Source organism: Geodermatophilus sabuli (assembly GCF_900215145.1).
Taxonomy (GTDB): domain Bacteria; phylum Actinomycetota; class Actinomycetes; order Mycobacteriales; family Geodermatophilaceae; genus Geodermatophilus; species Geodermatophilus sabuli.
The window spans coordinates 224867-282537 of sequence record NZ_OBDO01000004.1 but is presented as its reverse complement, the minus strand read 5'-3'; the positions used below and the strand labels follow the sequence as shown (position 1 = coordinate 282537).

Sequence of the window (57671 nt, the reverse complement as noted above, 5' to 3'; positions counted from 1 at the left end):
CACGGAAGTCGGCCTCTGCCTGCTCCAGCGAGCCGCCGTACATCTCGACGAAGCCGCGGCAGACGAGAAAGGGCAGGGTCTCCGACAGGTGTCCGCTGCGGGCGACGGCCTCGGTGAGCACACCGAACGCCCCTCGGCGGGTGAGCTTGTCGAGCCGCTCCTTGAGGTAGTGGTCGGTGGTGCTGCCGCCGTCGTGGGCCAGGTGCAGCTTGGCGGCCTGCTGATCGGCTGCCTTGTGCACGATCCGCCCGCTCGTGTGCCTGACATCGTGGCAGCGGAGCTCGATGCGCTCGGTCCAGGGCAGGTTGCGGCGGATGCGGGCGAACAGGCTCTCGACGCTTGCGGGTGATGGGGTGGACCTCCCGCGAGACGAAGTTGCCGTCGGCGTCGAAGGTGTCGACCGGCCGGGCGTAGAAGACCGGAGAGGTGTCGGTCAGCGCCGGGATGCCGTGCCGGCGCTCCTCGGGCGTCGCGTCCGGCGGGGCGGCCACCCGCGGCCCGCGGGTGAGCGCGTGGGTGAGGAGGTCGGCCATGTGCGTGGGCGTGGTGGGCCGGTAGCGCCACGTCTGCTTCTTCTGGTCCCAGTAGCTGATGCGGCAGCCCTCGACGTCCAGCCCGCCGCAGGCGGTGGCCAGCAGCGCGCCGCGCCGCACGGCCTGGATGAGCAGGTGGCGGAGGATGAGTCCGTCCAGCGTGGGGTCCTGTCCGGTGCTGACGGCGACCCCGTAGACCTCGAGGAACTCCTCCTCCGTCAGCGACCGGGCCCCGGCCTCCTGGCGTGGGGGCAGCTTGAGCTTCGTGGCGGGGTTGGCCTTGACCTTGTCGTCATCGCCGAGCCAGGTGAACATCCAGCGGCTGGCCTGCAGGAACTGCTCGCGGGCGCCGCGTCCGTCGCTGTGCAGTAGCGGGCGGCCCTGCTGCGCGTGCTTGACGTTGCGCGCGACGGTGCGCTTGAGGCCGCGCCGCTGGGCCCACCAGGCGGCGTCGGCCAGCGTGCTTCGGGCGACCTTCTTGACCGACATGTCCGGCACGCCGGTGTAGCGCTCGGCGCAGTCGGTGTGCAGCTCGTCGTCGGGCATGCGACAGCAGTCGGCGTGGCCGTCGTCGCCGCCCGGGCACGGGCAGGGGCCGATCGCGCACGCTGGGCACGGGCAGGGGCACATGCCCAGCAGTCCGTCGACGAGCAGCTGCAGATAGGGCGCCCAGGTCTTCTCGCTGCGCGGCAGGTCCTGGCGCATCGCCGTCACGGCGTCGGCCACGGCCAGCTGGACCGTGTAGGCGTTCTTCGGCGTCGCGAGCGGCGGGAGCATGGCCTCGACGTCGACGGGGTCGAAGCCCTCCGCGATCAGGCTGGCGCGCATCGCCTCGCGGGTGGCGGCGGCCGCGTCGACGCTCTTGGTCTTCTTAGCGCGCTTCGCGGCCCGCTTGGCCTCCCGGTCGGCCTCCCGGTCAGCCTCGCGCCGGCTGGCGCGGTTGTCGGTCGGCTCGCCGTCGTGCCGGTCGCCGTCGTGGGCGGTGGGGATGGTGGTCATCGGAGGTCTCCGTGGGTTGCGGCGGCACCTCTTGTGCCGCGGGCACCTGGGAAGGTGCCGGTCAGCCGACGCTGCGCAGTCGCCCGCCAGAGGTGCTCGGGGCGCCGGCATCCGCGCCAGTCACCGGCGCGGTGACGTCGGTCGCGGGGACAGCCGTGGCATCGGTGGCGGCCGGGACGGCGGTGGGACGGCGCAGGCCGTCGAGCAGGCCGGCGAGGCCGGCGTCGAGGCGGCTGGCTGCGGTCAGAATGAGGGTGCGCCGGTCGGGATCTACGACGGCGAGGACGTCGGCGCCATCAGGGATGCCGGCCTCCCGGCGCACGCCGGCGGTGACGGTGAGTCGGCCGCGAGCGTCCAGCGGGAGTGCGTTGGTGGCGTAGCTGGGACGCGGCTGGTCGGGGCTACCGGGCAGGTACACGGTGACCAGCGCGCCGTCGCGCTCGGCGGGGAGCTTGGTGGCGGCGTCGGCGTCGATCGGCAGTTGCAGCCCGCCCTTGGCGTCCAGGGTGCGCGTGACGCTCGTGCTGCGGGCGGCGGCCATGTCGGCGGGCAGCGCCCAGATGCCGGACAGGTCCACCTGGGCACGGCCGCCGCCCTGGCCGGCACCGGAGGTGACCGCGGCCAGGGTGAGCGCGTCGGCAGGTGCACGTTTGCCGGCACCACCCAGCAGCCCCCCGAGGCCGGTCCACGAGGAGGGCACACCGATCAGAGTGGGGGAGGCCTGCCGTCCGGCGACGGGCAAGCTGTTCGTGCCGCCGCCGGCGTCGGGGCGGGAGACGGCGTGGGCCGCGGAGCGTGGAGAGGACTCGGTGGCGCGGCGGCGGGCGGCCAGATGGGCCGGAGGAGCGGGGTTCGGCATGGACCGACCGGTCCGGGCGGGCCCGGCTTGGGCACTAGCGGCCAGCAGCCGCTGGGCGGCGGCGGTGTCCGCGGTGTGGTCGGCCGGGGAGACGGAGCGTCCGACGGGGGTGCCGGGCGGGCTGGTTGCCGTACCCGAGGTGGCCGGGACCGTGTCGATGCGTCGATCAGGAAGGGCCTGCTGCATGCCTGGGAGGTGGGTAGATTTCCCACTTCAAAGTGTCCGAGGGGGGACTTGGGCACCGCGAAGTGGGAGCCGTCCCACCGGGCGTCTCCACCGTCGTGGAGAGGCCAGGTGTGCGCGGCTTCTCTGTCATAGTCGGAACGTAGCGCGCCCCTCGGACAAGATCACGGATCGGCGCCCCGCGGGGTCCTCTCGCACGACGAGGCGTGAGAGCGGTAGGTCCCCCGGCGGTTCGCCTCACCGACAGTATCGAGAAGCTCACCGTCGAGATCGCCGCCACCGGCCAGGCCGTGGGCCCGGTCGTGGGCGCGGAGACGAACACCGAGCTGCGCCAGCTCTGGGCAGGCTTCGATGACGCGCGGCGGCGGGCCGTCTACGACCAGGGCATCGAGCGCATCGTCGTACTTCCGCCCAAGCCGGGCGTCGCCCGCCTCGACAGCGACCGACTGCAGGTCCGGGTCCGGTTCTGACTCTCGCCGCCAACAGAGGCTCGGGGCCGGTGGGACAGCCCATCGGCCTCGAGCTGCTACGGAGGGCGTCACATGGCGCACCACCCTCACGAGCAAGCGACCGACCAGGAGCCGGCTGCATGAGGCGAGCCCTGGATCTCCTGCGTGACGAGATCCAGGGCTCGTGGTGTCGCTCATCGGGCGCGGCAGCCCCTGGGGTGCGGCGGCTACGCGGTCCGGAGCCGCTGTGCCCGCGGTGCAGTGCCCCGTGCAACGGACACGACTAGATCGTCGGCGGGGCGGGCTAGGGGACCTCGGTCAGGGCGCCGGCGAGCATCTCCAACCAGTCGGCGAGCGGGCCGGCGATCGCGGCCGGCAGGCGCACCCCGGCTTCGGCGTGTCCGCGGTGTCCGCCATCGGTCATGTTCGCGGATCCCAGGTAGGCGTCGTCACGGTCGGCGATCACCGCCTTGAGGTGCACTCCGAGGCCAGGCCCTTCCCATGAGCGGACGAGCAGCCGCCCGGGGCGGCTCTGGGTCACCCGCCGCAGGGCGCCGACCGCAGCGATGTTCGCCGGCGACGGCTCGGGGCTCCTGCCGGTGAGCGCCCGTGTGATGACGCAGACCGTGCCGCCGTCGGTGAGGACTCGGCCGGCGTGCGGCACCAGCCGCTCGAGGGCGACACCGGTGAGGTACGGCGCGGCCACCAGCAGCCGGCCCTCGGCGCCGGCGGCGACCTCGGCGAGGACTGCGGAGGTGCGCCGTGCGTGGACAGCCGGGTGGTCGGCGAGGAAGCGGGCGTAGGCGCCGGTGAGGAACTCGGGCACCGTGAGCACCAGCGACGGCTGCCCTGTGCGCTGAGAGGCGACGAGAACCTCCAGCGCCCCGGCGATCGCCGCCAGCTCCAGCGGGGTAGCGGTGGCGGTCACTCCGGCGTACTCCAGTGCGCCGGGCAGTAGTCGGCGGTCGGCGCCTGCTTCGACGAGAACGCCGGCGATGGCTGCGGCCCCATCGGCGGTGGCGGCCCGCACCGCGGCCACGGCCCCAGCCGAGTCGCAGGTGCGGGTCACCAGGTCCGCCAGCGGGGTCACGGTTTCCAGAAGGCTCGCCACACCGGCTCCGCCGACGACGTGGATGACCCACCGGCACCCGTACCGGTGCCTGCGGGTACCGGGGCGCCGGCCGGCGGTGACAGCGTCCCGAACAGCTTGTTGCGGTCGAGCTCGGTGTTGAACCGCTCGCAGGCGACCTCGCTGGTGTGCAGACAGGCCGCGCACGCGCCACCGAACGACCGGCGGCACGGCGGGTCGAACACGCACCGCGGGTCGCTGTCGAGCTCCTCGAGGGCGTCGGCGAGGTCGTAGCGGAAGACGTGTTCGATGCCGCCGAGGGTGAACTCGCTGCGGGTGTTGGCGTAGATGAGGAACGCCGCCGCCGACGGGAACAGGTACTCGGCCAGGGAGTCGATGTGCAGCCCGCACCGGGTCGCAAGCGACTTCATGAACCGGTGCGCCATGGAGTGCACGAGCCCGAGCACCGCGCCAGTGACCGGGTGGTCGGGCGGGTTGAACACGTCGGTGACCGGCGGGCACGCCTGCAGAAGCCACCGGTAGGCAGCGGCGGAGTCGGTAATGCCGGGGTCGGGCACGTCACCGGGCAGCGAGTCCACGAGCCACGAGATGACCGCCAGCGGGTCGATGCGGACCAGCAGGCCCTCAGTGGTCGCGCGGCGCCCGTACATGGGGAAGCGGTCGGAGCGCTCGTTGGGGAAGAAGTTGAACCGCGTGGGCACGTTGCCGCGGCGGGTCACCTGCTGGTGGGTGGCCGACATGCGGCTGTACCCGGCGACGATGTGCGCGACCGGCAGCTCCCGCAGCAGCCGCACCTCGGTCAGCGAGTACTGGTCGAGCAGCTGGGCGTAGCGGTGATAGACCGGCGTCAGGCTCGGCGAGGGCGGGTTGGCAGTGAGGTGCTCCAGCGTCAGCGGCTCGGCTTCACTCGCCCGGGCCAGGGCCAGCGCCTCGTCGCCGATGGCCTCCAGGGTGTCGGCGTCCAGCCCGAGGGCGTCGACGTCGGCGCGCCACCCGCCGCTGGAGGCAGCCTTTGCGCGGGCCGCCTCGAGCAGCTGGTCGAACAGCGGCGTGCCCTCCTCGATGCCGAGGGAGGCGGCCATCGCCCGCGCCGCCGCCTCGGGGTCCTCTCCAGCGGTGCCAGCCGCCTGAGCGAGCGTGGTCAGCCCCGGGCCGACGGCGCCGATGAGCTGCCCGACGGCGGCGGCGTGGATGTCGGCGCCGGCCAGGGCCCCGTAGGAGGCCCGGTCCGGCGGGTTGAGCACCGTCAGGTGCTGGGCGTAGTGCACGGAGTTTTGCGGGATGCGGGTGACCGACACCCGCCCGGCGCGGCACTCGCTGCAGAACCGCAGGACGCCGCCGTCGGGCCGGGTCCGGCACTGCGAGCACGCCCAGAACCACTGCCCGACCTTGAGCTGGTGGGTGTTGTGCAGCTGCATCGGCGCGCGGCAGCCACGGGGGCACCGCGGCGGGGCGAGGTCGCGCAGCAGGCCGCAGTTGTGCACCTCGGCGAACTGGAACTGCGGCATCGGGCCGTGCCCAGCCGGGCAGGTCGGCGGGCGCTGCTCGGGGCGGACGGTGGCGAACGCGTTGCATTTGCGGCACAGGAACGCGTTGGGGAACCGGTCGGCGACGAGGTCTTCGACCTTGACCAGCTGGTACTGCTGCCGGTCGATGACCTCCAGTTCGGGGCCAGGGCTGGTCGGGGTGGCCCGCTGGGCGGAGAAGGGGCGCACCAGGCGGCGTAGCTGCGCGGCGACGTACTCCTCGGGCACGTCGAGCGGGGTGGGGTTGCGCGGGGTACGCCCGAGCACCGACACCTTGTGCGGGCCCCACTGGAACGGCTGCCGGGGCATGTTCCGCCACAGCGCCTGCATCCCGGAGCGGCTGATCTCCTCGGTGGTCATGGCGGTCCTCACAGGTTCCCGGTGATGGTGATGGGCTCTTCGATGTCGCGCAGCGACCGCGGCACGCCGGGGCGCAGCTGGTCGGCGGTGCGGGTGCGGCCGCCGCCGGTGGCGACCGGCAGCCGGACGAGGGTGTTGGAGACGAACTCGGCGACCTCGGCGTGGTGCATCTGGTGGTAGGGGTTGGCCGCCTCCAGGCCGAGGCCGGCCGACAGCTCGGTGATCAGCTGGGCGTCGGTGAGGAATCCGGCGGCGAGGGCGTCGCGAACCTGGCCGGCGTCGCCCAGGGAGTAGCGGCCGCGGCCGGAGGTCATCCACGCGGGGTCGTGGATCTGCAGCAGCCGGGCCATCAACGCACCGGGCAGCGCGCGGCGCAGCACCGGCAGCGACTCGCGGTTGACTGGCACCTTGGTGAGCAACCGGTCGAGGTAGTCGACCCACTTGGCGTACCAGCGGAACACCGAGGAATCCCGGTCGCGGGAGGGGTTGAACACGTGCACGACCAGGCCGGGGTGAGTGCGCCCGACGCGGGCGGTGGCCTGGATGACCTCCGCCGCCTGGGTGGGGGTGCCCATGAGGACCATGACGCCCAGCCGTGGGGAGTCGAACCCGTGCCCGATGGCCTTGGTGGCGACGATGAGGCGAGTGCGCCGCTCGGCGTCGGCCGGCGGCTTGTTCAACCGGTCGACGGCGGCGCGGATGTCGACGGCGTCGGCGTCGCCGGAGATGACCGCCCGCTGCTCGGTGGTGGTCGCGACGTCGGCGACCCGGTCGTCGCTGGCGTAGGCGGCCATGTCCTCGTTGCGCAGGCAGTAGGCCAGCAGCACCTCGTAGTCGTGGCGGACGGCGCGGGTGACGACGTCGACCACCGGCACTCCGTCGCGGGCCTGTCCGATCGCGTCGAGACCGGCGGCGGTCGCGGCCGCGGCGGGGTCGGCGAGCGCGGTGGTGAGCCAGTCGCGGTGCACTCGGGTGACGTCGGCTGAGGCGGTGACCATGGTGGTGCCTCGTGGGCGGACGCCGAGGTGCCGCCGCAGCGGCTCGTCGGGGTCGACGGCGGAGAAGAAGTTCGCCGCGGCCGAGGGGCCAGGCTCGGGGAACCGGCGGGCGGTGCGGCGGTAGAGGTGCTGCACCTGCGTCTGGTAGCCCTCGATCGTGGCGGTGGCGGCCAGGATGTGCAGCGGGGTGTTGCCGAGGTCGGCGCCGATCTGCTGAACCAGGGTCTCGTACATGCCGTCGAGCGCGCCGAGGCTCTCGTCGAGCAGGTGCAGCTCGTCGGTGATCTCGCACCGCAGGTGCCCGAAGCCCTCGCCGACCGGCAGCCGCGGCTCGTTGCAGCGGTACACCCCGCAGCGGGCCGGGTCGACGGTCCAGCCGTGCTCCGCGCAGCGGCCCAGCGCACGGCCGAAAAGGATCTTGAACTTGTCGCTGTGCGCGACCTGGGCGAGCTTGTCGACGGTCCCCACCAACACCGACGGCGCCTGCCGGTAGATGTCGTCGTCGACGACCCACAGCGGCAGCTGACCACCCAGCGAGCAGCTGCGGTTGGCGCACAGGTGCTGCATCGTCCAACTGGGCCCGTCGAACCGGACGACCAGGCGGGGGCCGGCTCCGGCCGGGTCGCAGACGGGGCAGTGCTCAAGCACCCGGCAGCGCTCGGCCTCGGCCGGGTCGAAGGGGTCCACCCCGCGCGCCCAGGCGACGTCGGCCGGCCAGTACTTGTTCGGGGTGGTGCCGCTGCCGACGAAGAAGCCGATGCCGAACGGGTCGCCGGCGCGCAGGTCGGCCTGGTCCAAGCGGACGAGCTCGGCGGCGAACACCGCTGCGGCGAACCGCTCGGTTTGCTGTGCCGACAAGAGCCGCAGCGGGAACCGCGCCCACACCGTCACCCCACGCAGGTCGCCGCGCATCCGGGCGTAGAAGAGGTGGACGAGCGCGACGCCGTTGTAGGCCTCGGACTTCCCACCGCCCGGCGGCACGGTGAGGATCTGCACGGCCAGGTCGGCCGTCGGGTCGGCGACGGCGGGTAGGCAGCCGAGGATCCACGCGATCTGGAACGGAAACCACGCCTTGAAGTTCTTCGCCGCGGCCACCCGCTCCATGGCGGTGTTCATCAGCACGAACGCGCGGCGCAGCATCGGGTCGCCGCGCAGCGCGTCCAGGCCGGCGCGCAGCCACGCGACCTCGGCGTGCGCGGCGTCGGCTTCGGTGTCGGCGGCGGCCCGCTGCTCGGGCGTCCAGGCGCCGGCTGCGTGGCGCCGGTCGAGGGCGGCGGTCGACCAGTGCTCGGTCACCCACTGCTCGTGCGCCTCGACGAGCGCCCCGGCGGCGGCGACCGGGTCGGAGATGAACGCGGTGAACGACGTGTCGACGGCGTCGGTCGGGTGCGATCGTCCGGTGGTGTTGACGGCCCCGTACACGGTGCGGAGGCGGGTCTGCCCGCCCGGCAGAGGGTCGACCTCGACGGGGCAGGCCTGCCCGAACGCCTCGACGGTGCGGTCGTAGCGGTGGGAACGGGCGACCTGCTCAAGGGTGTAGACGTCGACCGGCGCGTCGGTGGTGGCGGCCAGCTGCACCTCGTACAGGCGGCTGTCGAGGTGGTCGCGGTCCAGCGGGGTGCTGCCGGTGAGGTCGGCGAACTGGGCGTCGTCGGCCGGGGAGGTGTTGATGACGGTGACCAGCAGCTCGCGGCCGTGCTGGGTCACCGTGGCGTCGACTTCGATCGCGGCGGCGAACTGCGGTGCGGTGACGTCGGCGGCCGGCAGCAAGTTCGCGCCGGCGTAGGAGGCCCAGGAGGTGTCGTCGACGAAGTCGGCGTCTACAGGCAGCAGCGCGCGCGGGGTGCCGGTCCGCTTGGCCCGGTACAGATCTCGGCCGCCGGCGGCGCGGGCCGCGGCGGCGACAGCGTCAGTGACCGCCGTGGTGATCTCGGCGGCGGCGAACCGCCGGCTGGTGTCGTCAGCGGCAACGGTGATCGGCACGGTCAGCGGGCCGACGAGCACCTTCGTCCACACCCGGGCCAGGTGCCGGCCCTGCGCCGACCCGCTGGTGGAGCGACTGTCGTCGTCACCGGCGTGGACGAACTCGCGCTGCTCGGCGGCGGTCGGGTGCAGCGCCACGTAGACGGCGAACGACAACTGCACGTCGAGGTGGACGGGGCCAGTGCCGTGCACGGGGAAGGAGAACCCCTGTGCGGCGGGTACCAGGCGAGGGCTGAACCCGCGAGCGGCGTCGACGGTCAGCTGCGGCTCGCTGGCCAGCTGGCCGAGCCAGTGCCGCTCCTGCGGGGTGTCGGTCAGCACGGTCGCGGCGGGGATGTGCTCGCCGGCGGCCTGGGCAAGGATCTGCTGCTGCAGGTGGCGCAGCAGTGCGTCGCGGATCTGCGCCTGCGTGGGCGCGGGCGTGCCTGCGGGCACGCTCAGTAGAGCCGACATGGGCGGCTTCCCTTCAGCGGTGTGTGTGGTCGCCCGTAGGCGAAGGGGACGGGTCCAGACCTCGAGGTCCTCGCCCGCCCTGTGGGTGGTTACGGTGTGTAGTTGTGTCGGGCAGCTTGACCGGACCGGCTGCAGCTGTCAACAGGATCTGCGTGAGGATGCGTCCACCCGGGTGTTCGCGGCGCCATGACCGGCCTGGTCAGCGGTCGCCGCGGGGTGCCACCGGTGGTGCGGAGGCATGCACCGCGGTGCGGGTGTCGGCGTCGAGCAGCACTCCGAGCAGGGCTGCCGGAACGGCGATCAGCTTCGAGCCGACGTCGTCGACCTCGTGCACGGTCACGGCCTCGAGCAGGTCGCCGGCGTGGATCCGCAGCTGCGCGTCGACGAGGGTCTCCGCGGCGTGCACGTGCGCGCCGGTGATCTGCGCGGTGAGGCGCCGCCCGACCTGCTGGTGGATGCTCCGCAGGTGTAGTAGCGCGGCGCCGACCGCGGCTCCGTTGCGGCGGAGCTCGGCGTCGCCGACGGCAGCAGCGAACCGGGAGACGTCCTCGGCGCGCAGCGGCACTGCGTCATGCCGTAGCCACGAACCGATGGTCGTCTCCGCCGTCACGCCGGTCGGGTCGGGGCCGGCCTGCATCCGGGCGAGGATCTCCCGCTGCGTGAGTCCGCAGCCGCGGGCGACGTCGACCCGCTGGCGCCACACGTCCCGCATCACCGTCAGCAGGTGGTACTGCATGTCGACCCCGGCTAGCGCGGCGATGACGGTGTCGAACAGGTCCCGCCGGGTGGTGGCGTCGACCAGCGCCACCCAGTCGCCGTGCACCAGCGCCTTGGCCGCGACCTTGCGGACCTCGTCACCGGCGCGGCGGTACACCGGGTCGTTGGGCGCCAGCAGCAGCCCCTGCCCGTCGGTGAACGTCACCAGCAGCGCCGGCACCTGCGCTGCCTCCCCGTCCTCGCCGTCGCGAGCCGGGGGAGGAGCGTCGCCGTCGTCGTCGGGCCGGCCACGGCGCTCGGCAGCGAGCACCGCCTGCACGGCGGCGGAGAACGGCTCCCACGGCGAGGACCCGCCATCGGGTGGCGGGGGGAGGACCGCGCCGTCCCGGCGGATGGTCACCGGCTCCGCAGCACCCGGACCGTCGGCTTGCAGCCTCAGCAGCGGGGCGGTGACCGCCACTGTCTCGCGGCGCAGCTCAGCCAGCGCCCGAAGCGTCTGCGTTGCCTGCCGAGCGGCGCGCTCGGCCTCCCAGTCACCGGCGCCCAGCACCGTCACCTCGGCGGCGGCCGGCGCAGCGACGAGGCTGGCGTACGCGCGGGGGACCGGCCCGGTCAGCAGCATCGAGTCGACCGGCAGCCCCGGCACCCGGCCTAACAGCAGGTCGCGGATCCCGACGATGCGCGCGCGTGCCTGCCAGCCGAACGGCGTCCCGGTCGACTCCTGCAGCGCGGCGGTGAGCGCCTCCACGGCCGCCCGGTTCCGGGTGACCAGCAGACCGTGTTGCCCGCCGTCCACGACGCCGGCCAGCCACTGCGACACCAGCGGCAGCTTGGGGGCGCTGCCGGAGGTCCGTAGCAGGCCGGCGAAGGCGCCGGCCACCGACGTCCAGGGTGCGGCGCCACCGGTCTGCGCCGCGGCCGCAGCCACCGCGCGAGCATGGTCGGGTGCGTCGGCCAGCCGGGTGGAGTACGGCCCGCGGGGCACGTGCCGGTCGTAGCCGGCGGCGTCGACTGGCAGCAGCGCGAACGTCGCGAACGTGCCCCACGCCCACCGCAGCGCTACCGCGGCGGCGGGTCCACGGCCGGCGGGCAACGCGCTGAGCGCCACCCACGCCGCATGCAGCGCCCCGTCGAGGTCGGTGTCGGTTGCCGGCGCCCACACCTGCCGGGTGGCGGCGCCGGCGGCCCGGAGCAATCTGGACGGCGCGGCGACCGCGGGGTCTTCCTCCCTCAAAGCACCGGACGGCGGGGCGGGCGAATCTCCGGCGAGCCGGGCCAGCGTCGCCGGGTCGAACGCCCACACCGCACCGCCGGCGGCCCGGACGGCGTCTAGGGCGGCGTCGAACGGGTTGTCAGTGATGTAGATGACCGCGCGGCGGGTCCGCAGCAGCGCGGCGAGATCCCCGCCAGCGCCGCCGGTCCCGTCGACGACCAGCGCCCCGCCGAACGGCGGCACCCGCTCGAGGTCGCCGGTGAGCACCAGCCGCCCACCACCGGCCGCGGGGAACGGGTCGCCGATCGGGACGACGGCTCCGTCGGCGTCCAGGCGCGCCCGGGGAAGAATCGAGGAGAGGGCGGCGTCGCGGACGTGCAGTTGGTCGTAGCGGGTCCGCTGCGACAGCCGGGACGACACCACGGTCGCCGACACCGCCACGCTCCAGCTGCGGGTGATCTCCGCGGTGACCGCGGCCGCGCCGAGCATGATCGGGATGTCGGCCGCCGGCAGCGGCACCACTAGCGCGAGCGGCAACCCGCCGGCGGCGGCCGCGTCGACGGCGGAGAGCAGCTCGCCGTCGAACGGTGTCGGGGACAGCCGGCGCACGCTGGCGCCGGGCACCCGCAGCCGCAGGTCGCCGCGGCGGACTACCTGCGACAACCCGGCCGCGGCCTCCCCTGCCGGACCGGTCACGCCGGGGACCAGCCGCCGGCGGGCACGGTGGCCTGCCCGCGCAGCGCGAGACGCTCGGCGAACGTCGCCTGCCCGCGGGCCTCGCCGTGCACCAGCATCACCGCACCGGCGCCGACCTCCTGGGTGATGGTCGCCAGCTCATCGGCGCTGGCGTGCGCACCGAGCTTGTAGCTGCTCACCTGCGCCTGCACCGGCACGCTGGTCGGCGTCCCGTCAGGCGCGAGAAGCTCAAACTCCCCGCCGCCGTTCTCTGCCAGCGCAAGCAACCGCGCGCCGGGCGAGTCCTCGTCCTGGTAGCCGACGACCATCAGCCCCGACGTCGGGTCGGGCAGGATCGCCTTCGCCCAGCTGACCGCCGGCCCGGCGGTGAGCATGCCCGACGTCGCGATGACCACCCCGCTCTTGAGACTCGCGATCGCGTCGCGGGTGCCGCGTGGCGGCACTGCCCGCACCCGGGAGCCGAAGATCTTCATCGCGGCACCGTCGGGGCCGGCGTACTGCTCGTAGACCGCCGACACGTCCCGCGCCAACCCGTCGATGAGCACGTCGACGTCTGGCAGCGCCTCGGCGAGGGTGAGCGCGACCTCCTGCGCCCGGCCGAGCGCGAACGCCGGCACCAGCACCCGCCCGCCAGCGCCGGTGATCGTCGCGACCGTCCGCACGAGGTCGGTGGCCGCGACATGACGTGGAGGCAGCCGCCCGGAGCCGGCGTACGTCGACTCAAGCAGCAGCAGGTTCGCGCCCTTGGCCGCGTCGGGGACGTCGATGCCACCGACGGTCCGCTGCCCGGGCCGGGACACGTCGCCGGACACCACGACCCGCTGCCCGCCGGCGTGCACGACGACGCCCGCGGCGCCGACGATGTGTCCGGCGGGGAACAGCTCGATCTCCAGCTCTCCGAGCCGTCGCCGTCGGCCGAACGGGGCCGTCTGCAACCGGGAGAGGGTGTGGCGGACGTCGTCGCGGCCGTAGGGCGGCAGCGGGCCGATGTCCCCGTCGTCGGAGCGCCGGCGGGCCATCACCTTCGCCGAGTCGAACCACATCGTGGCCAGCAGTGAGGCGGTGGCTTCGGTGGCGATCACCGGCACGTCCGGCTGCTGGGTGAGAATGGTCGGCACCCAGCCGGCGTGGTCGTTATGCGCGTGTGTGATGACGATGCCGTCCAGCCGCGCGGCGAGCGCCTCGGCGATCCGCGGCGGACCGGCGGGAGTGGCGCCGGGCCGGGTGCCTGCGTCGACGAGGATGCGGGAACCGCCGGCGGTGACCAGCACACAGGAGCCGCCGATCTCCGCACCCCCGCCGAGCACGTCGACGCACAGGTCGCGCTCGGACAGTTGCACCGTCGGGCGGGGCGGGTCGGCAAACGCGGCCAACAGCGCCGGCAGCCAGGTCGCAGCGGTGGGCGCCAGGTCGGCCGGCAGGCCGGCTGAGCGGACGGCGGCGGCGAGCCGGTCGACGTCGAGCGCCGGGCCGGTCGGCCCGCGGCCGGGGTCGACGCGGGTGGGCTCGCCGGGGCCGACACCGCGGGAGTCGCGCAGCGCGCTGCTGGTACCGGGTGTGAGTGCGGCCGCGAGCGCCGCTGCCGCCTGCACCGGGTCGGCGGCCGCGGCGCGGGCCGCGGCCAGTTGTGCCTCGGCGGCCTCGGCGCGAGCGATGGTCGCTGACACCTCGTCGGTGATCTCGGCAACGTCGTCGCGCAGCGCCGCCGCCTCGGCGAGAGCCTGGTCGCGCTGCGCGCGGGCGGCGTCGCGGGCCGCGCGCACCTCGGCCAGCCGCTGCACCTGCCGCTGCTCGTCCCGTTCGGCGGCCGGCGTACGGGCGGCGCGGGCGGCACCCCGCGCGGCCCGCCGTGCTGCGCGGCGGTGGTCGTCGAGCAGCGCCCGCACCCCGGCCGCGGCGCGCGCGGCTTCATCGTCACTGCGGGCGGTCAGCCCGGCGCTGAGCTCCGCGCCGTCGATGACGTCGTCGCCTGCGGTGTCGGGGGCCGCCGGGGGGGAGCGGCGGGCGACGGCTGCGCGCAGCCCGGCGGACCGCTCGAGCAGCATCAGCGTCTGGTGGACGCCCTGCGGGTCGGCGACGACCTCGTCGGGGTGCACCGGCTGCTTGGCGCGCTCGGCGACCACCGTGGCGGCGGCGTGCAGCACGGCGCGGACCCCGTCGGGCAGTGCTGCGACGGCGGCCACCGCACCGTCCGGTGGGCTCACGCGGCGCTCCCGGTGGTGCGGTGCGAGCCGTCGGGGCCGGGCAGGTGCGCGGCGAGCACTGGCTCCGGCCGCAGCCGGCCGGTGGCGGTGACGGTCAGGCAGCCCAGCGCGGTGAGCGCGGCGATGACGTCGGTCAGCGAGTCGAAGCGCTCGGCCTGGGCGAGGGCGGCCAGGTCGACGCGGTCGTCGAGCTCGAGAAGCTCGGCGAGCACCTCGGGAGTCTCGCCGTCCGGGCCGCACAGGTCGACCGCAGAGCGGAAGGCCTCGGTCAGCGCCGGGGTGTTGGGCCCGAGGCCGGCGCCGACGGCCAGCCGGTGGCCGCCCACGCGGTTCAGCCACGCGTCCAGGTCGGCGAGAACCTTGGCGCTGCCGGTCGCCGGCCCGGCCGCGGCGGCCAACTGGGCGGCCTGGGCGACGACCCGCGGCCATCCGCCGGTGGCGGCCATGAGCAGCGCCCGGGAGTCCTCGTCGCGGAACGGCAGTCCGTCCTCGTCGCACCACATCCGCAGCCCGGGCTCGTCGAGCCGGTCGAGGTCGATGCGGGCGGCCAAGGACGCCCACGCCGCGGCGTTGGTCGGGGCGGTGACGATCGCGACCGTCACGTCCCGCGCGGCGTCGGCGACGGCGACCTCGGCCGCCGACAGCAGCTCGCAGAGCTTCTGGATCGTCAGGTTCTGCCCGTCGACGAGCAGTAGCGCGCTGCTGGCGCCGACCCGGGTAACCGCGCCGCGGATGCCGTCGGGGCTGGCGGTGCGCACCCGGGTGACCGCGCCGACGCGGTGGGCCTCCTCGTCCCACGCGGCCTCCACCGCTGACAGCACCGCGTCGCCGCCGAGGGCGGGCGAGCCAGTCACGGTGAGCACCTGCCGGCGGGCGTCGAACAGCCGCCCGAGCTGCCCCTCGGTCAGCGGGGATCGACTGCCCTCCCCGACGCGGCGTCGGAACGACCCGGCGTCGGACACCGAGGGCACGACCATCCGCTCAGAGGCGGTGTAGAGGGTCTCCAGCACCTCCTCCTCGGTGCCCAGCAGCCGCAGCACCGTCGGCGTCCGCAGCCGGTACCGGCCGCCGCCGCCGGCGAGCACGCCGAGGTCGACGCACTCGGTGACCAGGCCGCGGAAGTCGTCGGCGCCGACGGCGCTGAACCCCTCCGGCCAGTGCTGCCGGGCCATGTCGGACAACTCGACGAGGTTGAGGCTGCGGTCGACGCCGTGCTCGTGCGCGGCCGCGGCCACGCAGTAGGCGATAACGAGGTACCGATGATCGAGGTTGAGCGTCAGCACGTACTTCTCGCGGAAGGCGGCCTTCAGCTCGGCGTTGGCGAACACGTCGTCGACGTCGTCATCGGTGATGACCTGCGGTGGCCCGTCGGCGGGGACCGGCTGGGCGGTCAGCTGCGCGACCAACTGCTGACCGAACAGCTGCAGCAGCGCCGGCATGTTGTTGGCCATCGCCAGGATCCGCGCCGGAAGGGCCCGGTTGTCGTCGAATGTGAACCCGAGCGCGGCCAGCGGCTCGGTGATCAGGTCGTGGGCGTGCTGCGGGCGCAGCGGTCCCACGCTGATCGGCCGGCCGAGGTGCGACAGCGGCTGGTTGGGCAGTGACTCGAACCGGGCGGTGCGGTGCAGACCGGCGAACACGACCTTCGCGCGCCGGTTGGAGTCCCACATGAGCCGCCGGCAGGTGTCGACGTGCTTGAACAGGGCGCCGGCGGCGTCGGCGTCGAGGAACGCGTCGGCCTCATCGAGAAGGATGAGCAGCGCGCGCCTCGGGTCGGCCTCTAGCCATCGCAGCACCGCTGCGTACACGACCTCGGCCAGGTCGACCTCGAGGCCGGTCGGCGGGACGTTGTCCACGATGCCCAGTCGGGCCAGGTGCGGCCACAGCACACCCCACAGCCGCTCGGGCCGCCCGTCGCCGCCGACGGTGAAGACGCTGATGAGGACCGCGTGCCGACCCTCGGTCTCCTCGAAGCGGCGCTTGGCGACGCGCAGCAGCGCCGACTTGCCCAGCTGCCGACCGCCGGAGACGAACGACGGCCCGTTGAGGTCGACGACGGCGGCGAGCTCGTCGGTGCGCCCGTAGAACATCTCCCGCGGAGTGTCGCCGGGGGTGTCGCGGTAGGGGCTGGCGGCCGTGAACGGCAGCGCGGTGGCCTCGAACGTCGCCCGCCGCGGCTCGTTTTGACACACCAGGTATGCCAGCGCGGCGGCGTCAAGCAGCATCAGCGGCGGGTTCGGCCGCCCGCGGGCGGCGTCGGCGATCGCCCGCCGGTCGGACGGGCTGAGCGCTCCGGCCAGCCACAACGTCAGCACGGTGTGGTCGGGCGTCTCAGAGCTCATCCACTCGATGAGCGTCGCCGGGGTCGGGGCCTGCTTGACCAGCAGTACGCGCAGCGTGCCGCCGTCGGGGCTCATCGCCGACCCCAGCGCCGGGGTGAGCGCCGGGCCAAGGCCGGTGACCCCGGACAGCCGCATCCACTGGCGCCCGCCGTGCCGGGCGGTGGTCGGCTCGGCCTTCGCCTCGGCGAACTCCAGCCCGGCCTGGGCCAGCACCGCCTGCAAGGCGGTGGGCACGTCCACCTTCGGGGCGGCCTTGCTGCGGCCGGTCAACGCCATCCACGAGCCCAACGCCTTGCGGCCGGCGTCGCGGCGGGCTTCCGATAGTGCCGCCAGGTTCAAGCCGACGGTCTGCGTCTCGGCACCGTCGCCGACGTCGCGGCCGCTGAGGGCGGCGTGCAGCTCGGCGAGCAGCGCCGGTCGGTCCACGGCCAGCTGCGGGATGGCGGGGAAGAAGCGGGCCAGGTGGTCGACGCGGTCGCTCATGGCGGGAAGGTGACCACCGGCCAGGATGGTCTCGAGGTACTCCTCGGCGCTGGCAACCTGTCCGCCGCGGGCGAGGTCGGCGAGAAAGTCGCCGTTCTCAGCCACGGCGGCGTTGTCCCGGGCCCGCTCGTCGATCCGGTCGAGGGTCGCGGCGATCCGCCGCTGCCCGTGCGCGTCCAGCTCGGCCGACACCTCGACGACCGCGGCCCGGATGCGGCCGAAGTCGCGTCGGGTCGGGTCGGCCAGCGCCTCGGCGCGGGCGGCGAGCGCCGCCCAGGGCTGGTCGTCGAGCGTGCCGGCCAGCCGCCGGGTGTCGATGAGGGTGGCCAGCGCGGCAACCTCGTCGACGACGGTGCCGGCCTGCGCCGTGATGTCCGCGCTGCGCCGTCGGTCGAGGGCGGCCGCGGTCGTGGGGTCGCCGGCGCGTAGCCCGGCGATGAGTGCGGCGGTCAGGTCGTGGTCGCCGTGCTCGGCGCGGATGGCGTACATGGTGGCGGTGTCGACCGGGTCGGCGCCGGCCAGCGCGAGCAGCGCCGGAAGGTGCTCGGCGGACAGGCCACCGTCGGGCAGCAGGGTGTCGGGCGCCAGCGGCAGCTCGGTGGCCAGCAACTCGGCGTGCGCGGCGAACGCGGCCGGCGGCTCGGGGCCGTCGGGGACGCCGCCGTCGCAGATGGCGAAGGCCTCGGCGATCAGCTCCCGTGCTGCCTCCACGGCGGCAGCGGCGATCGGCTCCTCCCGCTTCTGCACCGCGGCGAGCTCGACGAGCGCGTCCTCGCGCACCGCTCCGACGCGATGCCGCAGCTTGGTGAGCGGGCCAGCCTGCCAGGCGCCGGCGGCGATCGCCGCCTGCCGCTCGGTGACCCGCTCCGCCAGGGCGGTCCAGCGGGCAGCGAGCTCGACCGCTTCCTCCCAGCGGGCCACCAGCGAGCTGCGGGAGCCAGCAACGATCCGGTTGGAGTTGTTGCGCCGCTGCGCGGCGAAGGTCGTGTCGATGGCCTTGTTCGCCTTGCCGCGGAGCTTCACGACGGCGTCACGGACGGCGGCGACAGTGGACGGGTCGTTGGCCGCGACCTGCGTGAGTAGCGCGCCGAGGTCGCCGTCGGGGTTCATCCACGCCTGGTAAACGCCGTTGGCGGGGATGTACTTGATGACGCGGCGGGCCGCGCCGGAGACCAGCTCGGCGGCCGCCGCGGCAGCGTCAGCAGCGGCGGTCTCGGCTGCGGCCAGCGTGCCGACCACGTCGGCGGTCTCGGCGAGGACGACGATGCCGGTGCGGCTGGCGTCGGCGAACGCGGTCAACGCCTCGGTGAGCGCGGGACGCTCGCTGACGCAGGGCAGCAGGTCCATCAGCACGCTGGCCGGGCCCGCGGACGGGGCCAGCAGCGCCACGCGGGCGGCAGCGGCCAGCGCGAGGAGCTGCCCGCCGCGGTCCTCACCGAGCGCGTCGCGGCTCACCTGCGTCGCGGTTTCGGCGAACGCGGACGCCAGGTGCCCAGTAGGGGACGTCAGCTGGGTGGCGTAGGCGGTGAGGCGGCGGGCGGCCACCGGGGCCTGCGGAGCGCCGGAGGACTCCAGCAGGTCGGCGGCCAGGCCGAACCGCTCGGCGGGTAGCAGCGCGGCCGCGACGGACAACAACTCCGCGGGCTCCACCTCGCCGTCGCTGTCCGCGGCCGCCGCCGGCACAGGAGCGCTCAGAAGCGGGGTGGGCGGAACTGGGGGCGTAGTGGCTCGGCGGCGGGGTCCGCTGACGGCGGCCAGAGCCGCGCCGGCCCCGGCGTCCAGCAGAGCGTCGAGGTCTTCGAGGTCGTCGGGCTCGTCGAGGTCTTTCGTGTCGCGGGGGTTCAAGGCGTAGGAGGCAAGGCCCTCCTCGGCCGGCAGGGTCGACGCTGCAGCAGGCTCGGCCGACGCCTCGGCGGTGTGGCCGGGTACGTCGTCGTCGTCGTCGATGTCCGCGCCTTCGCTGTCGTCGGCTCCGGTGGCGTTGGGCTCGGCGGCGAGGGCGCTGTGGTCGCTGTCGGGCACGTCGCAGCTGGATGCCGTGGGCGCGATGTTGACTTCGTGGTCGGCCGCGAAGTCATGGCCCGGGGTCTGAACGGCCGCGTCGTCGGTGGTTGCGGTGGACGAGTCGCGAGCAGGCCCTCCCTTCGTGCCCGGCTCGAGTCCGGTCGCTGCGGGAGCGGCGGTCTCCTCCGGGAGATGTACCGCGCCGACCGCGGCCGCGGTGATGACCGCGCCAGCATTGGGCCAGGCGGCATTCGCGCCACTCTGGGCAGCGGCCAGCTCGGCGAAGTCCATGTGCTCACCGCGCCGGGCGGCGGCCGTCAGCTCCAGCAGCCGCCACAGGCCGCGTAGGTCGTCCCGGGCGATGCTGCTGTCGGCGAGAGCGTCGGCGGCGGCCACTCGAACGTCGTCGAGCGCATCGTCGAGCGCGGGCGGGCCCTGCAGCATGGTGAGACGTCGGAGCCACACGTCCTCGGACGCGTTGGCCTCACGCTCCTCGAGGGCGGTGAGTGCCTGGTCCACGCCGTCGCGGGTCGGGAGGACGCCGGTGCCGACGGCGCGCTGCAGCTTGTTGACGACGGCCTGACCGAAGGCGGCGAAGTTCAGCACCTGCAGGACAGCGGGTGGCGACGGAATGTCACCGGCCTGCAGTGCATGCAGCACGCGCCCGGCTACCGCGGTGACGTCGGACCACTCGGCGAGCAGGTCCGCGGCGCGCTCCATGATCGCCGCATGCTCGCCGGCGGCCGTCGTCGGTGCGTTCACCCGCCGCTCCGCCGCCGCCAAGGTGCGCTGGACGTCGTCCTCGGAGATCGCACCCGCGAAGAGGGGACCGGTATCGCCAGTGGGCTGTTCGCCTTCGGGCTCGCCGGCCTTCTCTTCGTCGCCGAGCAGGTCATCGAGGAGGTCGGCGAGCTCCTCGGCGGTGATGTCGCTCTTGGGCACGCCGAGTCGGGCCAGACGCTCCGCGGGCAGCAGCTCCGCCAGCGTGGAGGTGGGGATGGCGGGCAGCTGCGGATGCTCGGGGAGAAGCGCGGCGTGCGCTTCCCGCGCCGCGTCGTAGTCGGCGGCGAGGAGGGCCAGCGCGATCGCCGAGGCGGCGGTGTCGGCGTTGATTGCCGCGGTCAGTCCTGCGGCGAGCAGCGCGGGGCTGAACGTCCGAACGGCGACGGCGAGGGTGTCGGAGACCGCCGGTCGCGCCGCGAACGCGTCCAGGGCCGCGCGGTCGTCGCTGCCGAGCATTGCCGACCACTGCTCGGGTGAGGCCCCACCGTCGAGGGCGGAGATGACCGGGGAGATGACGTCGCGCAACAGCTCCGTGCGCGCGCCCGGTTCACCGCCCCGCAGACGGGCGAGCAGCTGCGCGGCCATGCCCCGGTTGATGGTCGCGGCCTTGCGCAGCCCGAGGGCGCTGAGCACGAAATGCTGGTGGTGCGGAGGCATCGTCTTGAGCGCCCGCAGGAGATCATCGGCGGTGACCGCGCCGATGGCTGTGGCCGTAAGGTTCTCGATGTCGCACACGGCGGCGATCTCGCGGCCCGACGGCCACTCCTCCGGCTTGGCCGGCAGTGGAGTGTGCTCGTGCACGTGCCCCGGAGCGCGGCCGCGGACGGGACGACGGCGTCGGTTCTGAGCCAACTAGGAGCCTCCTGGAGCGGTGCCGGGCGAGCGGAGCCGTTCGACCGTAGCCGCTGGCGGTGACAGAACCGCAGCGCTCAGCTACCGAAACGCGGAGGACCGCGGCGCCCATGCACACCGAGAGCTACGGCGTCCTCATCGGTGATGACGCCGTGGTGGTCGGCGGCGAACTGCCGCAGTGCATCGACGCTCATGCCGCGGACCGTAGGCGGCGCCTCGGACAAGTGTGTCGAACATGCGTGCGAAGACGCGCCGATGACAGGGGGCTTCCGGCCCTAGCGTCGACGCGGTGTGGGCGCCGACGCCGGACGAGCAGCTCGGCTCCGAGCTGGAGGCCGCGCTGGCCCGACCCCGCACAGGTCACGTGCGACCGCCGGGACCAGTCGCCCTCACGACCGGGGACGAGCGCAAGGTGGTCGGCTGGCTGTGGGGCCGCATGCAGCTGGAGGACGGCACCTGGCTGGGGTTGGCCACCCTATGGACCGGTGAGTCGTTCTTCTCCGGCGCAGAGCTCGGCTGGTGGCCCGCCAGCGCCTTGCGACTGCTCGACTGACCGATCCACGGGGGCGAACCCCCCCATCGCCATGCGGCTACGGTCCCGCCCTGGATGCCGAGCAGCCGAGCCGCGGCCTGGCCGAGCTACGCGACGTCGGCGCCGACCGCAGGCGGGCTCGCCGGCGCATGGCCGACCTGACCGCGATGCACGGCCGGGGATCCGCCGAGCAGATGGCGGCCTGGGCCGCGTACCGCGTGCTGAACGACCGCTGGTCAGCGCTCATCCGCCAGGCCGCCGGGGCAGGGCACACTTTGGCGGACGTCGCCCGCGCGGCCGGCTGCGCCCGACCGTCGCTGTACAGGCATCTGCGCAGCTGACCTGGGCACCGGGGCGCTTCTGTCCCCAAGTGCCCAGCTTGGCCTGTTGGTCGTTGCGATTAGGTCAGCGCGCTGGCTCGCCGCGCATGCCGTCCGGCCAGCTGGAGAAGCTCTGGTAGTACCGCTCCGCCTCGGGCTTGGCCGCGTACTCCAGCGGATGTTCGGGGCGCGCTAGCGCCCCGTCTGAGTGATCGATCGGAGTGCACCGACCCAGCGGATCTTGTCCGTGCCGCATGGTTCACTCCGGCAACTCCCCCCAGACGGCCGGGGTGAACGGTGACCCGCGAGAAGGGGGGTGGTGATGTTCGAGCCGAGTCGGTCAGCTCCGCCCGGCACGACCAGCGAGAGCCGTGCGGTCTTCGACACCGCCTTCGGTGATCGGGTCCGTGCCCTGCTGCGCGGCCGACCGTTGGCCGGTGACGCCGGCCGGCAGACGTGGGCCGAACAGCGGTACGACCTGCCAACTTTGGCGCTGGCTGCCGTCGACGCGATCATCGCGCGGCAGGGGTTCGACGACGAGCTCACCTATGACGAGGCTGTCGACGTCCTCACACGGCTGGCCGCGGCCTCGCACCCGCATCGGCCCGCAACCGAGCACGACGAGGTCGCCGAACACGTCCTGGACACCCTGCTGAACCGTCGAGAGCGGGAGGCGCCGTTCCGATACCGAGTGTCGGACTACGCGCTCGAGGCCGACCAGATCACCCACCGGGCCCTGACCCTGGAGTTCCGGCTGGTCACGGAACACGAAGACCGCAGCCGCGACACCGTCGTCCTGCGGGCGACCACCGACGCGATCAACGCTCTGGTCGGCGGCCTGGAGTTCGACGTCGAGGACGAGCAGGCCGCCAACGACCTGATCTTCTCCCGGCAGCTGGAACGCGGCGCGTTCGGGCAGGCCGAACGCGCCGCCGAGCGCAACCGCGGCCTGTCGGTCCGGTACGCCGAGGAAGTCCGCGCTCTGCTCACCGACACCGTTCGCGACATCAGGTCGGTCGCCGACCGGTGGTCGGAGGAGGTGCCGGAACTGCTGACCCGCAACCGGGACCACATCGCCGAGCGGCTGACCGCCGAGCAGAAGCTGCTCGACCACATCCGTACCGCCCTGGACACCGCCGAGGACGCCCCCGTCGCCGCGACCGCGGCCCGAATCGCGGCCCTGCTCGACGAGTGCCGCCGCCGGCACACCGAGCTGCATGGCCGGATCGTTATCGCCCGTAACGTCTTCCTCGAAGAACAGACTCGGCAGTCCTTCCGGCCGCTCGGCCGGATTGGCAACCCCGACGTCAGCGCCACGTTCACCGAGCTGCTGGCCCTCCCGCGCAAGCTCGCCCAAGACCCCGCGGAGGCTTTCGCCGAGCTGACCGCCGGCCCCCGGCCGCCACGCCTGATCCGCCTGGGGGACCTGCTGGAGGACCTGCTGGCACCCCGTCGGGAACGCCCACCGGACCCGCCTCCGCCGGACCTCGAGGAGATCGGTGAGGACGAGCCACCGGCCGTCGCGCCCGCAGTGATCGCGGCGGCCGCAGCGGTCGTCGACGCCACCGGCCTGCCGGCGCGCCTGAGCACCCTGCTGACCGCCGCGCGGACCGCCACCATGCCCGACGGCGTGACGGCCGCCGACGTCGAGCGGTTCCTCGTGCTCGCCGTCTTGTGGACCTATGCCCCCGAGGCGGTCACCGACACCGCGGCCGCCGTCGACGCCGCAGCCGCTGTGCTCGGCCCGGTCGCCGTCGTCGACACCGACGGTGCCCCGCTGCACGTAGACGGCTGGGCCGGCGACGACCTTCTTGTCGCCGGCACCGAGGCCGACCTCTACCGCCTTGCTCAGCAGACCCCGGCGCAGCAAAGCCCGCCCCCCGCGCCGGCAGAACCCGACCAGGAGCGCCCGTGACCGTCACCTCGACCGATCTGCGCGAGGTCGGCATGCTGATCACCTGCGCCCTGCGCCCGAAGCTCAACCCGGCCGCGGACACCATGTACCGGCAACTGCTGGGCCGCTACCGCACCGAGCAGGAGTTCCGCACCGCCACCGGGTACGTCCTCGACGGCATGGACCTCGTCGTGCTCTCCGACGCCGCTGACCTCGGGCTGATCCTCGGCCCACGCCGCGACTCACTGTTCGCCGCCCGCCTCGCCGACGTGCCCAACACCGCCGGCGTCGAGCAACGACTGCTGGTCGGCCTGATCACCGCCGGCGTGGCCGCCTACGCCTACCCCACCCCGGCCGACTTCGACGACGACCGCGTCCGGTACGTCCGCGTCGCGGACCTGGAACGCTTCCTGCGCGAAACCTGCGAAAATCTCAAACGGACCGCCGACGCGCCGTTGGATGACGAGGGGCTGGAAGAGGCGTGGCGCGCCTACGAGCGGATGCCCGCCGTCCGCCGCGCCGAAAAGGGCCGCACCACCGGGCGGCTCACCCCGGCCTGCACCACCTACTGGGTCACCAACGTGCTGCAGTGGCTGACCGACCAGGGCCTGGCCCGCCTTACCGAACGCCACGGCCCGGAGACGTTCCAGCTGCTGGAGCGCTTCCGCGTGCAGGTCCGCGAGCTCAGCGGCCACGAGGCGTACAAGCTGCTTGCCGAGGCGCGCACGCACGACAGTGGCTTGGACGCCACCGTGCCACCGGAGCCGCCGATCAGCCTCGAGGACGTGGTCGACCTGGGCGGCGCCGGGCCAGATGAAGCCGGGCACCAGGAGGCTGAGCAGCATGACATCCAGCAAGACGACGGGGTGAGCCAGTGAGCTACCAGCTGAGCAGGGTCCGTCTGGCCAACGTCGGTGACCGGGCCGCACGCTTCCACGACGTCACCCTGGATCTGGCTGCCCCCGCTGCAGCCGGAGGCGACCCGCTGGACTCGATCCTCTGGCTGCGCAACGGCGGCGGCAAGAGCAGCCTGCTCAGCCTGTTCTTCGCCCTCGTCCTCCCACTGCGCCGAGACTTCCTGGGTGCGACCGTCAAGCGGTACCTGGAGGACTACGTCTCCGACGGCGACACCAGCCACACCGTCGCCGAGTGGTCCGACGGCCGCGGGGACGCCCTGTTCGACGACGGCCAGCGGCTGGTCACCGGCGCGGTGTACGAATGGGAGGACCGGCGCAAGCCGGCCGATCCCGACCGCAACCGGGACAAGCTGAAGGTCACCTACTACGCGTTTACCGCCACGCCAGGCGTCCTCACCCTCGACACGCTCCCGCTGACCGAAGCCGACGGCCGGCCGACCGACCGCGCCGGCTACGTGCGGCGGCTGCGCAACCTGGCCGCCGAGTACCCGCAGCAGCTGCAGTTGGTGACCACCGAGGGGCGCAGCCAGTGGATGACCGCGCTGACCGAGCGGCACCTGGACCCCCAGCTGTTCCGGTACCAAAAGAAGATGAACCACTCCGAGGGCGGCGTCGCGGAGCTGTTCACCTTCGACACCCCGGGCAAGTTCATCGACCTGCTCATCGATCTCACCGTCGACCCCGGCGAACCCGACCTCGTCGCGAAGAACCTGCGCGACGTCGCCGACATCCTCGCCGCCAAGCCCCGCCACCAGCTCGGAGCGCAGTTCTGCGAGACGCTCGCCGGCAAGCTCGACGCGCTCGCCGCCGAGCACACGGCCGCCACCGACGCCCGGGACGCCGCCCGGGACGCCGCCGAGAACGCCCACACAGTCGCCGCCTCGCTCGCCGCAGCCGCCAACCTGCACACCGCCACCCAGCAGCGGCTCAACGGCTCGGTGCCCGGACTGCTAGAAGCGTCCCGCGAAGCCGACCGCGAGCGCACCCGCCTCGGCGCGATCAGCAACGAACTGCTGCTGCGCGCCGAGGGGTTTCGGCACATCGCCGCAACCGCAGAGCTGGAGAAGCGGACCGCGCTCGCCCGCGGCGCCGCGCGCACCGTCGCCGCATGGGAGGCCGTCGGCCCGCTGGCCGAGCAGTCCGAGGCCATCGAGCAGGCCGCTGAACTGCGCCGTCAGCTCGAGGCCGAGGAGGAGGCTAACGCCCCCAAGCGGGACCGCCGCGACGAGGCCGCGCTGGCGCTGCGCACCCGCTACCGCAGCCTGCAGGCCACCGAAGCCGGCCAGGACGCCGAAACCACCGCCGAAGCGACCGCGGCTGCGGCCGAGGGCAGACGACTGCGCGCCGAGCAGCGCAGCACCGACAGCAGGCGGGCCACCGCCGCCGCCCGCCGGGACACCGTCGAGCAGCAGATCACCGCGGTGACCACAGCCCTCACCGGCGCGGTCGCCGCCGGAGACCTCCCCAGCACGGACACCGACCCGTCGGAGCACGTCGCCGCGGTAACCGCCAAGCGGGAGTCGGCGACGACCCGTCTGTCGGACGTGCGGGCAGCCCGCGCGACCCGTATCGACGAGCGCAGCGTGCTGGCCGAGCAGCGCCGCGCCGCCACCGGCCGCCGCAGCGCCTGGGACAGCGAACGGGCCGCGCTCGCGACCGAACACGGTAAGCTGGCCAACCGCGCCGCGACGCTCGCCGCCAACGACCGGCTGCACGAGCTGCTGCAGCTCGACGCCGACATTCCCGTCGACCTGTGGGCCGATCCGGTCCGACTGCAGGCCACGCTGACCCGGGCGGCCACGGACGCCGACGCGGCCGTCATCGCCGCCGGCGTCGACGCCGCCGAGGACATCCGGGCCCTCGACGCGCTGGCCACCACCGGCTTCCTGCCCACCACCCGCGATGCCCAGCGGGTTACCGACGCGCTCACCGCCGCCGGGATCACCGCCCGCCCCGGCTGGGACCTGCTCCGGCAAGTCCTCGACGACGGCAGCCGCACCGCCGCGCTGCGGACCCCTGCGCTGGCGGCGCTGGCCGCCGGCGTTGTCGTCACCGGCGACGATCTCGGCCCGGCCCGGCAGGTGCTCACCGACCCGGCCCTGACCACCGTCGCCCACGTGCCCGTCGCGACCGCCGCGCAGCTGGAAGCCGCCGTCCACGCGGCACCGGCGGGCTGGGCGGTGGCCGCACCGACTGCGGCCCTGTTTGACGCCGGGGCCGCCGACACCGACCGCGCCGACCGGGAGCGGCGCGGCAGCAGCCGTGAGCAAGCGATCCTGGCCTGGACCGCGCAGGCCCGCGCCGACCGGGAACTCGCCGCCGAGCTGCAGAAGCTGCTCACCGACTGCCCGGCCGGTCACCTGGACGCGCTGGCCACCGAACTGCGCGAAGCAGAGCAGGCTGTCGACCGCCTCGACGGCGAGCTGGCTGACCTCGCCGCGCAGGCCACCGCCCTCGACGACGACGACCGGGCCGACGCCGCCACCGAGATGCAGCTGAGCACCCTGCTCACCGACCTCGGCGGCCGGCTGGCGCGGCTGACCGGACTCGCCGCGCAGGTCGCCACCCTGCCAGGGCTGCGCGCCGAGCTCGACGAACTCATCGCGACCGTCACCGACCTCACCGGTCATGCCGAGCAGCTGGGAGCAGAGGCCACCGAGCAGGAGCAGCTGCACACCGCCGCGACCGAGCGCGCCGCGTCCGCGCGGGCCACCGCGGTCCGCTACGGCGAGGACGCCGCCGCGATCACCCTGCTCGGGGGGACGCCCGCCGCCGAGCGCGCCGGCGCCGGTGAGGTGACTGACGACATCTCGGTGCCGCTGTCCACGCTGCAGAGCCGGTTCGCGACCGCCGACAGCGATTGGGCACAGGTCACGGCGAACTCCGTCCTCGCCGACCGGTTGGCGCGGCAGATCGCCCGCGAGGCCGAAGCGGCCCGCCAGCTCGCCGGCGTGCCCACTGACGTCCTCGACCTGGCGGGGGAGCTGCTGACTCGACCCGAGGGGCAGGACGTCCGTCGCCGCGCGGACGCTCTCACCGCCGCCCGCGAGACGGCGTCGACGGCGTCGGAGGAGGTCGGGCGCGCCGACGCGGAGGTCAAGGCCGCCGAGGCGGCGGTGCGGGACGCCGCGGCCGTCCGCGAGCGTGAGCGTCGCGCCGCTGAACTGGAGCGGGAACCGGTCGACGCCGCCGACGCCCGCGAGCAGGCCGCTCGGTACGCCGCAGCTGCCACGGAGGCATCCACGCGCACGACCACGCTGGCTCGGGAGGCTGAGGACGCCCGCGCGAAGGCGCTGGAGGCGAGCTCCTTCGCCGGCGTGTTCGGCCAGCAGGTGCAGCGGCTGCGCGATGCCGCCGGCCCGGCGCCGCTGGACGCGCCAGAAGCGGCCGACAGCACGCCGCTGATCGTCGGCCCGTACCTCGGCAGCACCGACGACGCTGAGGCTCTGGTCCAGGCCACCCTCGGCGAGCTCAACGGCGCGAAGGCCGCGGCGGAGACCGCCCGCGGCAAGGTCAGCCGCGCGGCGCACGCTGTCCGCGACGCCGCGGCGAAGTTCACCGGCATCGAGGACCCACTCAAGGAGCGCTTCCTCTCGGACGACCCCGAGCAGCTGGCCGAGTTCGCCGCCGTCCGCGCCCAGAACCTGCGGGACCGCCGGCAGGTGCTGCTGGGCCTGCTCGCCGACATCGGCAAGGACCAGGCTCTGGTGGTCACCCAGGTGGCGGCCCTTGTCACCGACGTGTTCACCACCCTCGCCGGCGCGCAGCGGCACTCCAAGCTGCCCGGCTCGCTCGGGGAGTGGTCGGACCAGCAGTTCCTCACCATCCGCTTCACCAAGCCCGGCAGCGACGACGACCTGCGGGCCCGCATCAGCGCGGTCATCGAGCAGATCGTCGCCGAGGGCTCCAAGCCCGAGGGGCTGTCGCTGCTCAAGCGCTGCGTCCACGAGGCCGTCGCCCCGCGCGGGTTCACCGTCACCGTGCTCAAGCCGAACAGCTCGCTGACCGTGGAACCGCTGGACATCACCATGCTGGGGAAGTACTCCGGCGGGGAGAAGCTCACCGTCTGCGTCGCCCTGTACTGCACCCTCGCCAGGCTGCGCGCGGTCAACCGAGGCCAGGGGCACGTCGGCGGAACGCTGGTGCTCGACAACCCGCTCGGCACCGCCAGCCACGTGGAGCTCCTGCGGCTGCAGCGCGACGTCGCGGCCGCTCACGGTGTCCAACTGGTGTTCACCACCGGCGTGGAGGACTTCGGGGCGGTCGGGCAGTTCCCTAACGTGCTGCGGCTGCGCAACAGCCCTGGCACGCTGCGCCACCGCCGGTACGTCACCGTCGCCGCCCGCGGCGGCTCCGCGGTCGACCCTGACGGTGACGAGCCGGGCATCACCGGCGTGCGCGTCACCCGCACCGGAGCACCTGTGTGAACACCGACGCGCTTCCCAGCCCGGCGCTGAGCCCGCTGGCGGCCCATCTGTCCGCCGTCGTCGTCGCGCACCGCCGGCAGACCGTCGACCTGGACGTGTTGTACCGGGCAGCCGTCGACTTCGACCGGTCGCTGGCCACCTCGGTCACCGGCCGGCAGGAGCTGCTGGACGCGCTTATCGAGCTCGACAGGGGCGACATCGCCGCCTTGCCCCGCGGCCGCGAGCACTTCGACCGCCGCAGCACCCCACCGCTGCCGCAGTGGGTGCGGCGCCCGTCCGCGGGCCGCCGCACGGCACCGGAGGGCCGGACCCGGGTCTGGCCCAGCGCGCTGCAGCCGGCGGCGGCGATGGCCCGCCGGCCCGATGAGTTCACCGTCCTCGACGTCGTCGCCGAGTTCCTCCGCCGCGGCGGCGCGGACCGGATCAGCGTCCCGGTCCGGGAGCGGAGCCTGGAGCTGTTTGGTGACGAGAAGCGGCTGGACACGCTGCTGGCCAGCCGCCTGTTCACCTCACACGCGCTGACCCTGGAACTGCTTCGCTGCCACCCCGTGCCGATGCCCTTCGCCGCCCAGTGGGTGCCCGGCGCCCCGACCGGTGAGGTGACGCTGCTGGTCGCGGAGAACCACCACACGTATGCGTCCCTGCTGGAGGCCACCCGCGCACACGCCGCAGCCGGCGGCTCAGCCCGGTGGGTGGGCTACGGCGGCGGGCAGCAGTTCTGCTCGTCGGTCGCCTCGGTGCCGCTGCTGGTGCCGGTACCAACCCGCATCCAGTACTTCGGCGACCTGGACCTGCGAGGCCTGGAAATCCCGACGATGGCGTCAGCAACCGCGACCGCCGCCGGCCTGCCTCCGGTGCAGCCGGTGATGCGGCTGTACACCGCGCTGCTCGCCCACGGGCGGAAGGCGCCGGCCATCGCCGTCGCAGAGTCTGCCGCCGGCGCGGCCGCGGCGTGGCTGGGACCGCTGGCCGGTGACGCGGCCGCCGTGCTCACCGGTGGGCACCGGCTCGCCCAGGAGGCAGTCGGGCTGGAGCTGCTGTTGGAGCATCCGGAGTGGCTGCTCGATCAGCCCGAACTTGGCTCTGCCTGACGGCTTGCCCTGCCTGGCTCGCGGATCAGCGGTCGGTCGGCAGCGTCACGGACGCCGAGGTCGCTGAGGATCTGCGCCCCCACGCCGTAGTTGCGAAAGTCGACGGGAAGTCCCAGGGCGGTGTTGGCGACGGTGTCCAGCCCCTGTTCCTGTAGCGCGTAGGCGCGGATCTTGTGGGCGAGGCCGATGCCGCACCCCTCGTGCCCGCGCAGGTAGACGACCGCGCCGCAGCCTTCGGCTGCCACCGCCGCGAGAGCCTGCTCGAGTTGGCTCCCACAGTCACACCTCAAGGACCCCAGGATGTCCCCGGTCAGGGTCAGGCCGGCCTTGACCGCGGCCAGCGTGCTGAGGCCGATCTCGTTGAGCTTCATGTGTCCTCCGCTCGGATTGGTTGACGAGTGGGAACGGTGCGCAGTCGTCGTGGATGCGCAATGAGCTGGTCGGCGGTCAGCCGCGTGGGGGACGGCCAGTTGTCGGTCCCTGCCTGCGTCGAGGAAGCCGGACGGCCGCGGGCCACAGGCAGCTGCAGACCTTGGCACGACTGAGCACCCGGACGTCGGGTCGTAAGGCCTGGCTGTGCCCCCTGAGCCGCACGGCCTCGCATCCTGCGCGGGATGCGAGGCCGTGCTGGTCAACTGTTGGCGGCTCGGACTGAGGGGGGAGCGGCGCGCCGGCGCGGAACTCAGCAGAGGGTCGAGTGGATCGCGGCCACGACGCCGAGGAGGTCGTTCAGGGTGCCGGGGAACGTCTCCTGGACCCGGTCGGCGATCCTGCGTTCGGCGGTACCGACGCCGAGGCGGGCGTCAAGGTAGCCCTGCATCCGTGCACGCGAGTGCTCTCTCGTGACGAGCAGCGCCACCGGCAGGAGCGCCACGTCCACGTTGGGGTGCGTGAGGGCGGTGATGGTCACGTGCGACCAGGCCTGGTCGCGGTGGTGTTCCGCGATCGCGGCGATGGTCTGTGCGGTTGCGCGGGGGTCGCGGATCACCATCCAGGCGATCGACGGGCCTCGTTCGGCCAGCGCGGTGAGTGCGGACACGGGGGTGAGGTTCCCTGCGGCGAGCCGCTCCGCCTCCCACAGGTGGACCTGCGCAGCCAGTTGCGCGGCCGTGGCGTCGTCCAGGTCGGCGATGCGCCTGACGATGCCGTCGCAGAACCGGCTGCCGGTGATCTGCTTGAGCTGGTCGAGGGTGAGGGTCTGGTCGCACTCGAGTGCCTGCCGGACCATCCGCACGGAGTTGTCGGACAGTGGGTCGGCGTCGGTCCAGCCGCCCTGCTCGGCGAGGGTGAACGCGGCGCCGCGGCGGCCGATTTCCTGGGCGATCAGCGGCGCGTCGGCTCCCGACCGGAGCGCGGTGAACTGCAGGACCTCGGTCGACAGCGCGGCGAGGCGGCCGGCGACGTCCCCGTTGGGCGTCCAGGGGAACGCTTCGCGGAGACTGCCCCGGACGACGTCGGGGGGTAGGAGCGCGGTGCGGTGCAGGAGGTCGTCGGTCGGGTTGTCGCGGAGCCGCGCGACTCGCTGCTTGCGGCTCATCCGGGCCAGCTCGCCGCACGGCCGGCAGAGCGGTCCGGTCGCCTCGCGGTAGCGGCTGGGGCCGACCGGGTCGCTGCAGCGGTGGCAGCGTGCGGTGGCGGCCCGGGCGGTGTCTGCGGAGCTCGCCGGGGGCTGGACGGTCGTGTCGCTGAGGGCGCCCCCTGCCCGTGACTGGGGCGGGGCGAAGGGGGTGTGATGGTCCTGCGATGGGCTGTTGTGCTCGGTCATGGACGGCACTCGTGCCGAGACGTCGGGGGTGCGCAATCGGCTCCGGGGTTGCTGTCGCCGGTGTGCGCTCGCGGTCGGCGGCGCACGGCCGCGCCAGAGCGTGTCTACCAACCTGGCGTACCGGGGGACCGCTAGGAGCTGAGGCGGTAGCCGAACCCGTAGGACCGTCGGAGACGGTGCTGGAGACGGCGAGGGAGGTGATTACCGACGCTGGGTTCGTGCGGACGGTGCGCGGTGCGATCGTCGGCGCTGGTCAGACGGGGCCTGCCTGCACTGGCGGCAGCGCCGTTGCGCCGACTACCTCGACCTGCTGACGCGTGTCGGTGAGTGTCGATGAGTTCTTGCACGGGATTGGCACGGGGTCTTGCTGATGCCACCTCTTGCGGCCGTGCCAACCCTGCGCCGGCGTCATGGTTTGCGTCGGGCCACGTCTCGCGCGCGCCAGAACTTGCCCGCGTCAATCTCGTCAGCGCTGCAGTCGGGGCGCTCCACCTGCGGCTCCTGCGGCACGACTCGACCGACGGCCGGTTCACCCTGCGTCACCGTCGGCGGCGTAGACCGCCGTCCACCCGGACGGCAGCTGGCGGCCGACTGTCCGAGGTCGTCGGGCGAGGGGCGCGTAGGCGGCTCAGCTCGAGGTGGGCTGCCCATGCGCGTCGCGCGCCCGCTTCAACTCGAGATCCAGCTGTCCGAGCTGCCCAGCGAGCATGGTCGCCACCTGAGCCGACCGCCCCGGGTGGCCGACGGCGAGGAGGAGGTCCGCACTCGCGCCAGCGACGAGGTCGGCACGACGACGCGGGATGTCGAGCACCTCGATGCGGAACAGTTCCGCGGCGTCGGCGGGGGTGGCGCACATGCGCACGAGCGGTGAGTCGAGGGCTCGCTCGTAGTTGCGGTGCCCGATGCCGACGTACATCGGCACGCTGCGGTTGGCCAGCGCCAGCTGCAGGGCGTCGAACACCTGGTCGAGTTGCTCGCGCTCCCCGCCGCCGTAGTCGACGACGATGGCAGCGGGCGCGCTGAGACACAGGGCGTCCACGGCGCGCACCATCGTCGCCGTGAGGGCGGGATCGCCGCGACGCACGGTGACCGTCTGCAGGCTGACGCCCGGCAGCTGTTCTAGCTTGCCCAGGACGTCGCGCGGAGCCGCCGAGCCGCCCGGGGTGATGACCCCGACGACGATGTCGTGCTCCTCCGACTGACGTGCCCGCGGCAGGCGCGCGAGCGCGGTCGCCGTGCTCAGGTCGGCGGCCACCGGCGCGTAGTTGTTCACGTAGACGCCGTCGACCGCCTGACCGGTCCGCCGGAGTTGCTTGGCTCGGGCGTGCAGGGCGTTGTCGACTGACTGCATCCGGCCTTCCAGTGCGACGCGCTCTTCCTCACTGATGTCCGGGGCGATGATCACGTCGTACCGTCCGCAAGACGCTGAGCCAGCCAACCCGAGGCGGCCCCGGTTGAGGGCATCGCGCATCGCGATCATGTCGTCCACACCGCTGGCGCCCACTCCTGACGCGGCGATCGCCTCGTAGAGCGCTGCGCTGAGCTCAGCGTGTCGGGCCCGGGCCGGGTGCTGCGACGCCCGCTGGATCCCCACCCGCAGAGTGCTGCGGTGCTGGTCACCCGGCCGAAGGCCGACATGACGGGCCAGTGCGGCCTCGATGGCCGACTGCGCGTCTTGCAGGACGTCCTTGTCGGCTTCGCTGGCGGGAGTCACCAGGAGGCGGGTGACGTCGCCGGAGCCCGGGACGAAGGCGCTGTGCGCCCGCATTCAGGCATCAGCGGCTGCGGTGGAACCCTCCGCGACCAGTCCGACCCAGACGGCGAGGATCGCGAGGTTGGTGGAGCTAAAGGTGTCGGGCGTCGCCGCGGGAAGAGGATCGGCGTCAGCCGTGGTCATGGCCGCACTCTGCCAAGCGTGCGCCGACGCGCTGGACGGCCCCGGCGGCCGAGAACCCCGCCGGTCAACGACACCGCCGAGACGCACACCTCCAGGCCGAGCATCGAGTCCCTCTGGGCCGACGCCCCGGACAGCTCGGGCTCAAGGTGGACCTGCGCGATCTCATCCAAGCCGGGCTCGCCCACTACTGAGGCACGACCTCGAGCAGCGGACGCGGACCACACCGCCCGGCGCCCGCCGTCACCGACCGCGGACGACACCGGGCCCGTCGCGACCTCCGACCACGGACCGGCCGGCGCGTCGGCGTGGGGCGGCGTCCGCGCCCAGCGCCTCCCGCAGACTGCCGTCATGCTCGCCGCCGGACCCGGCGCCATCCACCACGGAGGACCCCTGTGACGCTGCCGTCCGACGCTCCCGGCATGTTCGGCTACCTGGTGACCCGACTAGCCGCACATCCGGAGAACGTGGCCACCGACGCCCTGCACTACGTGCTGAGCACCTCGCCGATAGTCGGTCGCGCACTCGAGGACCATCTGCGCCGCGTCGTCGACCTGCCGGTCGGCCTGCACTACGACGTCCAGGCCGCCGCCGACGACGGATCCATCCCCGACCTGGCCGGCGTCGCCGAGGACGGCAGCACCCCGCTCCTGCTTGAGGCCAAGTTCTACGCCGGTCTCACCGCGAACCAGCCGGTCGGCTACCTGCGGCGGCTGCCGGCGGCGCGGCCGGCGCTCCTGCTGTTCGTCGTCCCGGCCGCGCGCCTGGAACTGCTGTGGACCGAGGTAACCGCCCGCGCCGGGCTCACCGATCCCACCGCCCCGGCGGGGGACTTCCGGCAGGTGGCCGTCAACGACCGGCACACGCTCGCCATGACGAGCTGGCGGGCCCTGCTCGCGGTGCTGGCCGAGGCGGCGGTCGCGTCCGGTGACCAGGCCGCGGCCGCGAACCTCGCCCAGCTGCGCGGGCTGTGCGAGCGCATGGACGACCAGGCGTTCCACCCGATCGCTCCTGAAGAGCTCAGCGGGTCGGTCGCCGTACGCCTGCAGCAGTACCTCGGTCTGATCAACAAGGCGGTCGACCGGCTTATCGACGCCGAGGTGGCCACCACCGGCTCCAACGACTTTAGGCGCGGAGGCCTGCGGGCCGGCGTTCAGTGGTGGGGCCGGTACTTCGGCGTCTCCGGCACCTCCTGTCTGCTGCGGATCTCCGCAGGTCCGTGGGCGCGAGACCGGGCGACGCCGCTGTGGCTCCAGATCGGCTACAACAGCAGCCCGCCCCCGGCGGCCATCCACGCCGCCCTCAAGCCGCTGCAGGCCGAGCGCAACCGGGTGTTCCGCCGCCATACCTGCGTGGACGTCGCCATCGACCTCCTCCCCGGCGCCGAGGAAGACGCTGTCCTCGACCACATCACCCGGCAGATCGAGCGCGTCGCCGCCTGCCTGCCCGGCCTCGGCACACCCGGCGTCGACGCCGCACCGGCGGCCGAGGACGACGACCTTCCCGGTGACGACCTCACGCCCGACGACGGTGCTGGCACCCCGGCATGAGCTGCCCGCCGTCGCCGGCGACGCCTGCCGCGCCGGAGATGGCGACCGGGCACCATGACCCGGTGACGCAGCGGTGGCTCGAGCGGATACGGGACATCCGCACGTGGGTTCGGGAAGGGCAGCGCGCGCCGCATAAGCCGCTACTGCTGCTGTGGATGCTCGGCCGCGTCCAGGCCGGACGTACCGGCCCGGTGACCTTCGCCGAGCTGGAGGAACCGGTCCGGGGGCTGCTGCGCGACTTCGGCCCACCGCGGGCCAGCTACCACCCGGAGTTCCCGTTCCACCACCTGACCAGCGACGGGCTGTGGATCATCACCGACGCCGCCGGCGCCGACGCTCGTGTGCTGGATACCTCGGTGACCAGGCTGCGCGCCGCCGGCGCGATGGGCCGGCTGGAGCCGGCGTTCGAGGAGGCGCTGGTCGCCGACCCCGACCTGCTCGTCACCGTGGCGCACACCCTGCTGGACGCGAACTTCCCCGCGTCGCTGCATGACGACCTCGCCGCCCGCACCGGGCTGACACTCGAGTCCGACGCGCCGATCCCGAGCGCGGGCAGCGGTCGCGCCCGGGCACGCCGCGATCCGGCCTTCCGCAGCGCGGTGCTGGTGGCCTACGAGTACCGCTGCGCCATGTGCGGCTTCGACGGGTGGCTCGCCGGGGAGGCCGTGGGCCTGGAGGCCGCACACGTGCGCTGGTGGAACATCGGCGGCCCGAACACCGTCGACAACGGGCTGGCGCTGTGCGCTCTCCACCACCGGCTGCTCGACCGGGGCGTGCTGGGCCTCGGCGACGACGGCACGGTCATGGTGTCCCAGCACTTCGTCGGGCGGACCACGTCAGCACAGACCCAGGTCCTCCACCTGGCGGGTGCGCCGCTGCTGCCGCCGCAGACGGGCACGGCTCCGGTGGCCCCACACCACCGTGGATGGCACACGACCCAGGTGTTCCGCGGGCCGGCGCGCGCGGCCGCCTGAGCCGCGCCTCACGACAGGGTCAGGACCGCCTCGCTGGCCGTCTCGTCCGGCGTCGCGTCGGCGCGGGTGCCGGCCGCTCCTCTGGGGCGGGATCGTGCCGCGAACCGGGAGCGCAGGTCAGCCAGGCGGGCGTCCGCCTGCGCAGCTGCGAGGGGCCGGCCGCGGCGTCGGTAGGCGATGGCTGCTCGGCGGTCAGCAGGTCCGGGCGGAACTCGGCGACGCGGTCGAGGACGGCAGCGGTGACGACGTCGATCGCGTCGTCCTCCCCGACGACGACGTCAGCGGCGGCCAGCGGGCACAGCGCCGCCTCCCGGACCCGGATGACCGTGTACCCGGCCTCGGTCAGCAGGGCGGTCTTCTCGCGGTCCCGCTGCTCCTTGTCCTCTCCGGCGTGCCAGTACTCGCCGTCGTACTCCACGACCAGACGGCGCTCCCGGTCGAGGATGTCCGCCTCCAGCGCCCGCCGCCCGGGCAGTTCGACGCGGCGGTCCTCGACGTCCAGACCGGGGAACACAGCGGCGAGCTCCGCGGCGAGCCGGACCTCCCGGATGGACACCGCGACCACCGTGCACCACGGGCACCCCCGGCCCCTGACCCGGTTGACCCCGCTGGCCTCCCACCGGTGGTCGGGTGCGACGGAGCAGGCCCACCACAGCTTCCTGTTCGTGCCGGCGACCACCTGGTCGGGCGTGATGCCACCGTTGGCCGCCACATCGAACTGCGCGGCGAGCTCCGGGTGGTTCATCAGGCTGTTGGTCACCGACGCCTGCAAACCCCGGCACGCCGGGCACCCCGACTTCAGACCGTGGAGTGCACCCCCATCGCCGCATCGACCAGGTGCCGCGGTGAAGTCCGGTCAAGCTGCGGGCTGACGACGCCTGGCAAGTCGGCACGCGGTCGCGGGTCTGTGGCGGCCAGGTGACGCTGGCCGGGTGAGACTGCGTCGCGGTGGTGCCAGCGAGGCGACGGCTGGCGCGAGCGCGTGGCCTACACCGCCGCCGGCACAAACGGGCCGGTGCGCGTGGTTGCCCGCGCGAGGGACGCACCTTCGGCCGGGCCGGCCGGATCCGCCGGCGGAACAACTGGTTGACCGACCGAGCCCTGTGCCTGAAAGTGTGACGACGCAGCGCCACGGGGGGCCTCACTATGCGTATTCGTGCCCATGCCAGTTGACGGCACCGTTAGCGAAGGGCTCCGCCGTCCGCTCTTCACACGGCTGTCGGCGATCCTCTGCGCCGTCGGGGTGCTCACCGCGTGCGGCCAGGGGTCGTCGCCCACGGGAACCGCCGATGTTCCCGCCGCCGAAGCCTTCAGCGCCGAAACGTCACCGGCACCGGAGTTGCCGTTGGGCTGGTCCCTGCTCGACGTGATGAGGCAGGTGCCCGATCCGTTCCCCAACGAGGAGGTCGAAGACGTCGACTGCCCCACGCGGGACTGGTGCCTGGTACTCACCGATCGGCGCACGTTCGAGTTCGCCGACGGAAGGTTGGCAGAGCCTGCGTTGATCGCCGCCGACGCAGGGAACGTTCCCACGCTCACGGAGCGGGTCTCCTGCTCCTCCCCGAGCTTCTGCATCCTCAACGCCGGTGGCAGTTTCCGCACGTACGACGGTGAATCGTGGACACTGCGCGTCCCGGCCGGCACCTTCTTCGGCGAGTGCCCGCGGGACGACTACTGCTTCGCGGTCGATTCCGACGCGAGAACTCTCCGCACCTTCGACGCTGGGCAGATCCAGCAACAGGCGCTGGCCGACCTGGTGCCCGAGTCGTACCCCGGTGGGGGTGCGTCGGGGGCAGGACCGGAGTGCGCGGCGGGGGAGGACTTCTGCGTCGCCTACCTCGGATCGGTGTCCTCCAACCACACGATCCTGGCCTGGACGGCGTCGGGCTGGTCGGTTCTTCAAAATCTGCCATCGGGGACCTATGCGGAACCCGACTTCGGCTGCGGACCGGGACCGACCTGCATGCTCCTCGCGCCCGGCAAGGCGTTCCTCTCCGCCGACGGTGGCGAGTTCGTCCCGATTGAGTCGCCGTCCTCGCCTGCGGTTGACGCGTACACGCTGTCGTGCGGTGGTCCGCGGCTGTGCCTGGCCGTCGGCGTGCGCCACGATCTGTGGATCTGGAACGGGCGATCGTGGACGACCGAGCCGGCACCGGACTACATCGGCACATCGACCCGTATCCACTGCCTGAACGAGGAACTGTGCCTGGCCGTCGTGCCGGACAACGACACCCACATTGCCGCCTACCGGCGAGGAGCGCCAGCAGACCCGCAGCCGGCGCCGTCCGCGCCGTCCGCGGGCCAGGTCACCATCTCCCTCGACGGCTTCGGACCGTTCGACTGGGGCAGCTCACAGGCTGACGCCGAGGAGGCGCTGGGCGCGGGCTTCCTCACGCAGGATCTGGGGTTGGGCTGTGCGCAGGGGCAGCTGCCGGGATTCGATGACGTCGTCTTCGCCATCGAAGACGGCGTGGTGACCGGGGCCACGGTCTTCGCCGCAGACGTGGAGTCCGACACCGGCATCACCGTCGGTGACCCGGTTGAGGAGGTCACCACGCAGTACCCGGATGCGGTGGCCGAACCGGACCCCAGTGACGCGCTGAGCACGCGGTACCGGGTCGTCGACGATGGCCGGAGCGCCCAGTTCCTCAGCTCCGACGGAACGGTGGTGGAAGGGATGGCTTTCGGCCTGGAGAGCGCGGTCGGCGAGGCGCCGTGCGTCTGATCAACCACAGGCAGCATCGGCCGCCGACAGCGGCGCTGCTGCTGACCTGACCTTGCCTCACCGTCCCGGCGAGGCGCACAAGACAACGGGGAGTCCGATGAAGGCAGCTCGGTGGACGGTCCTGGTCACCGTGGTGACACTCTTCGCCGCTGGGTGCACCGACGCGGCCGATCCGACGTCCGCGACGTCTCCGTCGGAGGGGGTACGCATCGACGCGGCTCAGGCAACCGACGTCCCGGTCAGCGACAAGTGGTCGGTACAGGTCCCTCCGGGCGCTGCTCCCGACGGCGCCACGATGAGCGCGGAGCTGCGCGATCCGGCCGCCGTCGCGCCCGCCGTCCTGGACGTCGCCGGGGTGCAGTTGCTCGAGGCGGCCGACGTGACCTTGAGCTCGGGGCAGCCGAAGCAGCCGCTGGTCCTCACCTACCAACTGGACCAGCCGCTGCCGGAGAACTCCGTGCTGTATGTGGTCCACGCCGACGGGACGTCCGAGGACGTGCTCGCCGCCGCCGACGGCGCCACGGCGACCGTGCCCAGCGAGGTCCTCGTCGCCGACATGTCACCGGACCGGCGGACCGGCACGGTCACCGTCGACCATCTGAGCCTGTTCCAGTGGTTCGCCGGCGCGTCCACCAACCTCATCGGCCGGTTCACTGGGCAGCGCGCCGACCCACCGAACTGTCCTGGCCCCTACCCGCCGTGGATGACTCAGCTGCCGGTTTTCCTCGACGAGCAGAACGCGCCCATGCGGGTGTGCGTCGAGCGGGACGGCAAGGACCCGGACACCGCCGTGGTGAAGATAGCCAACAACCGCGGCGGGTACATGCGGATCACCTCGCCGGTCACTCCGTCCTGGGCGTGGCAGTCGATGTTCGGGGCGGACATCCAGACCTGGCAGTTCGACCTGGCGGCCGCCGCACTGAGCGGCTTTGGGGTTCCGGCCAACGAGTTGTCCCGCAGTTGGCTGCTTCCACCTGGCGCTCAGGTCCACATCGGCTTTAGTCGGCAAGCCGTCGCCGACCAGAACCCACTGACGATCCGCGGGCGCCTGCCGCTCCTCGGCGCGGTCGGCGGAGCGGTCCATCACGCCATCAACGCCGCCGCCGACCCGAGCAGTCAACTGCTGATGCTCGGCATGTACGGCGTGTGTGCGCAGAGCGCCAGCGCAGCCGCGGCCGACAACTTCGACGCCGCGGGCCTGGCGCAGGCCTCGGCGCAGTACATCGGCTGCGTCCTCGATGATCCCGATCACGTGGTGCGCTACCTGAAAGGCAAGATCTCCGCCGACACATGGCGGTCGATGGAGCGGGCCGTGGGCCAGGCAATGGCCGGTGCGGTGCAGAAGCTCGGCTGGCTCCTAGGGGTCGGGCAGCTGGCGTTCGTCGCCCTCGACCTGGGAGCCACCTTCGCTCTGAACGCCACTCCGGGTGCGTGGACGATCACGCTGTACCCGCCGCTGCCGCGCGCCGGCGGATCGGGTGGCGGTGTCCGCGCCGCCGACCTGGCCGGCGCGCAGGTCCCGAGCTTGTGTGGGCACCCCGCCGGACAGCTAGTCGACGGGAAGCTGCCGATCGACAACCCGTCGGCGGGGTTCGTGTCCCTGGTGCTAGAGCCGAGCGGCATGGTGCCTGGGCCGCTGCTGGGCGACGTGACCGGTGACGGGCTCCGCGACGCGGTCGTCGTGGCCGAGTGCAGCACCGGCGGGGTGTCGTGGCCGATGCACCTGCTGCTGTACGGGCCCGGCCCCAAGCTCCTCAGCGCCGTCGACCTGGGCCCAGAGACATCGCTGGAGCACGCCGACGTGACCGGCCTGCAGGCCGAGGGAACCGATGTGGTCGTCACCTGGAACGGCTACGAAGGTGCTGGCGGAGATCCGCTGATTTTCTCCGGTCGACTGCACTACGAGGACGGTCAGCTGCAACTACTCGACGCCGGCGCGATCGACTGATGTGACTGCCGCGACGGTGATCGCCCCGGCTCGGACGTCCAAGGCTGGGACGGCGGCCCAGGTATGAGCACACGACTGCCAGATCCATCGACACCGGACTACTGCGGTGGGTGCCCTCGCGGCGGTCAGGTGCGCCCTCGCCGCCGCCCCGGGCCTGTCCGCCGTACGGCTCGGGGTCGTGACCCCACCTCCGACGCGTACGGCCACGTACACGTAGCCGGCCTGCTGTCAGGACGGTGGTCGCGAGCGGCGCTGCGCGGCGTCGCCTGGCACAGCGTCGACGCACTGACCATCACCGAGACAAGCGTGGACAACCTCCGCGTGCGCCTGCACCGCAGCGTCGAACTGAGCCCGCTCGACCCCGCGCAGAGTCCCGAGGTCCAGCACGTTCTGCAGAAGCTGGCCCTCACTCCCTGACGCGTACGTCACCGGTCGCGTTCAGCCAGTGTCGGCTGGACGACCTCGCCGAGCCGACGCACTCATCACACGGCAGTCCGGCGCTGTCGGGATGGCGACGTCATCGTGCTCAGCGTCATGCTCGTCAGCAGCGCCGTCGGCGCCGGGGCTACCCGCGGCACGACGGCATTGCCACAGCGCATGTAGCCGATCAGGGTTTCCCGGACCGTCAGGCACCTCCGATCTTGTCACCTCGGTACGTGGGACAAGGGGACCGGCCTCCGCGGGGCCATCTGCCCTGAGCTCCTGCTTCAGCGTGGTCGTTCTCGTTGTACCGGACCTCGGCGAGCCCGGGTGCAACGTGATGCTGGCGCTGCCCGGCAATCGCACCGAGCCCTCGTCGATGCGCTGACCGGCGACGGTCTCAGCCGACCACACGCCTCGACCGGCACCAGCGTGCGGTGGGCGAAACGCGTAACCGCATACCAGGCGGTCTTCTCGTTCGGAAGGCGCACGCACCACCGGCGAACGCCTCGATCCGATTGGCTGAGACGGCGGAGCCCCGACGGTGACTGGCCGTCGGGGCTTCGCTCTCCTCATGCCTTGGCAGGGTCCGTCGCGCCGGCCTGTCCCGTCACTCGTGCGCGGTGAACAGGCTGCGCTTGACAGCGGCGAGCCAGGTCGTCTCCAGCAGCCGCCGCGACTCGTCCGAGCCTCCGTCCAGCCCGGTCACGCGAGTTGCGTCGGCTCGCGCGGCCTGGTGGACGAGGCGGGCGCTGAGGTGGCGGATGCTGCTCGCGGTCACCGACGGGCCGACGCTGCCGGCCTCACGGCGGACTCGAACGAACAGCGAGGTGAGCGTCCGCGCGGTCAGCGGCCGCACCTGTCGGGAGACGAAGTACCCCTCGGCGTCGAACGTGTCGATCGGGCGCCGGTAGAACACCGGGTCGTCAGCGGAGATTTCCGGCACACCGGCGCGTCGGAGGTCCTCGCCCGCGTCCGTCGGTGCCGCCACACGCGGACCACGCTGCAGGGCGTGGGCTCCGAGCCCAGCGACGTGCTCCGGCGTCGACGGCACGGTGCGCAGCGTCCCGCGGCGCGCGTTCAGCGGGTGATCGTGCCGGTCGTGTTGTCGAGGTTCCCGTACGGGAGGTCGACCAGGTCGCCGGGACGGTCCGCCTCGATGAGCAGGTGCTGCAGGAATCAGCCCGTCCAGGGCGGGGTCCGTGCTGGTAGTGACGGCGATCTCGTACGTGCTGAGGAAGTCCTCGAGGTCGATGACGGGCGGCTCGGCGTACCGCCGAGCGGGGAGGGGACGCGGGTCGCCGGCGTACCGGCGTCGGCTGGGGTCCGGGGCGGTCGTGGGGTCGTCGTGGCGGGGGTCGACGGTCATGGCCGGCTCTTTTCGGGTGCGGCCGGAGGTCCGGCGTGTCGGTGGGACGCCAGCGACCGTGCGGGCCGCGCCGCGGTGCGCAGTCACCTCGCGTGGATTCCGGCCGGACTGTCCCGGGTCCAGGCAGAGACACCCGGCGTTGAAGTCATCTGGCGACGGACGCTGCGTGTCCGACTGGGGACACTCCTCCGTCGACCGCGGGTTGCGGTGCGGCGCCGCCGGCGCGGTCGCGGCCCGGGACTCCTGTCGGAGGGGGGGGTCCCCGGGCGGTGTCCTACGTCTGCAGCCGGCGGGCCAGCTCGCGGGCGGCGGCGCGGGCCCGGTCCACCGGAGCGGTCCCGGCCTCGGCGGCTGGAGGCGCGGTGAGCGCGGAAGCTGTTTGCGGTCTGGGCAGGCCGGTGGTGAGGCGGACGGTGAACTCGGCGCGGGTGCGGAACGTCTCAAGCGTGTCGCAGCCCTGCCGGGCCGCCCACAGGCCCGCCCCCGCCGGTGGGGAGCCGGTGCCGGGCGCGAGGAAGCCGGCCAGCGGATCGTCGAAGCCCTGCCCGCAGTCGGTGACGGTGGCGGCCAGCCGCATCGGGGTCGTCCACAGCCGGACGGCGATCGGTGGGGCGCCGTGCCGGAAGGCGTTGCCGAGGACCTCGGTGACCGCGGCGGCGAACCGAGCCTGCAGCTGTCCGTGCCCGTCCGCGCCGTTCAGCGCGGCCCGCAGCCGCCCACGCAGCTCCGGCAGCCGAGCGGGATCGGTCAGACCGGCCAGGACCAGCGTCGGAGGGCTGTCCTCGGCCCGGTCCGCGGAGACGGTGGAGGTCCGGCGCAGCACGCTCGCGGGCTCGACGTAGCGGTCGTTGGGCACGGGGCCGCCGGGGGTCAGCAGCGCGGGATGGGTCTCCTCGATCCCGTCCCGCATCCCGGCGGAGAGCTGGCGGCGGTCATAGGCGCACACGCTCGACAGCGGCATCCGGTCCATCACGGCGTTGAAGACCGCCTCATAGCGGTGCCACTCGTCCCACTGCCACGGGCGCCGGTCGACGGGCACGACGGCGCAGACAAGCCGGATCCGCGAGGCACCGGCGGCGACCTGGCGATGCACCATCCGGCGGTACGTGGCCAGCGCCTGCGCAGAGCCGACGTAGATCTCCTCGCGAGGCAGCACCAGGACGCGGTCGTCGCCATCGAGTGCCCGGACCAGCAGCGCGTTCTCGCCCTCCCGGCAGGCCAGGACCGCCGCGTCCCCGGCGGCCAGCCCGGCGGCGAGGAACGGCACGGCCGAGGCGGCCAGCTCCTCGGTCGAGTCGTAGAGCAGCGCGGCGTGCAGCAGGTCCGGTCCGGTGCCGGTGATCGGCGTCATGGCCGACCTGCCATCAGGTGCATGCCGGGCAGTTCGTCGACCTCCATCAGCTGCAAGATGAGCTCGACCGGCGGCTGGGGGGCGATGAGCAGGACGTAGCCACCGGCCGCCCGGAAGGCCCGGGTCGCGTCGTCCAGCCGCCAGCAGCCGCCGGCATCCAGATGGGCCGCATCGGCCAGATCCAGCCACAGCACACGCGACGCCCTACGGCTCGCCACCGCCAGCACCGCCCTGAAGACGTCGGTGTTGCTGCCGTCGATCTCGCCGTGCAGCGCCAGCCCGTCCAGGTCCCGGGTGGTCGCAAAGACCGTCTCGCGCACGCCGGACCGGTGGACGGCGACGACGTCCTGCAGCTCCGCCCCGGTGGTGCTCGCCTGCGGGTACTGGCACAGCGTGCGCACCGGCCGCGTGCAGACCAGCTCGTCCATCTGCCGCTCGACGACCTGGTGGGCCGCCGGGGACAGCACGGTCAGCCAGGCGCGTTCCTCGGCCGACACGCGCACACCAGGGAATCCCTCGGCCAGCGCACGCTCCGCGACGGCGGTGTGTCCCTCGGCTGCGTAGAAGTCCTCCGCCGGCAGCACCGCGAGCCGCCGGTCGCGGACGGCCGCGGCCCCGTCGACCCCCCGGGCCTCCAGCATGGCCACCAGCGAACCTGCGGGGAGACGCGGCAACTCAGTGCAGATGACCTTCTCGCCCGCGGCGAGACCGCGGGACACCCAGGCGGTCAGACCGTCCAGTCGTTCATCCTCGGTCCGGTGCAGCTGCAGCACGTGCTCGCCGCGCTCGGGGCCGGAGAACTCCTCGACAGAGCCCACGGGGAAACGCTACGCGCCGCGCCCGCGCCCAGCACCCCGGCCGGACCACCCCGCATGCGTCGGAGCGGCCGACTCGCTGATCGCCTGAGATGGGCGGGGCTATGAATGGGTCAACCAGGCGGCCACCGGCCGGCCGCGTCGGGCCGGGCCGCGAAGGGCCTGCACCTGTTCCTTGCTCGGATGGCACTCGCTCGGGCAGTCGAGCTCCACCGGCCGGCCGTTCACCCAGCCCACGGCGGCGACCCGTCGGCAGATCGGGCAGTTCGCCCAGGTGACGCGCTCCGATGGGTCCATCGCCTGGCCCCACGCGGTAGAGGCGGCCCGGCACACGCTCGCTCACACATCCGAGGGACCGGGCTTCGGTCGGTCGCGGCCGACGCCGATGCCGCGGGCATGGCCGACCAGCAGCTGTGGACTGACCCGTGGACGCCGACCTGTGACCCGTCCGAGCTGCCGGGCTCGGCGGCGGCCTACCCGCACACGATGGACCTGCGGACCGCCCTCACCCTCTCCGACGCCGCGTGGATGTCCACCGACAACGCCCTCGCCGCCGCCGAGGCGGTGCTGCTGGAGGCGTGGCAGCAGGCCTTCGAGGAAGCGTCGGCCGCCGCCGGCAAGCGCGGTGTGAAGGCGCTGAGGGAGAAGGCCAACAGCCTCATGCCGCGGCACGCCATCGTCGGCCGCCGCCGGCAGTTCCGCGGAACCTCGCCGGACTGCCGCGACGAGTGGCGCGAGGGCATGGAGCTGACTCCCGCCGGCTACCGCGCCCTGGAGGCCATGTGGCGCTCCGCCCGCACGAGCGGCGCCAAGATCGACGAGACGGCGATGCGCGCAGTGGCTGCGGCAGTGGCGGCCCCACCGGCCTGACACCTGTTCGGCCTTAGAGCTGGCGCCTGGGGCACGTCTGGTGCGTAGTCGCGACCGAGAGTGCGGGCCGCAGCGGCCGTGACCCCTCTCTGGTCACGCCGGCGTGGAGGCCCGTCGGGGCGGGTGCTCCTCGAGCCAGCGCCGCTCCACCGTCATGCCGGGAGGCATCACCCCGTACTGCATGATCGACTGCGGTGGCTCGTGGGTGTCACCGGCCCACGGCCGCGGTAGGCGCGGCCCGCGCGAGCCGGGCCCCATCTCGATGATGTACGGCACGTGGTCGGGGTGCCAGAACACGTGCTGGTCGGCGGCGCCCCACAGCATGTCCCCGAGGGCAAGGCCGAGTCCGGGGTGGAACTTGACCCGGTGGTCTGCCAGCGTCCCCGGGTCGGGCTGGGAGCCGGGCGTGGGCATGATGAGGAAACGGTGCGGGTCCAGGGGCACCAGCACGTCCCAGTAGGCCACCGAAAGCAGCTGGTTGTCCTGGTCCTGGCCGTTCATCACCACGACGGGGACGTCTGAGGTCGGCAGGCACGCGTCGCTGAACCCGATGCCCCACGGCTTGCTGCCGACGATAGCCGCCAGCGGGGCGAGGTGCTCGGTGATGAACGCCAGATGGCGGTTGTTCTGGGCGAACTTGTGCAGCGGGCCGAGTGCCGGGTCCAGCGCCTCGGGCAGGCCGCTTTCCGCGGCCTGGTCGGCGAGGTGGTCGAGCCGGTGGCGCTGGCGGGTGGTGCGAAGGATCTGCGCGGCGACCCACCACGACAGCCGGACCCGCGTGTCCAGCGTGGGCGGCCACCGCTCCGGCAGCGCCCACGCGGTGTCGAGCACCTCGCTGAACGCCGGTGCCGCGGCCTTCTCGATGGAGGTCATCACCTCCTCCATCGTGTGGTGCGGCACGCCCTCGGGGTCGATGCCCCAATGGAAGCCGTTGACGGCAGCCACGTTGCGCACGCTGGTGGGGAACGAGGCGTCGAGGTTCTCGGCCGGCGCAGCGACGATCTGGTGGGCCTTGCCACGGTTCTTCCGGGCGAACCGGCGGAGGTAGAACTGCGGCACCGTGTGGTCGTTCGTGCTCACCGGCCGGTTGCTCCCCGGTGACCTGGACCGCCGGGGCGGCTTCGACGAACGCCCGCGGCGTCCATCAGCCGCGGCAGCACGCGGCGGCCTGTGCGCAGCTCCGCGCCGATGAGGTGCACCGACCAGCCCTCCTCGACGTACCGCTGCCGCAGGTACTCATCCACCGTGATGAAGCCCAGGGCACGGACGCGCGCCAACCGCTGCTCGGCGAGGCGGTCGGTCCGTCGCTGACCGTGCTCGAGGCCGGCTCGCAAGTCGGCGTTCCCGGTGTAGCGGCGCCGGCCCTCCTCGGCTCGGGCGGACCGCAGCCCCGGCGCGGCCAGCGACCGGCGCGAAGGCAGCCCGTAGCGACGCCGGTAGGACTGCCCGTCCATCCCATGGCGGCGCAGGTGCGCGGGCGAGATGTGGGTGAGCAGGTCCCCGCAGGCGTGGCAGACCATCCGCCGCCCACCATCGGCGACGACGAGCACGCCCGGAGGGGCGAAGACCGGCGAGCCGTCGGGCAGGCGCGCGACGGGCACGTGGCTGGGCTCCCGTGTGCTCACACGCGCAGGCTGGCACGAAGGACTGACAGTCAGGCCCAGGTCGTGTCCCGTCTCCGACCGCAGACCTCAGTCCTCGACGTCGTCCGCATCTCCCTCGATGTAGCCCTTGCCGTCGCAGTTGGGGCATTCGGCCGAGATGACGAGTCCCTCGTCTTCGCTCTCCAGGTCTGGGATGTGTACCCCGCCATCACCCCCGCAGTCACCGCACTCGAAGTAGTACTCGTCGGGGCTGTCGCCCGGCCCTTCGAAGTTGACGCGCTTCATCCGTCCTCGTTCCCTCAAGCACTCGGCGTTTCGGCGGCACCCGGCCACAGGCGGGGCCCGGCTGCGCTTCGGGACGCGCACCCACGCCGAAGGGCAGGTCCTCCTCCTCGCCGACGGGGGCCGCGGCGCGTTGCCTGGCCGGGCACGCTGCACTCTGCCAGGGCCGGCGGCGCCCGGTCCGCTGCGTCCACAGACTCTGACTCCGGCCCCTCGCCGGCTACACGTTCAGCCGGACGGCGCTGTAGTCACTGGAGGGGTTGCTGAAGTCGGTGGCGTCAGCGAAGGCGAAGCCGACGATGTCGGCGTCGGCCGGGACCATGTAGACGTAGGTCATGTCGGCTTCGAAGCCCGGCTGCAGCTGGTCATTGCACTCCGGGTTGCCGCGCAGCTTGTAGAGGCTGTCGATGGTGTCGAACTGACGGTCACGGCTGTCGATGAGTGCGTTGGCGATGGGGTAGCTGCACGTCAGGTCCATGCTGACCTGGGCGTTGTTGACGATGTGCGTCTGAACGACGACGAACTTGCCGCCGGGGTCGGGATTGGTCGGCGTGTACTCCTCGAACCCGGAACCTGGGGCGTAGGAGGTCTCGTTCAGCTCGATGACGTCCACCACCTGGGCGCCGGTGACGGTCAGGGTGACGCCCTGGTTGGTGACGGGCTCCCCGACCACCCCGACTCCGGGGTCCTCGGACGAGCTTGTGGGCGCGGCGGACGTGGACGCCGGGGCGTCGCTGTCGTCCTCGGCCCTGGCCGCGTCCCGCTCGGCGTCACGCAGATCGGCCTCGAGCGCCTGATATTCATCGCTCTCCGTGGGGTCGCTCAGCGCCGCCATCACGCCCGCGCCGATGCCGCCGCCGACAAGAAGGCTCACGACCGCAGCGGCGGCCACCGCCGTCCACCGGCGCGAGCGCGGAGCGGGACCGAGTGCCGGCTGCTCCAGCGTGGGCTGCGGTTCGGCGGCCTTCGGTGGCGCGGCGTTGGGCTCGACAGGCTCGGTCATCGTCTTCTCCCCGTGATGTCGCTGCGTCAGCAGGCGGTGCGGTCGGTGCCGTGGTCAGTCATCGGCTTCGTAGGTGTCTCGCAACACTCGAAGTCGCATCAGCAGGTCCCAGCGCGGCCAGTTGGTCCCGTGCTCGAACGCGGCGATGCGGGCGCGGCTCACTCCTGCGTGGCGCGCGACCGTGGAGGCCGGAACCTTCATGCGCCGCCGCCAGCGCAGGTGCACCGCGACCTCCTCGGCCAGCTCATGCACGGCTTCCTCGGCCAGCATCGCCGCCCGATCGGCGGCCTCGCGCTGCTCGACGGGTACGTCCCGCCCCAGGCGGTTCGCCACCGCACGGACGAACGGGCCTTCCGGCCAGGTGCCGTGCGGGGCCACGAAGTCCAGCGGCGTCAGCCCGTCGAACGGGTCCTGCCGCACCGGGCGGTCAGGCCGGCGTCGACGAGGCGTCTCGGCCACGGCCGCACCGTAGGTGACCGGCGACCGGGGAGGCGAGAACGTCGAGCCAGGTGTGTCGGACGACTGCCAGGTGTATCTGGCAGTGCACTACGAATCGTGCGGCGTCGGCACGGTCCGCCCATGACAGCAGTTCTGGGTAGCCGATTGTCATATGCATCTGGCATCGTTCGGACGAACACACGTTCGAACACGGAGACGAAGATGCAGGCCACGAGGGCAGTGGGGGTGCCTACCGGCAGGCTGGAGCTGCCTGCGGTGACCCGACTGCGCGCACCGTCGCGTCGTCCGCAGGTGGACACGACCCCGTCCCGGGCGACGCGAGCGTGGCTGGGCTTGGCCGCCGACCTCGTCGCGCACACCGCCGGCCAGGGCGTCGTCCTGTCGCGCCGGACGCTGCCCGCCGCCCTGGAGGACGCGGTCCAGGCACTCGCCCGGCCGTCGTTCGGGGAAGGCCTTCAGTCTGCCGTCGGGGCTTCGGTGGGTCAGGGCCCGAGGTCCCGCATGGGGCCGCTGCGGTCGCCAGGCGGGGAGAACGGGTCCCGCTTGAGCTGCGCCAGCTGGTCCATGCGCGCCTTTGGTGCAGCTCGCTGGTCGAGCCGCCGTCGTGGTCAGCTGCAGCTTGGTGGCGGCCGACGAACAGACATTCGTCAAGGACCGGTTGGAGGAGACGCTCACCGACGGGGTGTTCTCGGCCCTCCGCTGCCTGCCGCGCGAGGTACTGCTGCGCAGGTTGTCGCGAGTGCTGCCCGCGCGCTGGCACGACCGGAGGGCGGCATGGAACTGCCGTCCCCTCCGCGTAGCTGAGGGGACGGCAGTTGGACTTCGGTGGGTAGGCGTCCGGGTCGGTGTTCTAGGGGGCAGGACCGGCTGTGTCCGGGCGACTGGGACGGTCCTGCATGCTGGCGCCGTTCCCGTCCAGCCCTGATGTCTGAGAATCCCGGCTCGGTCGGCGGGCGGAGCCGCGCCTGCTGGGGCTCCCGGGAACGGGTCCGGCCGGGTGCCACGGCAGGTCGACGACCCACGTCATCTGCTGTCTGGCGTTGATGCCGGACGTCTATCGGCTAGCTGATGCTGTGGAAGGGCCCGTACTGCTCGGCGATGGCGTCATCTCGCCGCCAGTACTCCGCCATCTCGGCCTGGTGGGCCGCTCGCTCGTCGGCGTCCAGGTCGTCGACGAAGTCGCCGCTCTCACCGGCGAGGTGCTGTCGGTCGCGGTGGATGCGCAGGCCGGCGTACTCGGCCCGGATCATGCGCCGCATGTAGTCGGTGGGGCGCCGGAAGATGCCGGTGCTGATGCTGATGATGGGCTCGGTCTGCAGCTCGACGTAGAGCCAGTGGTCGGGCGCGACCTCGCAGGTGAAGAAGAAGATGGTCTCTGCGTCGTCGCAGAGCATCGTTCCGTCCTTGTGGTCTCGGGTCAGGCCGGCCTTGACCGCGGCCAGCGTGCTGAGGTCCATCTCGTTGAGCTTCATGTGTCCTCCGCTCGGGTGTGGGTTGGCGAGTGGGGACGGTGCGCGGCTGTCCGCCTTGCGCAATGGGCCGCGTGGCGGTCACCCGCTCGGGGCCTGTGCTCATCGTTGCTTCAGCCGACTGCCCTAGCTCCGGTTCCCGGAACGGTCCTCGTTTGTCGGCGAACGCCGGGGACACGAGGAGGAGCGATGTGGGTTGTGGTCAGGCAGGACGACTGGGTCGGTGGGGAAGACGTGCTCGGCGTCGTGGGTCCCTTCCGCACGGAGGCGGCGGCCCGCGCGCGGCTGGAGGACATGAAGGGCCGTCTGCCGGGACCGCCTTACCCGAGGGAGCGGCTGTGGCTGATGCCGGTCGAGCTGCCCCTGGTTGCCGGGGGGAGCGCTTCGGCGCTGGTGCGGCCGACGCCGACGTCGATCTCCGAGTCGGCATGAGGGAGTTGACGGCTCGGGTCGGCTGACGTCCTGTCGCCCGCTGTCGCTGTTCCGTCCGGACTGCGTCGGGGCTTGGCCGCGCTGTTCCCCGGCCGGCCGTCCCAACGCGGGGTCGCCGGTTGACCGGTCCTGAACGGGAGGCGCGTGTAGGGCGTTCGCCCTACACGCGCCTCCCGCCGTCGCGGGCGCGGGAGGCCGTTGAGGGGAGGCGGAAAACCGGGTTTGTGGCCGACGCGGCGCCGGGCGGGTCGTCGGCAGGCTTCTGGATGTCAAAGCGATGCCACCGCAACCCCTGGAGTTCTGCCATGACCTGCCCGTCTGCCGCGTACCTCGCCATCCCGCTGGGAAGTCCCGTCTCCGCCGCTGATCGTGCCAGCGAGGGGACCGGCGACGAGTTCTCGTCCGCGACCGCGCCCAACTGCGCGGGCGACGGCCGGGAGCTCGCGGACTTCGACCTTCCGGCAGTGCTCGACGACCTGAACCTGTTCGACGTCGGTGCCGCACTGGCAGAGCTGGAGGCGGTCCGTGGGCCGTACACCTGCGCCGCCCGCCGGGCGGGGGTGCTGCTCGCCGCCGACTTCTCCGACGAGGTCACCGCCGTGCTGTGCGCCCGCCGGACCGCGCTCGAGTCCCAGGTCCAGGAGCTCCCACTCGGTGCGGCGTCTCCCGCAGGGGGCGGCCGGCAGGCGGAGCGGGAGGTGGAGGCGCTGAACGATCTGGCTGTCCGGGTGAACGCCTGGCGGGTCGACGACATGGTGCGCCGGTTCGCGCCGCCGATGTCGCCGGAGGATCTGGAGGATGTGCGGGCGGCTGCCGCGGAGGGGCTGGCGCGGGCGGTCATGACCTTCGACGCGGCGCGCGGCCGGTTCGGGCAGTGGGCGTTCAAGCCGATGCGCGGCGCGGTGCTGAACGCGGTCCGCGCACTGCAGTTCCCGACGATGAGCTGGAAGGAGTTCCTGAACCGTCCGGCGGTTCTGGCTGCTCGCGAGGCCTTGACCGGCGCCGGGCAGCAGGAGCCGGCCTTCGCGGACGTCGCGGCGAAGTGCGTCGCTGACGTGACGCCGGGCCAGGTCGAGCGGGTGCTGCGGCCGGCGCAGGTGCAGAGCCTGGAGACGTTCGTCGGCGAGGGTGGCCGCGGTGCCGAGGACGTGCTGGTCGACGAGGAGATGTCCGTGGAGGACGAGGTCGCCGACGCGCTGCACCGCTCCTCGGTGTTCGACCCGTGGCTGGCCGAGCTGGATGCGCGGGCACACTTCGTCGTCGTCCGCCGGTTCGGGCTCGACGGGGAGCCGGAGCAGTGCCTGGCCAGCATCGGCCGGCAGCTGAAGCTGTCGAGGGAGGTCGTCCGGCAGATCGAGGGAAAGGCGCTCAACCGGCTGTTCATTCGCACGCACGGCGCTCGGGCCGCGCGCCGGACCTCGCGCTGATCATCGCCACTGTGGGCCCGCACCGGCTGGTGCGGGCCCACAGTCGTCCCTGCGCCCTCGTCCCTCTGGCGCCTTGTGGCGGAGGCTGCGGCGCGGCCCCTGCATGTTGGGTCGGGCCACCCGCATGCATCCGGCCGATGTCGTCGGCCTGATCAGTTGTTCGGTGGGCAGGCGCTGAGGGCGGGTGGCCCGGCCGGCACCGGTCTGCCGGTGCCGGTGGGCTCGGGGGTGGTTACGGGTGGCCGCTGGCGGCGGTGGCCGGCGGGTGTGGCGCCGTGGCGGCGCCTGACGGGGGAGTGGGGGTGGCCTGTATGGCGGCAGCGATGGCAGCTCGGCTGATGGGCGTGAAGGTCGTGGTGGGGCTGCAGTACGGGCACCTGCACCAGGTGGTGGTGGCGGGGGTGGGGATGGGCAGGCGGCCCCGGGGCTTGGCCGCGCGCTGGGTGGCGTAGTCCGCGAGGGCCTGCGCGGGGGTGATGACGCCGGCCGGGTAGAACACCGCGAGCCCGTCGTGCTTGAGGTTGTTCACGCGGATGTTGCCGGGATCGTCGGTCTCCCGCTGGATGAGGTCGCGGCGGGTGACGTAGTCCTGCTGGAGGGCCCTCTGCCGGGCGCCGGCGGCGGCGAGCATGGCGACGACTTGATAGCTGTCGATGGCGCGGCCGCCGAGGCGGTGGATGAGCGCGGCGGCGTGATCCCGGGCGTTCTTCAGCCGCCAGGCGGCGGCGTTGTGGCGGCTGTCGTGGCCGTACACGCTGATGGCGTCAGCGATCTGGCGGGCGAGGGCGTCGGCGAGGGCGCGTTCGGCCCGGGTGAGGCGGCTGGTGGCGTCGACGGCGCTGGTGCGGCTGTTGAGGGCGCGGACCCGCATGGTGCGGTAGCGCAGGGTGGTCGCCTCGAGGTGCAAGAGGAAGTCCAGGTCGTACGGGCGGGGCCGGGTGAGGGTGCTGAGGGCAGCGGGGCGCATCTGGGGGATCCGCTGGCGGAGCGAGGTGAGGACCCGCTGGCCGCTGATTTGCTCGCTGATTCCGGTGTAGTCGGTGATCAGGTTGTGGATGCCGGTGCCGACGAAGTTGTACAGCAGCGTGTTCCTGACGGCGGCCAGCCGCATGGCGGTGCTGGCCGGGGCGGCGGCGATCGTCAGCTCGCAGCCGTCGAGCAGGCTGATGCGGACGGGCTGGACGGGGATGCCGTGGAGCAGCTGCACCGGCCCTAGGGGACGCACGACGGGGCGGGCGGGTGAGGACACGGGTGAGGACATGCACACCTCCGGTGGGGCGACCAAGATCGACTGCGGCATCGTCTGTTGCGCCTCGGACACGGATCGGTGTGGCGGATCGGAGGCGGGGATCGCGGATCGGTGAGGTGTGCGGTGGGTGCGGGGGAGAGGTGGTGCTGGGGCGGTCGGCGCGGGGCTGTCCTTCCGTTGCCCTGCGTGGAGGTGCGTGCCGCTTGGCTGTGCCTACTGGTGTGCCGCTCCGCGTCGGCGTCGGCGGACGCGGTGATTGAGCCGTAGTCCTCCGTTGACTGACGTCCAGGGAATGGCGACGACGGGTGTAGGACGTTGCGCCGCGGCCCCCGACGCGGGGGACTCCCGCCTTCCCTGGGCGCGTTGACTTCACCGACTTGTCGGGCGGGGGTCGGCGGACGCCAGGTACGAGCGCCGCGCCGTACGGTGTCGCATGCCGTCGGAGGGCCGCTGCCGGGAGTGCAACGCGTGGCTGGACTCCCGGCCACGGGGCCGGATGAAGCTGTACTGCGGCTCCACCTGCCGCTCGAACGCGAGCAAGCGCCGCAAGCGGGAGGACATGGAGCGGGAGCGCAGGCGGCAACGTGCGATGGAGTCCGGTTCTGACTCGGAGCCGGCCGGGGAGGATCGTGTGTCGCCGGGGATCTCACTGGCCGATCTGCTGGCCCCCTTCGCGGATCCGGACCTCACGCAGGCTGGCCGGCTGCTGCACGTGCCACCGCACGTTGCTGCGACCGCGCTTGGGCGCCTTCCTGCAGATCTGTGCAGCGCTCGGCTGGGCGCCGCTCCGCCCATGTCGTGGCTGGTTGCGCTGGCAACTGACGTTGACGGCCTGTTGACCGGGGCGGTGGTGTTCGGACGGGAGTACGTCCGCTTCGACGGGGTTCAGGTCGGTAGGGCCGCCGCACGGGAGCTGGCCGCGCGGATCGGCGCCGCGTTCCCGGCTGCTGATGATCAGCCGGGCGCGCTTGAGTCGGCTGTCGCGGAGGCGTGGTCTTCGTGGACCGCCCGGGAGCCGGTGTGGACGGGCGTGGGCACCGACCTGCTCGCCGGGCCGCTACCGGCCGACGCCGAGGTCGCCGGGCTCTGGTTCGACTGATCCGCGCGCACCGACGTTGTGGACACCCCTCATCCGGGGCGCACGGCTGGCACTCGCCGACCGCGGAGGGACGTGGATTCCGGTTGGAGCGTCTCGCCTCCAGGGGGACGCTCGGTGGGGGAGCCGTCCGCTGACGGTCACCCCGTGTCCGCCGAAGAGCTCTTCCCCGCCCGCCGTCGCTTGAGCGGCCTTGGCGGCCGTCTTCCGGCCGTAAGAGCGGGGCAACGTCACCCGCCGCCCCTTGCAACTGCCGCTGCGGCGGCATTCGCCGTCGCGATGCACGGCCGGTGACCCGACAGCCGCGCTGACCGGTCGGTCTTACCTGCTGGCGACCGCGCCGCTGGGGAGGCCGCCCGCGAGTGGCCCGCCGGGGCCGCCGGCCCCTCGCCGGCGCCGTCGTGGTGGTGCCACTGTCGCCCGCCCGAGGCGGACCGCCCGAGGACCCCGGGGCGTCGGGTGCGTGTTCCTGAAGCGCCCACGGTCGTCGTTGGCAAGACCCGTGCACCGGCCGGCTGGCTGCGGACGGTCGCCGGGCATGAACGAGGAGAAGCACCGCCCAGCGCCGGATGGGGCTGCCGAGGCCGAGATTCTGGAACTGCTGGCCAACCTGGGTGACCAGCGCGCCACCGACGAGCGCCGGGGCGGTGCGGCGTGGGCCGAGTTCGGTGACTGGTGCTGGGCCATGGATCTGCCGCCCGACCAGGACTCGGTGGATCTGTACGCCGCCGACCGGCACCCCCCGCTGACGGTCCGGCAGCTGCAGCGCCTTCGGGATCTGGCTGCCGGGAGCGGGCGGTGACCAAGCGGCCCGGCTGGCGGCCGGCGCACGTCTATGTGCCGGAGCGGGCCGACCTGGTGGCTTTGAGCGAGCGGTTGACGCAGTACATGGCCGGCCCCAGGCTGGCCCCCTCCAGCGTCAAGAGCTATGAGTGGTGCCTGCGGGCTGTCGAGGCCTGGTGCCGGCGTCGGGGCCTGCCGTCGTTTCCGATGCCGCCGCAGGTGTTGGGGGCGTGGCTCGCCGCTGCCCTGCATGGCACCGCGCGGACCGGGGCCGTCGGAGAGCCGGCGGCCGAGGACGACGGCGCGGGCGCACCCGAACCGCTGTCGATGAGCACCGTGGATCAGACGTGGGCCGCGATCGTCTGGCAGCACCGATCGCGTCGCGCGGCCAGTCCGACCGATGACCCGTGGGCGCAGACCGTGCGCCGCGGCCTGCGTCGGGCGCTGGCCGGCCACCGGGTCCGGAAAGCGCCACCGCTGTCACCCGACGACGTCCGCGCCCTGGTGGCGGTCGAACCGTCGTGGACGCCGACCGGCCTGGCGGAGCGGGCGCTGCTGCTCTCCGCCGTCTGCTGGGATGTGCCGCTGTCGCAGCTGGCGGTGGTCCCGCCGACGGCGCTGGAGCTCATCTCGCCCACGCGGGCCAGCTTCACCTGTGCCGGCCGCACCTTCACCGTCGACTGCGCCGGTGACGCCGGATGCGGCGTCGACTGCCTGTTCTGCGCGCTGTGGGCCTGCGCCGACCTGATCCCGGCTGGTGCTCCATACCTCTTCGGGGTCCAGCCCGCCGACGAGCCCGCGGGCGCGGGGTACCGGGTACGGACGGCCGCGGAGCCCCTAGCCCAGCAGACCTGGGCGCGCAGGGTGGCGGAGACCCGGGCCCGCAGCGGCCGCGGCTGCTGGCCGATCGGGATCTGCGACGGCAAGATCATCGTCCGCGAGCCTGTAGCCGCCGACGCCGCACTGCTCGCCGGTCTGCGCCGTGGCCTGGCATTGAGCACCTCGACCGACGGGCTGATGCTGCTGCAGCAGCGCGCCGGGCTGCTGCTGTCCTGGCACCGCGGGCTGCGCAGCGACGACCTGCGTCGCCGCCGGCGCGGCGCCCTGCAACGGAACGAGAAGGGCTATCGGCTGACGATCGAGTCGGCGAAGGGCACCCACGCCGCCGTGGTCCTCGGTGTCCGGCCGGCGCAGGATCCGCGGCTGGACGCCGTCGCCGCACTCGACGACTGGTTGGCGGTCCTCGACGCGGCCGCGGCGGGCACGGTCGCCGCCGATGAACTGCCGCTGGTGGTCCGCTGTCCGCGGGGGGCGAACCTCACCTTCGAGGCGGTGACCTACAACTGGATGTGGCGGCACTTCGCCGCGCTGCAGGCGCGCGCCGGGCTGTCCGGGTTCACCCTGCACTCGACCCGCACCGGGTTCGCGGTCACCGCGGCCGACGGCAAGGCCACGGCCGATCAGCTGCGCCGGGTGATGCGGCAGAAGAAGGTCAACACCGCGGTCGGCTACGTGCTGAGTCGGGCAGCCGCCTCGCGTCCGGCGCCGCTAGCGCTGGCCCGGGCGGCAGCTGCAGCAGGTGCGGCATGAGCGCCGCGTCCCGGCGGCCGGCCGGCGATGCGCGGGCCGAGGAGGCCGTCCGCGACGAGCTGTCCGCCGCCGGCGACCTGGCCGAGGGCACCAAAGAGAACTACCGGGGCTGGGCGGCACGGTTTGCCGCCTGGTGCGAGCTCAACGGGCTGGTCGCGTTCCCGGCCGACGACGAGACCGCGCAGCTGTTCCTGCACGCGCACTATCCGCGCTGGCGCTACTCCTACGCCAAGGCGTTTCCGGCCGCACTGCGGGCCGAGCACCGGCGACAGAGCCTTTCCGTGCCGGTGCTGGAGGGGTGCACCGAGTACCTGCGGCGGTTGAGCCGGGACGCGGCCACCGCACCGGAGCAGGAGAAGGTGGCGGCGCTGCGGGTGCAGGAGGCCGACACCATCGGCAGGGCGCTGGCGACGCTGCAGCCGCAGGACCCCCGGGTGATCCGCGTCCGCGCAGTGGTGGTCGTCTCCGCCCTGCTCGGGCTGCCGCTGCTCGACCTGCCGGCCCGCGCGTTCGACGCTCCAGACCTCCTGTGGGCCGAGCGGCTGCCGGCCGCGGCGATGCCGGTCAGCGACAGCGAGGTGCGGCTCTCGCCGCCGGGCGGCGAGGCAGTCATCGTCGACGCCCAGCGGCACCCGGTGGAGTACGCGGTGCTGCGGGCGGCGCTCGCCCAGGCCGCCGACCCGGCCCA

At 73.1% G+C, this 57671-nt stretch carries 42 protein-coding genes (2 of these 42 running past the window's edge); 18 read left to right on the top strand and 24 right to left on the bottom strand.

Annotated features, from left to right (window positions below; translation table 11 throughout):
• A protein-coding gene (locus CRP39_RS11700; protein WP_097206557.1) for a hypothetical protein crosses the window boundary here: on the bottom strand, positions 1–1532 show its 5' portion. It extends 322 nt beyond the left edge of the window; only the first 1532 of its 1854 coding nucleotides appear in the window; it begins with the start codon at positions 1530–1532; its stop codon lies beyond the left edge, outside the window.
• A gap of 61 nt (positions 1533–1593) precedes the next feature.
• Positions 1594–2232: a hypothetical protein gene (locus tag CRP39_RS11695; protein WP_143426620.1), complete on the bottom strand. Its 639-nt coding sequence runs from the start codon at positions 2230–2232 to the stop codon at positions 1594–1596.
• Positions 2233–2780: 548 nt separating this feature from the next.
• Between CRP39_RS11695 and CRP39_RS11690 the strand changes: the two genes are divergently transcribed.
• Positions 2781–3044, top strand: coding sequence for a hypothetical protein (locus CRP39_RS11690; RefSeq protein ID WP_097206555.1), 264 nt, complete (start codon positions 2781–2783; stop codon positions 3042–3044).
• A 283-nt stretch (positions 3045–3327) separates the two neighbouring features.
• Here CRP39_RS11690 and CRP39_RS11685 read toward each other — a convergent pair whose 3' ends face one another.
• The 7 genes from CRP39_RS11685 to CRP39_RS28030 all read right to left on the bottom strand — a co-directional run bounded on the left by CRP39_RS11685 (position 3328) and on the right by CRP39_RS28030 (position 20921).
• Complete coding sequence (locus CRP39_RS11685) at positions 3328–4113, bottom strand: phospholipase D-like domain-containing protein (RefSeq protein ID WP_097206554.1); 786 nt, start codon at positions 4111–4113, stop codon at positions 3328–3330.
• Complete coding sequence (locus tag CRP39_RS11680; protein ID WP_097206553.1) at positions 4110–5999, bottom strand: hypothetical protein; 1890 nt, start codon at positions 5997–5999, stop codon at positions 4110–4112. Before CRP39_RS11680 ends, CRP39_RS11685 begins: the two co-directional genes overlap by 4 nt.
• Positions 6000–6007: 8 nt before the next feature.
• Positions 6008–9433, bottom strand: a complete 3426-nt coding sequence (locus tag CRP39_RS11675; RefSeq protein ID WP_143426619.1) for a helicase-related protein — start codon at positions 9431–9433, stop codon at positions 6008–6010.
• A 199-nt stretch (positions 9434–9632) separates the two neighbouring features.
• Positions 9633–12059 carry a DISARM anti-phage system protein DrmE domain-containing protein gene (locus CRP39_RS11670; RefSeq protein WP_097206551.1) on the bottom strand — a complete coding sequence of 809 codons (2427 nt, stop codon included), beginning with the start codon at positions 12057–12059 and terminating at the stop codon, positions 9633–9635.
• Entirely contained in the window at positions 12056–14263 is a 2208-nt protein-coding gene (locus CRP39_RS11665; RefSeq protein ID WP_097206550.1) for an MBL fold metallo-hydrolase, read from the bottom strand. Before CRP39_RS11665 ends, CRP39_RS11670 begins: the two co-directional genes overlap by 4 nt.
• On the bottom strand, positions 14260–20727 hold the full coding sequence (locus tag CRP39_RS11660; protein ID WP_143426618.1) for a hypothetical protein: 6468 nt from the start codon (positions 20725–20727) through the stop codon (positions 14260–14262). The genes CRP39_RS11665 and CRP39_RS11660 overlap by 4 nt, the downstream gene beginning before the upstream one ends.
• 77 nt (positions 20728–20804) lie before the next feature.
• A complete protein-coding gene (locus tag CRP39_RS28030; RefSeq protein ID WP_281253769.1) occupies positions 20805–20921 on the bottom strand; it encodes a type IV toxin-antitoxin system AbiEi family antitoxin domain-containing protein in 117 nt (38 codons plus the stop codon).
• 95 nt (positions 20922–21016) lie between these two features.
• Between CRP39_RS28030 and CRP39_RS11655 the strand changes: the two genes are divergently transcribed.
• The 6 genes from CRP39_RS11655 to CRP39_RS11630 all read left to right on the top strand — a co-directional run bounded on the left by CRP39_RS11655 (position 21017) and on the right by CRP39_RS11630 (position 29908).
• Positions 21017–21280: a hypothetical protein gene (locus CRP39_RS11655; protein ID WP_097206548.1), complete on the top strand. Its 264-nt coding sequence runs from the start codon at positions 21017–21019 to the stop codon at positions 21278–21280.
• 128 nt (positions 21281–21408) lie between these two features.
• Entirely contained in the window at positions 21409–21600 is a 192-nt protein-coding gene (locus CRP39_RS11650; RefSeq protein WP_097206547.1) for a helix-turn-helix domain-containing protein, read from the top strand.
• Positions 21601–21901: 301 nt separating this feature from the next.
• Entirely contained in the window at positions 21902–23494 is a 1593-nt protein-coding gene (locus tag CRP39_RS11645; RefSeq protein WP_143426617.1) for a hypothetical protein, read from the top strand.
• Entirely contained in the window at positions 23491–24351 is an 861-nt protein-coding gene (locus CRP39_RS11640; protein ID WP_097206545.1) for a hypothetical protein, read from the top strand. Before CRP39_RS11645 ends, CRP39_RS11640 begins: the two co-directional genes overlap by 4 nt.
• Positions 24348–28817 carry a coiled-coil domain-containing protein gene (locus CRP39_RS26795; protein WP_097206544.1) on the top strand — a complete coding sequence of 1490 codons (4470 nt, stop codon included), beginning with the start codon at positions 24348–24350 and terminating at the stop codon, positions 28815–28817. Before CRP39_RS11640 ends, CRP39_RS26795 begins: the two co-directional genes overlap by 4 nt.
• Positions 28814–29908, top strand: a complete 1095-nt coding sequence (locus tag CRP39_RS11630) for a hypothetical protein (RefSeq protein WP_097206543.1) — start codon at positions 28814–28816, stop codon at positions 29906–29908. The genes CRP39_RS26795 and CRP39_RS11630 overlap by 4 nt, the downstream gene beginning before the upstream one ends.
• Here CRP39_RS11630 and CRP39_RS11625 read toward each other — a convergent pair.
• The 4 genes from CRP39_RS11625 to CRP39_RS28025 all read right to left on the bottom strand — a co-directional run bounded on the left by CRP39_RS11625 (position 29884) and on the right by CRP39_RS28025 (position 33570).
• Complete coding sequence (locus tag CRP39_RS11625) at positions 29884–30279, bottom strand: bifunctional 3,4-dihydroxy-2-butanone-4-phosphate synthase/GTP cyclohydrolase II (RefSeq protein WP_281253768.1); 396 nt, start codon at positions 30277–30279, stop codon at positions 29884–29886. The two genes, CRP39_RS11630 and CRP39_RS11625, sit on opposite strands and share 25 nt — an antisense overlap.
• A gap of 311 nt (positions 30280–30590) precedes the next feature.
• Positions 30591–31445 (bottom strand): hypothetical protein, encoded by an 855-nt coding sequence (locus CRP39_RS11620; RefSeq protein ID WP_143426616.1) that lies wholly within the window; start codon positions 31443–31445, stop codon positions 30591–30593.
• Between the two features lie 856 nt (positions 31446–32301).
• The gene (locus CRP39_RS11615) at positions 32302–33441 is read right to left on the bottom strand and encodes a hypothetical protein (protein ID WP_097206541.1); all 1140 of its coding nucleotides are present in this window, start codon (positions 33439–33441) and stop codon (positions 32302–32304) included.
• The gene (locus CRP39_RS28025; RefSeq protein WP_260180057.1) at positions 33442–33570 is read right to left on the bottom strand and encodes a hypothetical protein; all 129 of its coding nucleotides are present in this window, start codon (positions 33568–33570) and stop codon (positions 33442–33444) included.
• A 392-nt stretch (positions 33571–33962) separates the two neighbouring features.
• Here CRP39_RS28025 and CRP39_RS11605 point away from each other — a divergent pair, with 392 nt between their 5' ends.
• Both CRP39_RS11605 and CRP39_RS11600 read left to right on the top strand, forming a co-directional pair.
• Positions 33963–35117: a hypothetical protein gene (locus CRP39_RS11605; RefSeq protein ID WP_097206539.1), complete on the top strand. Its 1155-nt coding sequence runs from the start codon at positions 33963–33965 to the stop codon at positions 35115–35117.
• Between the two features lie 62 nt (positions 35118–35179).
• Complete coding sequence (locus CRP39_RS11600; RefSeq protein WP_216359699.1) at positions 35180–36091, top strand: phosphorothioated DNA-binding restriction endonuclease; 912 nt, start codon at positions 35180–35182, stop codon at positions 36089–36091.
• 19 nt (positions 36092–36110) lie between these two features.
• On the opposite strand, the gene CRP39_RS11595 is transcribed toward CRP39_RS11600, so the two are convergent.
• Entirely contained in the window at positions 36111–36851 is a 741-nt protein-coding gene (locus tag CRP39_RS11595; RefSeq protein ID WP_097206538.1) for a zinc-ribbon domain-containing protein, read from the bottom strand.
• A 396-nt stretch (positions 36852–37247) separates the two neighbouring features.
• Here CRP39_RS11595 and CRP39_RS11590 point away from each other — a divergent pair, with 396 nt between their 5' ends.
• A complete protein-coding gene (locus CRP39_RS11590) occupies positions 37248–38816 on the top strand; it encodes a hypothetical protein (RefSeq protein WP_097206537.1) in 1569 nt (522 codons plus the stop codon).
• Between the two features lie 355 nt (positions 38817–39171).
• Positions 39172–40764 (top strand): hypothetical protein, encoded by a 1593-nt coding sequence (locus CRP39_RS11585; RefSeq protein ID WP_143426615.1) that lies wholly within the window; start codon positions 39172–39174, stop codon positions 40762–40764.
• 1030 nt (positions 40765–41794) lie between these two features.
• Here the strand turns inward: CRP39_RS11585 and CRP39_RS11580 are convergent.
• From CRP39_RS11580 to CRP39_RS11570, 3 genes are all read right to left on the bottom strand, one after another.
• Entirely contained in the window at positions 41795–42175 is a 381-nt protein-coding gene (locus CRP39_RS11580; protein ID WP_097206535.1) for a hypothetical protein, read from the bottom strand.
• 652 nt (positions 42176–42827) lie between these two features.
• Positions 42828–43904, bottom strand: coding sequence for a sensor histidine kinase (locus CRP39_RS11575; RefSeq protein ID WP_097206534.1), 1077 nt, complete (start codon positions 43902–43904; stop codon positions 42828–42830).
• Positions 43901–44722, bottom strand: a complete 822-nt coding sequence (locus CRP39_RS11570) for an MEDS domain-containing protein (protein ID WP_097206533.1) — start codon at positions 44720–44722, stop codon at positions 43901–43903. Before CRP39_RS11570 ends, CRP39_RS11575 begins: the two co-directional genes overlap by 4 nt.
• Before the next feature lie 393 nt (positions 44723–45115).
• Here CRP39_RS11570 and CRP39_RS11565 point away from each other — a divergent pair, with 393 nt between their 5' ends.
• Positions 45116–45589, top strand: a complete 474-nt coding sequence (locus tag CRP39_RS11565; protein WP_097206532.1) for a hypothetical protein — start codon at positions 45116–45118, stop codon at positions 45587–45589.
• 93 nt (positions 45590–45682) lie between these two features.
• Here the strand turns inward: CRP39_RS11565 and CRP39_RS11560 are convergent, their stop codons facing one another.
• From CRP39_RS11560 to CRP39_RS11535, 6 genes are all read right to left on the bottom strand, one after another.
• Positions 45683–46669, bottom strand: coding sequence for a DUF4238 domain-containing protein (locus CRP39_RS11560; RefSeq protein ID WP_172442400.1), 987 nt, complete (start codon positions 46667–46669; stop codon positions 45683–45685).
• A complete protein-coding gene (locus tag CRP39_RS11555; RefSeq protein ID WP_143426614.1) occupies positions 46666–47214 on the bottom strand; it encodes a MucR family transcriptional regulator in 549 nt (182 codons plus the stop codon). The genes CRP39_RS11560 and CRP39_RS11555 overlap by 4 nt, the downstream gene beginning before the upstream one ends.
• A gap of 66 nt (positions 47215–47280) precedes the next feature.
• The gene (locus CRP39_RS11550) at positions 47281–47478 is read right to left on the bottom strand and encodes a hypothetical protein (RefSeq protein WP_097206529.1); all 198 of its coding nucleotides are present in this window, start codon (positions 47476–47478) and stop codon (positions 47281–47283) included.
• A gap of 217 nt (positions 47479–47695) precedes the next feature.
• Positions 47696–48478: a hypothetical protein gene (locus CRP39_RS11545; protein WP_097206528.1), complete on the bottom strand. Its 783-nt coding sequence runs from the start codon at positions 48476–48478 to the stop codon at positions 47696–47698.
• A 54-nt stretch (positions 48479–48532) separates the two neighbouring features.
• Positions 48533–48937 carry a helix-turn-helix domain-containing protein gene (locus tag CRP39_RS11540; protein ID WP_143426613.1) on the bottom strand — a complete coding sequence of 135 codons (405 nt, stop codon included), beginning with the start codon at positions 48935–48937 and terminating at the stop codon, positions 48533–48535.
• 1061 nt (positions 48938–49998) lie between these two features.
• Complete coding sequence (locus CRP39_RS11535; RefSeq protein WP_097206526.1) at positions 49999–50409, bottom strand: hypothetical protein; 411 nt, start codon at positions 50407–50409, stop codon at positions 49999–50001.
• Positions 50410–50595: 186 nt separating this feature from the next.
• Between CRP39_RS11535 and CRP39_RS11530 the strand changes: the two genes are divergently transcribed.
• Both CRP39_RS11530 and CRP39_RS11525 read left to right on the top strand, forming a co-directional pair.
• On the top strand, positions 50596–50838 hold the full coding sequence (locus tag CRP39_RS11530) for a hypothetical protein (protein WP_097206525.1): 243 nt from the start codon (positions 50596–50598) through the stop codon (positions 50836–50838).
• A 305-nt stretch (positions 50839–51143) separates the two neighbouring features.
• Positions 51144–52265 (top strand): sigma factor-like helix-turn-helix DNA-binding protein, encoded by a 1122-nt coding sequence (locus CRP39_RS11525; RefSeq protein WP_172442399.1) that lies wholly within the window; start codon positions 51144–51146, stop codon positions 52263–52265.
• 232 nt (positions 52266–52497) lie between these two features.
• On the opposite strand, the gene CRP39_RS11520 is transcribed toward CRP39_RS11525, so the two are convergent.
• The gene (locus CRP39_RS11520) at positions 52498–53472 is read right to left on the bottom strand and encodes a hypothetical protein (protein ID WP_097206523.1); all 975 of its coding nucleotides are present in this window, start codon (positions 53470–53472) and stop codon (positions 52498–52500) included.
• Positions 53473–54010: 538 nt separating this feature from the next.
• On the opposite strand from CRP39_RS11520, the gene CRP39_RS11510 reads away from it, so the two are divergent.
• From CRP39_RS11510 to CRP39_RS11495, 4 genes are all read left to right on the top strand, one after another.
• Positions 54011–54613, top strand: coding sequence for a hypothetical protein (locus CRP39_RS11510; RefSeq protein ID WP_143426611.1), 603 nt, complete (start codon positions 54011–54013; stop codon positions 54611–54613).
• Between the two features lie 535 nt (positions 54614–55148).
• A complete protein-coding gene (locus CRP39_RS11505) occupies positions 55149–55412 on the top strand; it encodes a hypothetical protein (protein WP_097206520.1) in 264 nt (87 codons plus the stop codon).
• On the top strand, positions 55409–56983 hold the full coding sequence (locus CRP39_RS11500; protein WP_097206519.1) for a site-specific integrase: 1575 nt from the start codon (positions 55409–55411) through the stop codon (positions 56981–56983). The genes CRP39_RS11505 and CRP39_RS11500 overlap by 4 nt, the downstream gene beginning before the upstream one ends.
• Positions 56980–57671, top strand: the 5' portion of a protein-coding gene (locus CRP39_RS11495; RefSeq protein WP_097206518.1) for a site-specific integrase. Its footprint extends 700 nt past the window's final position; the window shows 692 of its 1392 coding nt (coding positions 1–692); it begins with the start codon at positions 56980–56982; the stop codon falls past the right edge of the window. Before CRP39_RS11500 ends, CRP39_RS11495 begins: the two co-directional genes overlap by 4 nt.

Coding starts and splice junctions, on each gene's coding strand:
- CRP39_RS11550 (WP_097206529.1), bottom strand. CDS start 47,478: ATGAAGCGCGTCAACTTCGAAGGGCCGGGCGACAGCCCCGACGAGTAC.
- CRP39_RS11530 (WP_097206525.1), top strand. CDS start 50,596: ATGTGGGTTGTGGTCAGGCAGGACGACTGGGTCGGTGGGGAAGACGTG.
- CRP39_RS11525 (WP_172442399.1), top strand. CDS start 51,144: ATGACCTGCCCGTCTGCCGCGTACCTCGCCATCCCGCTGGGAAGTCCC.
- CRP39_RS11545 (WP_097206528.1), bottom strand. CDS start 48,478: ATGACCGAGCCTGTCGAGCCCAACGCCGCGCCACCGAAGGCCGCCGAA.
- CRP39_RS11645 (WP_143426617.1), top strand. CDS start 21,902: ATGTTCGAGCCGAGTCGGTCAGCTCCGCCCGGCACGACCAGCGAGAGC.
- CRP39_RS11675 (WP_143426619.1), bottom strand. CDS start 9,433: ATGTCGGCTCTACTGAGCGTGCCCGCAGGCACGCCCGCGCCCACGCAG.
- CRP39_RS11575 (WP_097206534.1), bottom strand. CDS start 43,904: ATGACGCCGATCACCGGCACCGGACCGGACCTGCTGCACGCCGCGCTG.
- CRP39_RS11620 (WP_143426616.1), bottom strand. CDS start 31,445: ATGAGCCGCAAGCAGCGAGTCGCGCGGCTCCGCGACAACCCGACCGAC.
- CRP39_RS11625 (WP_281253768.1), bottom strand. CDS start 30,279: ATGAAGCTCAACGAGATCGGCCTCAGCACGCTGGCCGCGGTCAAGGCC.
- CRP39_RS11615 (WP_097206541.1), bottom strand. CDS start 33,441: ATGCGGGCGCACAGCGCCTTCGTCCCGGGCTCCGGCGACGTCACCCGC.
- CRP39_RS28025 (WP_260180057.1), bottom strand. CDS start 33,570: ATGACCACGGCTGACGCCGATCCTCTTCCCGCGGCGACGCCCGACACC.
- CRP39_RS11510 (WP_143426611.1), top strand. CDS start 54,011: ATGAAGCTGTACTGCGGCTCCACCTGCCGCTCGAACGCGAGCAAGCGC.
- CRP39_RS11680 (WP_097206553.1), bottom strand. CDS start 5,999: ATGACCACCGAGGAGATCAGCCGCTCCGGGATGCAGGCGCTGTGGCGG.
- CRP39_RS11505 (WP_097206520.1), top strand. CDS start 55,149: ATGAACGAGGAGAAGCACCGCCCAGCGCCGGATGGGGCTGCCGAGGCC.
- CRP39_RS11650 (WP_097206547.1), top strand. CDS start 21,409: ATGGCCGACCTGACCGCGATGCACGGCCGGGGATCCGCCGAGCAGATG.
- CRP39_RS28030 (WP_281253769.1), bottom strand. CDS start 20,921: ATGAGCGTCGATGCACTGCGGCAGTTCGCCGCCGACCACCACGGCGTC.
- CRP39_RS11535 (WP_097206526.1), bottom strand. CDS start 50,409: ATGAAGCTCAACGAGATGGACCTCAGCACGCTGGCCGCGGTCAAGGCC.
- CRP39_RS11565 (WP_097206532.1), top strand. CDS start 45,116: ATGGCCGACCAGCAGCTGTGGACTGACCCGTGGACGCCGACCTGTGAC.